This is a genomic window from Nostoc sp. NMS8 (genome assembly GCF_017115045.1).
Classification (GTDB): domain Bacteria; phylum Cyanobacteriota; class Cyanobacteriia; order Cyanobacteriales; family Nostocaceae; genus Nostoc.
Map to the genome: position 1 here is coordinate 1 of NZ_JABXKK010000050.1, position 57671 is coordinate 57671.

At 42.3% G+C, this 57671-nt stretch carries 50 protein-coding genes, 1 tRNA gene and 1 pseudogene (1 of these 52 running past the window's edge); 27 read left to right on the forward strand and 25 right to left on the reverse strand.

The features are described 5' to 3' along the window. Positions 1–62 precede the first annotated feature (62 nt). A complete protein-coding gene (locus HWQ39_RS08795) occupies positions 63–788 on the forward strand; it encodes a transporter substrate-binding domain-containing protein (protein ID WP_292843746.1) in 726 nt (241 codons plus the stop codon). A 1-nt stretch (position 789) separates the two neighbouring features. Here the strand turns inward: HWQ39_RS08795 and HWQ39_RS08800 are convergent. After that, a protein-coding gene (locus tag HWQ39_RS08800) for an IS630 family transposase (protein ID WP_292843522.1) occupies positions 790–1660 on the reverse strand; the annotation gives its coding sequence in 2 pieces (ribosomal slippage) (positions 790–1350 and positions 1352–1660; 870 coding nt in all). 8 nt (positions 1661–1668) lie between these two features. Between HWQ39_RS08800 and HWQ39_RS08805 the strand changes: the two genes are divergently transcribed. Further along, positions 1669–1854, forward strand: coding sequence for a transporter substrate-binding domain-containing protein (locus tag HWQ39_RS08805; RefSeq protein WP_366932240.1), 186 nt, complete (start codon positions 1669–1671; stop codon positions 1852–1854). Between the two features lie 155 nt (positions 1855–2009). Here HWQ39_RS08805 and mazG read toward each other — a convergent pair whose 3' ends face one another. Both mazG and HWQ39_RS08815 read right to left on the reverse strand, forming a co-directional pair. Continuing rightward, the gene (mazG, locus tag HWQ39_RS08810; RefSeq protein WP_292843523.1) at positions 2010–2834 is read right to left on the reverse strand and encodes a nucleoside triphosphate pyrophosphohydrolase; all 825 of its coding nucleotides are present in this window, start codon (positions 2832–2834) and stop codon (positions 2010–2012) included. 51 nt (positions 2835–2885) lie between these two features. Beyond that, complete coding sequence (locus HWQ39_RS08815) at positions 2886–3473, reverse strand: metal-binding protein (RefSeq protein WP_292843524.1); 588 nt, start codon at positions 3471–3473, stop codon at positions 2886–2888. Positions 3474–3616: 143 nt separating this feature from the next. On the opposite strand from HWQ39_RS08815, the gene HWQ39_RS08820 reads away from it, so the two are divergent. Further along, a tRNA-Val gene (locus tag HWQ39_RS08820) sits at positions 3617–3689 on the forward strand. Positions 3690–3762: 73 nt separating this feature from the next. On the opposite strand, the gene HWQ39_RS08825 is transcribed toward HWQ39_RS08820, so the two are convergent. The 4 genes and pseudogenes from HWQ39_RS08825 to HWQ39_RS08840 all read right to left on the reverse strand — a co-directional run bounded on the left by HWQ39_RS08825 (position 3763) and on the right by HWQ39_RS08840 (position 11180). Continuing rightward, positions 3763–4506, reverse strand: coding sequence for an alpha/beta hydrolase (locus HWQ39_RS08825; RefSeq protein ID WP_292843525.1), 744 nt, complete (start codon positions 4504–4506; stop codon positions 3763–3765). 35 nt (positions 4507–4541) lie between these two features. Next, entirely contained in the window at positions 4542–5156 is a 615-nt protein-coding gene (locus HWQ39_RS08830) for a hypothetical protein (protein WP_292843526.1), read from the reverse strand. 123 nt (positions 5157–5279) lie between these two features. Beyond that, positions 5280–9752 (reverse strand): annotated as a pseudogene (locus HWQ39_RS08835) (ribosome assembly protein 4). Between the two features lie 75 nt (positions 9753–9827). Next, positions 9828–11180 (reverse strand): AAA family ATPase, encoded by a 1353-nt coding sequence (locus HWQ39_RS08840; RefSeq protein WP_292843527.1) that lies wholly within the window; start codon positions 11178–11180, stop codon positions 9828–9830. A 243-nt stretch (positions 11181–11423) separates the two neighbouring features. On the opposite strand from HWQ39_RS08840, the gene leuC reads away from it, so the two are divergent. Together leuC and leuD are read left to right on the forward strand one after the other, a co-directional pair. Continuing rightward, complete coding sequence (leuC, locus tag HWQ39_RS08845; protein ID WP_292843528.1) at positions 11424–12827, forward strand: 3-isopropylmalate dehydratase large subunit; 1404 nt, start codon at positions 11424–11426, stop codon at positions 12825–12827. A gap of 120 nt (positions 12828–12947) precedes the next feature. Then, on the forward strand, positions 12948–13556 hold the full coding sequence (leuD, locus tag HWQ39_RS08850) for a 3-isopropylmalate dehydratase small subunit (RefSeq protein ID WP_292843529.1): 609 nt from the start codon (positions 12948–12950) through the stop codon (positions 13554–13556). Positions 13557–13653: 97 nt separating this feature from the next. On the opposite strand, the gene HWQ39_RS08855 is transcribed toward leuD, so the two are convergent. Further along, complete coding sequence (locus HWQ39_RS08855; protein WP_292843530.1) at positions 13654–15582, reverse strand: protein kinase; 1929 nt, start codon at positions 15580–15582, stop codon at positions 13654–13656. A gap of 164 nt (positions 15583–15746) precedes the next feature. On the opposite strand from HWQ39_RS08855, the gene HWQ39_RS08860 reads away from it, so the two are divergent. The 3 genes from HWQ39_RS08860 (at position 15747) to HWQ39_RS08870 (ending at position 19636) form a co-directional block, all read left to right on the forward strand. Further along, entirely contained in the window at positions 15747–16235 is a 489-nt protein-coding gene (locus tag HWQ39_RS08860; protein WP_292843531.1) for a hypothetical protein, read from the forward strand. A 155-nt stretch (positions 16236–16390) separates the two neighbouring features. After that, complete coding sequence (locus HWQ39_RS08865) at positions 16391–18076, forward strand: RluA family pseudouridine synthase (protein WP_292843532.1); 1686 nt, start codon at positions 16391–16393, stop codon at positions 18074–18076. 189 nt (positions 18077–18265) lie between these two features. Then, on the forward strand, positions 18266–19636 hold the full coding sequence (locus HWQ39_RS08870) for a DUF4041 domain-containing protein (RefSeq protein WP_292843533.1): 1371 nt from the start codon (positions 18266–18268) through the stop codon (positions 19634–19636). 41 nt (positions 19637–19677) lie between these two features. Here the strand turns inward: HWQ39_RS08870 and HWQ39_RS08875 are convergent, their stop codons facing one another. Both HWQ39_RS08875 and HWQ39_RS08880 read right to left on the reverse strand, forming a co-directional pair. Continuing rightward, the gene (locus HWQ39_RS08875; protein ID WP_292843534.1) at positions 19678–20934 is read right to left on the reverse strand and encodes a formylglycine-generating enzyme family protein; all 1257 of its coding nucleotides are present in this window, start codon (positions 20932–20934) and stop codon (positions 19678–19680) included. A 33-nt stretch (positions 20935–20967) separates the two neighbouring features. Then, on the reverse strand, positions 20968–22035 hold the full coding sequence (locus HWQ39_RS08880; RefSeq protein WP_292843535.1) for a trypsin-like peptidase domain-containing protein: 1068 nt from the start codon (positions 22033–22035) through the stop codon (positions 20968–20970). 940 nt (positions 22036–22975) lie between these two features. On the opposite strand from HWQ39_RS08880, the gene HWQ39_RS08885 reads away from it, so the two are divergent. The 7 genes from HWQ39_RS08885 (at position 22976) to HWQ39_RS08915 (ending at position 29414) form a co-directional block, all read left to right on the forward strand. Next, entirely contained in the window at positions 22976–24025 is a 1050-nt protein-coding gene (locus HWQ39_RS08885; RefSeq protein WP_292843536.1) for an aliphatic sulfonate ABC transporter substrate-binding protein, read from the forward strand. 99 nt (positions 24026–24124) lie between these two features. Then, on the forward strand, positions 24125–25246 hold the full coding sequence (locus HWQ39_RS08890; RefSeq protein ID WP_292843537.1) for an LLM class flavin-dependent oxidoreductase: 1122 nt from the start codon (positions 24125–24127) through the stop codon (positions 25244–25246). Positions 25247–25405: 159 nt separating this feature from the next. Then, positions 25406–25672, forward strand: a complete 267-nt coding sequence (locus HWQ39_RS08895; RefSeq protein WP_292843538.1) for an RRXRR domain-containing protein — start codon at positions 25406–25408, stop codon at positions 25670–25672. After that, entirely contained in the window at positions 25673–26347 is a 675-nt protein-coding gene (locus HWQ39_RS08900) for a cysteine dioxygenase family protein (protein ID WP_292843539.1), read from the forward strand. Further along, on the forward strand, positions 26331–27092 hold the full coding sequence (locus tag HWQ39_RS08905) for a class II aldolase/adducin family protein (protein ID WP_292843540.1): 762 nt from the start codon (positions 26331–26333) through the stop codon (positions 27090–27092). The genes HWQ39_RS08900 and HWQ39_RS08905 overlap by 17 nt, the downstream gene beginning before the upstream one ends. Before the next feature lie 259 nt (positions 27093–27351). Next, positions 27352–28467 (forward strand): sulfonate ABC transporter substrate-binding protein, encoded by a 1116-nt coding sequence (locus HWQ39_RS08910; RefSeq protein ID WP_292843541.1) that lies wholly within the window; start codon positions 27352–27354, stop codon positions 28465–28467. Positions 28468–28592: 125 nt separating this feature from the next. Beyond that, positions 28593–29414 (forward strand): NADPH-dependent oxidoreductase, encoded by an 822-nt coding sequence (locus tag HWQ39_RS08915; RefSeq protein ID WP_292843542.1) that lies wholly within the window; start codon positions 28593–28595, stop codon positions 29412–29414. Between the two features lie 88 nt (positions 29415–29502). On the opposite strand, the gene HWQ39_RS08920 is transcribed toward HWQ39_RS08915, so the two are convergent. The 5 genes from HWQ39_RS08920 to HWQ39_RS08940 all read right to left on the reverse strand — a co-directional run bounded on the left by HWQ39_RS08920 (position 29503) and on the right by HWQ39_RS08940 (position 35626). Beyond that, positions 29503–30069 (reverse strand): retropepsin-like aspartic protease, encoded by a 567-nt coding sequence (locus tag HWQ39_RS08920; RefSeq protein ID WP_292843543.1) that lies wholly within the window; start codon positions 30067–30069, stop codon positions 29503–29505. Between the two features lie 705 nt (positions 30070–30774). Beyond that, entirely contained in the window at positions 30775–31548 is a 774-nt protein-coding gene (locus HWQ39_RS08925; RefSeq protein ID WP_292843544.1) for a nucleoside phosphorylase, read from the reverse strand. A gap of 89 nt (positions 31549–31637) precedes the next feature. Then, positions 31638–32864: a precorrin-6y C5,15-methyltransferase (decarboxylating) subunit CbiE gene (gene cbiE, locus HWQ39_RS08930; RefSeq protein WP_292843545.1), complete on the reverse strand. Its 1227-nt coding sequence runs from the start codon at positions 32862–32864 to the stop codon at positions 31638–31640. A gap of 96 nt (positions 32865–32960) precedes the next feature. Next, positions 32961–34520: a metallophosphoesterase gene (locus tag HWQ39_RS08935; protein ID WP_292843546.1), complete on the reverse strand. Its 1560-nt coding sequence runs from the start codon at positions 34518–34520 to the stop codon at positions 32961–32963. A gap of 134 nt (positions 34521–34654) precedes the next feature. Beyond that, complete coding sequence (locus HWQ39_RS08940) at positions 34655–35626, reverse strand: YegS/Rv2252/BmrU family lipid kinase (RefSeq protein WP_292843547.1); 972 nt, start codon at positions 35624–35626, stop codon at positions 34655–34657. A gap of 583 nt (positions 35627–36209) precedes the next feature. On the opposite strand from HWQ39_RS08940, the gene HWQ39_RS08945 reads away from it, so the two are divergent. After that, positions 36210–36743 carry a sterol desaturase family protein gene (locus HWQ39_RS08945; RefSeq protein WP_366932241.1) on the forward strand — a complete coding sequence of 178 codons (534 nt, stop codon included), beginning with the start codon at positions 36210–36212 and terminating at the stop codon, positions 36741–36743. A 93-nt stretch (positions 36744–36836) separates the two neighbouring features. Here HWQ39_RS08945 and crtR read toward each other — a convergent pair whose 3' ends face one another. Beyond that, positions 36837–37883, reverse strand: a complete 1047-nt coding sequence (gene crtR / locus HWQ39_RS08950; RefSeq protein ID WP_292843549.1) for a beta-carotene hydroxylase — start codon at positions 37881–37883, stop codon at positions 36837–36839. 886 nt (positions 37884–38769) lie between these two features. On the opposite strand from crtR, the gene HWQ39_RS08955 reads away from it, so the two are divergent. Continuing rightward, positions 38770–39192 (forward strand): lysozyme inhibitor LprI family protein, encoded by a 423-nt coding sequence (locus HWQ39_RS08955; protein WP_292843550.1) that lies wholly within the window; start codon positions 38770–38772, stop codon positions 39190–39192. Positions 39193–39360: 168 nt separating this feature from the next. Here the strand turns inward: HWQ39_RS08955 and HWQ39_RS08960 are convergent, their stop codons facing one another. Both HWQ39_RS08960 and HWQ39_RS08965 read right to left on the reverse strand, forming a co-directional pair. Beyond that, complete coding sequence (locus HWQ39_RS08960) at positions 39361–40044, reverse strand: response regulator transcription factor (protein WP_292843551.1); 684 nt, start codon at positions 40042–40044, stop codon at positions 39361–39363. Positions 40045–41081: 1037 nt separating this feature from the next. Continuing rightward, a complete protein-coding gene (locus tag HWQ39_RS08965) occupies positions 41082–41648 on the reverse strand; it encodes a Uma2 family endonuclease (RefSeq protein WP_292843552.1) in 567 nt (188 codons plus the stop codon). A 329-nt stretch (positions 41649–41977) separates the two neighbouring features. Between HWQ39_RS08965 and HWQ39_RS08970 the strand changes: the two genes are divergently transcribed. Then, positions 41978–44239, forward strand: coding sequence for a PAS domain S-box protein (locus HWQ39_RS08970; RefSeq protein WP_292843553.1), 2262 nt, complete (start codon positions 41978–41980; stop codon positions 44237–44239). Here HWQ39_RS08970 and HWQ39_RS08975 read toward each other — a convergent pair. Continuing rightward, positions 44222–44476, reverse strand: a complete 255-nt coding sequence (locus tag HWQ39_RS08975; protein ID WP_292843554.1) for a hypothetical protein — start codon at positions 44474–44476, stop codon at positions 44222–44224. The genes HWQ39_RS08970 and HWQ39_RS08975 overlap by 18 nt on opposite strands. Before the next feature lie 468 nt (positions 44477–44944). Between HWQ39_RS08975 and hemC the strand changes: the two genes are divergently transcribed. Together hemC and glgA are read left to right on the forward strand one after the other, a co-directional pair. Continuing rightward, a complete protein-coding gene (gene hemC / locus HWQ39_RS08980; protein ID WP_292843555.1) occupies positions 44945–45916 on the forward strand; it encodes a hydroxymethylbilane synthase in 972 nt (323 codons plus the stop codon). A 138-nt stretch (positions 45917–46054) separates the two neighbouring features. Beyond that, a complete protein-coding gene (gene glgA, locus HWQ39_RS08985) occupies positions 46055–47497 on the forward strand; it encodes a glycogen synthase GlgA (RefSeq protein ID WP_292843556.1) in 1443 nt (480 codons plus the stop codon). Between the two features lie 304 nt (positions 47498–47801). On the opposite strand, the gene HWQ39_RS08990 is transcribed toward glgA, so the two are convergent. After that, on the reverse strand, positions 47802–49070 hold the full coding sequence (locus tag HWQ39_RS08990) for a HEAT repeat domain-containing protein (RefSeq protein WP_292843557.1): 1269 nt from the start codon (positions 49068–49070) through the stop codon (positions 47802–47804). 152 nt (positions 49071–49222) lie between these two features. Here HWQ39_RS08990 and HWQ39_RS08995 point away from each other — a divergent pair, with 152 nt between their 5' ends. From HWQ39_RS08995 to HWQ39_RS09010, 4 genes are all read left to right on the forward strand, one after another. Next, positions 49223–50011, forward strand: coding sequence for a DUF1838 family protein (locus tag HWQ39_RS08995; protein WP_292843558.1), 789 nt, complete (start codon positions 49223–49225; stop codon positions 50009–50011). A gap of 237 nt (positions 50012–50248) precedes the next feature. Next, a complete protein-coding gene (locus HWQ39_RS09000; RefSeq protein WP_179068461.1) occupies positions 50249–50488 on the forward strand; it encodes a hypothetical protein in 240 nt (79 codons plus the stop codon). Positions 50489–50520: 32 nt separating this feature from the next. Further along, positions 50521–51429 (forward strand): HEAT repeat domain-containing protein, encoded by a 909-nt coding sequence (locus HWQ39_RS09005; protein ID WP_292843559.1) that lies wholly within the window; start codon positions 50521–50523, stop codon positions 51427–51429. A 4-nt stretch (positions 51430–51433) separates the two neighbouring features. Then, positions 51434–51562, forward strand: a complete 129-nt coding sequence (locus HWQ39_RS09010; protein WP_292843560.1) for a hypothetical protein — start codon at positions 51434–51436, stop codon at positions 51560–51562. A gap of 51 nt (positions 51563–51613) precedes the next feature. Here the strand turns inward: HWQ39_RS09010 and HWQ39_RS09015 are convergent, their stop codons facing one another. The 4 genes from HWQ39_RS09015 to HWQ39_RS09030 all read right to left on the reverse strand — a co-directional run bounded on the left by HWQ39_RS09015 (position 51614) and on the right by HWQ39_RS09030 (position 54128). Continuing rightward, on the reverse strand, positions 51614–52222 hold the full coding sequence (locus HWQ39_RS09015) for a HEAT repeat domain-containing protein (RefSeq protein WP_292843561.1): 609 nt from the start codon (positions 52220–52222) through the stop codon (positions 51614–51616). Between the two features lie 237 nt (positions 52223–52459). After that, positions 52460–52954: a bleomycin hydrolase gene (locus tag HWQ39_RS09020; RefSeq protein ID WP_292843562.1), complete on the reverse strand. Its 495-nt coding sequence runs from the start codon at positions 52952–52954 to the stop codon at positions 52460–52462. Between the two features lie 85 nt (positions 52955–53039). After that, complete coding sequence (locus HWQ39_RS09025) at positions 53040–53597, reverse strand: bleomycin hydrolase (protein WP_179068457.1); 558 nt, start codon at positions 53595–53597, stop codon at positions 53040–53042. Positions 53598–53957: 360 nt separating this feature from the next. Beyond that, positions 53958–54128 carry an NblA/ycf18 family protein gene (locus HWQ39_RS09030; RefSeq protein ID WP_012410163.1) on the reverse strand — a complete coding sequence of 57 codons (171 nt, stop codon included), beginning with the start codon at positions 54126–54128 and terminating at the stop codon, positions 53958–53960. A gap of 294 nt (positions 54129–54422) precedes the next feature. Between HWQ39_RS09030 and HWQ39_RS09035 the strand changes: the two genes are divergently transcribed. From HWQ39_RS09035 to HWQ39_RS09045, 3 genes are all read left to right on the forward strand, one after another. Next, positions 54423–55040, forward strand: a complete 618-nt coding sequence (locus tag HWQ39_RS09035; protein ID WP_292843747.1) for a phycobiliprotein lyase — start codon at positions 54423–54425, stop codon at positions 55038–55040. Beyond that, positions 55037–55582 (forward strand): hypothetical protein, encoded by a 546-nt coding sequence (locus HWQ39_RS09040; RefSeq protein WP_292843563.1) that lies wholly within the window; start codon positions 55037–55039, stop codon positions 55580–55582. Before HWQ39_RS09035 ends, HWQ39_RS09040 begins: the two co-directional genes overlap by 4 nt. 452 nt (positions 55583–56034) lie before the next feature. Next, a complete protein-coding gene (locus HWQ39_RS09045) occupies positions 56035–56802 on the forward strand; it encodes a phycobilisome rod-core linker polypeptide (protein WP_292843564.1) in 768 nt (255 codons plus the stop codon). Between the two features lie 228 nt (positions 56803–57030). Here HWQ39_RS09045 and HWQ39_RS09050 read toward each other — a convergent pair whose 3' ends face one another. Further along, positions 57031–57671: the 3' portion of an RluA family pseudouridine synthase gene (locus HWQ39_RS09050; protein WP_366932242.1), read on the reverse strand. It continues 373 nt past the right edge of the window; only the last 641 of its 1014 coding nucleotides appear in the window; its start codon lies beyond the right edge, outside the window; its stop codon occupies positions 57031–57033.

The following is a 57671-nucleotide window of genomic DNA, read 5'->3' on the forward strand; positions in this document are numbered from 1 at the left end:
TCAGTACCTCTGCCATAATCCCCCTGTCAATAGGGTTTGAGACGCGCTAACCCTGGCCAGAACTGCTTTCTGCTATTAAGGACAAAAAAGCCAACTTGGGAATTGCAGCCATCTCGATTACAGCCGAACGCGAGCAGAGTTTTGATTTCTCATTACCTATTTTTGCTGGGGGACTGCAAATTATGGTAAGAAACCCAGAGAACAATAACAGTGCCTTTCCAAATATTTTGCAATTGTTTTTTTCTGCTAGCCTTTTGCAGGTAATAGGCGTTGCCCTAGTCCTAATTCTCGTAGCAGCTCATATTATTTGGTTATCTGAGCGCCACCACAAAGATGGGATGATTTCTCAATCATACTTTCCGGGAATTTTTAAAGCCTGTTGGTGGGCAGCTGCCACATTAGCAACCCAAGCTGATGAAATGCCCAAGGGAGTAATAGGACGTTTAATAGCTGTAATCTGGATGTTTACTGGAGTACTTTTCGTCGCCTACTTTACAGCCAGCGCTACCACATCATTGACACTACAACAGCTTCAGGGCGATATCAGGAGTGTAGACGATTTACCCAGCAAGGTAGTGGCGACAACTGCGGGTAGCACAGCAGCCACATACCTGCGAGAACATCATATTTCAATTTTAGAAGTCCCCAAGATAGAGCAAGCTTACGATGCTCTGCAAACAAAAAAAGCTGATGCCGTGGTGTTTGATGCGCCTGTACTCCTCTTCTATGCTGCCAATCAAGGTAAGGGGAAGGTACAACTTGTTGGTAGTATAGCAATCGAAATATAGATTAGGACGTTAAACGAATAGCTGTATCAACTCTCTCCCGAAAATTGTCGATAGTACCAACTGATTTCCTGACACGATTTTTTATGGGAAACCAATAATGTTCAATCTCATTTAAATCAGGAGAGTCGGGTGGTAAATACTCAAGTTCACATCCAACTGATTCAATTAATTCACGAATTTTCTGAGATTTCTGAAAAGTGGCATTATCAAGAATAACTGTTTGTCCTGATTTGAGTTCAGGTAAAAGTTTTTCTTGGAGCCATTTCTCAAAAACTAACCGATTACACGAACCTTCAAAGGTTAATGGGGCAACTAACTCTCCTTTGCATAAAGCACTCATAATACTTACTCTCAGATTTCTTATTCCTGATTTTAAATCGTAAAATCTTTCTCCTTTGGGGTTCCATCCATAACCATAGTCTTCTCTAGTATCTATTCCTGATTCATCAACGTAGACTAGCTGTAAGCGTTCTTTGTGGCTAATTTTGGCTCGAAATTCCTGCCTTTTTTCTTCATCCCTTTCTCTATAACCGTAAGTTTTTTTTTCGGGTATAACCAATTTTCTTTAAAGCTTTTCCTATAGTGCGATCGCTAATCTTTTCTAGCCAAACTTCTGCCATTTCTGCTTGAGTTTTACTGCCATTTATTTGCACAAACTGCTGAAATTTCTCTAAATCAGTAATTTTGGCATTATATCCTTGTTGATATCCTACTTTCGCCTGATAATCTCCTGTCTCTTCTCTCTTCTTTAACCAAATGTCTATTGTATTACGGCTAATTTGAAAGATGCGACTGGCTTGAGTTTTTCTCATCCCACCATCAATTGCATTAACCACCTTAGTTCTTAAATCGTAACTATAAGATGCTGGCATTTATTTTTATGTTTTTTCTATTATGTCATAATCTATGCTTCGATAGCTATATCTTGCGTGAAGAAAGCTACGGCATCATTCTGCCTAACAATAGTCCCTACCGCAAACCAATTAATAAAGCCCTGCTGAATCTCAAAGAAAATGGCACTTATCATATAGCGATTGATAAGTGGTTCGGTGCTGAAAAATCTTGAAGAAGGGATTGGGGAGAAATCAATTAAAAATTAAGAATTAAAAATTAAAAATTGTACCCTTACAGGGAAGCAAGCTACGCGCAGCGTCTCGTAGAGAAGAAAAAGACTGGGGGAGACAAGCAGAATAACCATGCTCAATGCCCACTCCCTGCCCTCTACTCCCCACTCCCTTCTTTGGCAAGTTGAGCTTTTGCCTGCTGCCACAATTTTTCTAACTCATTCAAACTGTAATCAGAAAGGGGACGATCAACAATCGCCTCCATTTTTTCTAATCGTTGAACAAAGCGCTGATTTGTGCCTTGCAAAGCCGTGCTGGGATCAAGATGATGCCAACGGGCCAACTGAATCACGGCAAATAGTAAATCGCCTAATTCTGCTTCTTGTCGCGCTGGTGTTTCCTCAGCTAAAGCCTGTTGAAACTCTCCCAACTCCTCATGAAACTTATCCCAGACACCCTGAATATTTTCCCATTCAAACCCGATCGCAGCAGCCTTTTGAGAAATCTTCATTGCCGCCGTCAGTGGGGGAAGAGTACGCCCATAACGAGCGAGTTTAGCACTAAATTTTTGCGCCTCTGGAGATGCTTCGCCCTTTTCCGCAGCCTTGATTTGTTCCCAATTTTGCCGCACCTCATCCACACTGGCCACCGACACATCACCAAATACATGAGGATGACGGCGAATCAACTTTTGGGAAATTCCCTGAGTTATTTCTTTGAGAGAAAATTGCCCAGATTCGCTAGCGATTTGGGCTTGTAATACCACCTGTAATAATAAATCGCCTAGCTCCTCAGCGATCGCCCCTTTATCCCCACTCTTAATCGCATCCACCACCTCATAAGCTTCCTCAATCACATAAGGCGTCAGCGTTTCGGCAGTTTGAGCCAAATCCCAAGGACAACCACCATCAGGCTCACGCAACTTCGCCACCACCTCAATCAACTCCTGCAACGCCGCCAAACTCTCATCTTGCTTTTCCATACCTCTGCGTACCTCTGCGCTTCCCTTAACGTTCCTTTGCGTTTAAAAAAATTATTTCTTCACTCTCGCCCGACGATCGCCACCCCTCACTTTCCGCCTCTTAATTTTGCCACTAGGAAGCAACCCCCGAACCCCCTGTTTTCTTACCCGCTTATAAGCCGATCCCCCCCAATCGCTGAGAGAATGACTCATCGCACCGAGTTCCAACCCCAAAAACAAAGCGATATATTCAGTATCGTATTGCACGAGCGATCGCCCCAAATTTCCTCCCAAATCTTGCCAAGTAAAACTCAGATTCCATAACCTTTGCGCGATCGCCAAAACGAAAATTGCCAAAATAGCAAGCAAACATCCTAGATAAATCACCCGCAAAATCGTGCCAATAATCGGCCCGTGGGATAAAAAAGAACGATGCCGCAGACTTTTTTGATAAGGTAGCCAAATCCAGCGCAAGAAACCCCAGCGTTGGAATTGCACAGAGTAAATATCCAAATCGGGGCCAAACATCAGCCCACCAAAGAGAAACCCGCCTGCAACCAACAAAGTCGCACTGCTACTGCGAGTCTGCCAAAAAGTAACGCCCGCCACCAATGGCAGAGCATACATAGTAATGCGATCGTGCGTTCGACCAGAGGGCATCCTAAATCCTGTTAGCGATAGCGGGGTGTTGAGCCAGTGCTGAATAACTGAATACTGAGTCAGTATAAGAGAAAAAAAGATTTTCTTGAAACTACTAGCGCAACGTGAAATGTTTTGCTATATTAGTTAAGGATTAGTCAAACGGGCGGTTAGCTCAGTTGGTAGAGCGCCTGCCTTACAAGCAGGATGTCATCAGTTCGAGTCTGGTACTGCCCACTAAGTAAATAAAGGCTAGAGACAGCTTAGATGCGGTTTCTAGCCTTTTTTAAATGGATTCACAATCTCTACTTTACTCACTAGTTAATACTGAAGCAAGAAGGTCGGGACGAGACAGGTGTGGGCAATGTCCAGAAGGTAGTTCAATGGCATCGACTCCTAAACGCTTGCGTGCGGCGTAGCGTGACCATGTAGGAGATATTATTCGGTCATTGGTACAAACAATATATTTACGTTCAACATTTGGCAAAGCTTTTAGAGGATTCGTTTCAAAAATATATGCCATAGATTGTTGCAAACGACTTTTCGAGATTGCCCACTGTGTTACATCTGGTTGACAATCATGAAAGAAAAACTCCCTTAATACTGCTTTGTCTGAATAATCTTTGCCTACGGAAGCTGGTTCATACATATCAGGCTCATCGTAGAACTGTTCGAGTTTACTTGGGTCTTTTGGCTGGTAATTGAATGATTTGAGCGTATCAGAATCAAGACGATGAGAAAATTGGTCGAGTGTACTGACTCCAGGATAGGGGAGCAGCGCAGCCACAAACACTAGTTGACGCACTTTTACCGCTTCTGCAACTAAGGGAATTATAGTACCAGCCATTGAGTGACCGACTAGTACAATATCATCATCAGTTTTTGGCAGCGCTTGAATTACTACATCTGCAAATTGGGACAAAGTAGCAGATGCATTGTCAATTGGTAAATCCATTGCTAGGGTTTTGTGACCCTGTGTTTCTAAGTAGGGAATTAGCAAATCCCAACACCAAGTGGCTTGGAAAGCACCGTGAACTAGACAATATAGACTCATATAAATTAAATTGTGGTACTGCTGGGCGAGTTGATTCAAACAGCAGTTAAAATAGGCTGAAAAGGTTGCAATAAAATACCCAAAATTTTATCAACTTCTTTAATATAATACTCAGTCGAATCTATATAAACAGTCGTCCCTTCTAAAAATAAAAACTTCCAGTTCGTTCCACTAGTAACTGAGCCGTAAATTCGCCCAACTTCATTGCCTTGATTTTGATTGAATAACTGCGCCGCAATCATTGCCGCTACACATTGACCCAGACCGCCGATAATATCTTCTTTTTTTGCTTCAAAAATAAACATTACGGGAGCAGAAATAAATAATTGCTCTTGGGAGTTGCTGATAATGTAATCGCAAAAACCTTGCAAGCCTTGAGTTGCATCAACATTAAATTCATTTCCAGAGAACAGAGAGATTTTATTATTTAATAATCGTCTGACTTCTGCGAGGATTGGGGCAATTAAAAATTCTGACCTTGCTTTTTCGGTTGAAATTGCAGTTGCTAAAGGAATGTAATCAATTAAAATCGTGCTGAGAGTTTCTGATGGTGTAACAGGTTTTGTATCAGCAAATAAATTCCGAGTTTCATCGAGGGTTAAGTCAAAACTTTTTTTCACCTTGGCGAGACTAAAATCGCTGTATGCCATCCTTTCCACCTTGTGATTATTTATTTTTAAGGGACTTCCAAATAAAAAAATATCCAACTTTTCTTGTGGGGTGGGCGTCTCGCCCGCCCCACAAGATTGCATAATTTATTTCTTGAAAATCTCTTAACGTGAGTTTGGCTGCAATTCAACCTTACCTTGATTCACCAACTCTTTCGCCCTCGCCTGGGAATCAAACTTTAAATTATTATCCCACTGCTGTGCTTTGTTAAACTTTTCCACAGCGCCATTAATATCATTATTTCGCGCTAACTTCTCGCCTTGGATGACTAACGTTGTCGCCCCCAACACCAAACGTGATGGAGTTTGGCATGATTGCAACTCTTCTAACACTTCTGGATGGATAACTAGGTAATTATTCAACAAATTGCAACCACTGAGTAATAAATTATCGAAATCCAAATCCCATAAAATCACGGTCTTGTCTTCACTGCCAGAAGCCAGTGTCTTGCCATCGGGGCTGAAGACTACGCCCCTGACTGTACTGCTATGCCCAGTCAGAGGGTTTTGATGGCTTTGCCTGTGCTAACATCCCAGAGTTTGATCGTCTTGTCATTACTGCTAGAAGCCAGTGTCTTGCCATCGGGGCTGAAGACTACGCCCCTGACTGTACTGCTATGCCCAGTCAGAGGGTTTTGATGGCTTTGCCTGTGCTAACATCCCAGAGTTTGATCGTCTTGTCATTACTGCTAGAAGCCAGTGTCTTGCCATCGGGGCTGAAGACTACGCCCCTGACTGTACTGCTATGCCCAGTCAGAGGGTTTTGATGGCTTTGCCTGTGCTAACATCCCAGAGTTTGATCGTGTTGTCTTCAGTGCCAGAAGCCAGTGTCTTGCCATCTGGGCTAAAGACTACGCTACTGACCAAACTGCTATGCCCAGTCAGGGTTTTCATGGCTTTGCCTGTGCTGACATCCCAGAGTTTGATCGTGTTGTCTTCAGTGCCAGAAGCCAGTGTCTTGCCATCTGGGCTAAAGACTACGCTACTGACCAAACTGCTATGCCCAGTCAGGGTTTTCATGGCTTTGCCTGTGCTGACATCCCAGAGTTTGATCGTTTCGTCATAACTGCCAGAAGCCAGTGTCTTGCCATCTGGGCTAAAGACTACGCCCCTGACTGTACTGCTATGCCCAGTCAGGGTTTTCATGGCTTTGCCTGTGCTGACATCCCAGAGTTTGATCGTTTCGTCATAACTGCCAGAAGCCAGTGTCTTGCCATCCGGGCTGAAGACTACGCCCCTGACCGAACTGCTATGCCCTTCTAAGGTATTTACCTCTATAGCACGATTCTCTTTCCTATCATTTGGCTTTAAGTAAACCCCTTGCTGTAAAGTTGCCACAGTTTGTATTAAAGTATCGCTTCTGTGCTGTGCCCAAAGTGTATGCTTGAGTTTGTTACTTGCCCTTAAGGCTGTTATTAAAGCATCTGGGTATTGTTCAGAAACAGCAAAGGCTTCAGAAGAATTATTGATGGCGTTAATTTGATTAACATTTGCCTCTACTGCCCACTGGAATGTTGCCGCTGCTAAAACAGCAAATCCTAAACCTGCGGTTATGGAACCAAAAAGGGCGCGTTTGAGAAAGCTATTCAGTTTCGCTTCACTCAGTTTTCTTTCTTTTCGTTCTTTTTCCAGTTCCGCCATCACCTGCTTTAACTTCGGTTCCTGCTGCTGGCGAATAAAGGCGGCGATGTAGTCATGTACCAGTTGATAACGGTCAAAAGGATTTTCTGGTAACAAAACCACTAAGCCGGATTGGACAAAAATTTCTAACACTAAATCTAATTTACTGATTTCAACAGCTTTATCTTCCCTAGTTTCTGATCCCCCCGCCTGTGGCGACCCCCTTCTTAAGGGGGTTTTTGATCCCCCCGCCTGCGGCGACCCCCTTCTTAAGGGGGTAGAAAGAATAAAGCCCCCCTTTTTAAGGGGGGTTGGGGGGATCTCCGAGAAGTACGGCAGCAAATCGCGTTCCAACTCAGCGCGAGTTTTTAACGGGCGAGTTCCTTTTTCATCAGTCAGCAAATACAGTAATATTTCTGCGGCTTGCTGATTTTCTACGCCGCAATCATTAACAACTTCATTCAAATAACGCTTAACCAATTCGTCCTTAGTACCACGCTGCCGATATTCTGCCAGAGTTGTAATATTCTCCGTTTGCAGTTGCGCCCCCACAACCTGCAACTCAATGGGACGCACTTCACCCAATCCATCGGCTAAATCTTGCACGAGTTGTTCAACTAAAGCAGGTTCTAAGTGAAAACTAGTATTTTCGGTTAAACGCTGAATAATTGACTTGGTATCAGCAGGTGAAAAGTTCCCCAACTTGTAAAGTACATTATTGCTGAGAATGTCATTGCCAATAATCTTGAGGCTGGACAAATCATTGCACTCCAGCAAGTAATGGATATAATCTACCCGCAGCGATAAGATAACTTTCACCGATAAAACATTCAGACACTCTCCCAGAAACTCAAAGAATTGCTTCCTTTGTGCAGGTTCGGTGTAAACAAAGAAAAATTCCTCAAATTGATCAAAAATTAACACCGTGCGGAGGTTACGCTGTTCGTTTTCTTTGAGTCTGGATATCAAATATTGCGGAGTTCCGAGTTCTGAGGTCGAAGTTCCGAGTTCTGAAGTCGAAGTTCCGAGTTCTGAGGTCGAAATTCCGAGTTCAGAGGTCGGACTTCCGAGTTCAGAGGTCGGACTTCCGAGTTCAAAGGTCGGACTTCCGAGTTCAAAGGTCGGACTTCCGAGTTCAAAGGTGGAACTTCCGAGTTCAAAGGTGGAACTTCCGAGTTCAGAGGTTGAAACTTGAAGTTTTAACTCTCCCTCATCTCCCTCATTTCCCAAAAGCCTCCCCAATTCTTCCGCCCAGTTAGTATAAACCCGCATTACCACCGGCAAATAATCTTGAACACCGATCGCTTTATCCTTTAAAGCTGGCACTAATCCCGCATTCACCAGGGAACTTTTGCCGACACCCGATTGCCCATGAATTACTATCAGCTTATAATCAGGGCGACCCATACGTTCAATTAAACGTTCTACATCCAATAGACGACCAGATGCAGTAATTTCTGGGGCAATATTTCCTTGGGGAGAGTTTGAGCGCAATGTCTCTACAAATGCCTGTTTTGTTGCTTCTAACCTACCCGCACCAATAAAAGCCCGCAAGCCAAATTGCTGTTCAATAGAACGCCGTTGCTGTTTGATTTTGTATGCTTTGAGATATTCTTTGCGCTCAAAATAAAGCTGCTGCAAAAATCTCAGAATATCCAAGTAAAGCCTGACATCTTCTAGAGGATTACCCACATCCCTAGCAGTTTCTAAGCTGAGAGTTGCCTGTTGAATTTGATCTAAATGGTATTGAGAACGAGCTAAAATAAACTGATATAAACTCAAATCTTTTGATTTCAAATCTCTTTCGGAAATCTCAGATACAACCCCCGATCTACTCGCTGATTCCACATTGGGAATGGTAGCAAAAACTTTCAAGGCTTGCTGAACAAGCTGATTTGCTTCGACCCAGTTTTTGTTAGCCAAAGCTACCTCAGCTAAAAAACCGTAATCTTTGGCTAATTCTCTTACCTGGTTGTTAGTTTGATGTACTCCTAAAGCTTTTTCTGTAAGACTTTGCAAAGTTTCCCATTTTTGCAAGTCTCGCAAGATATCACCGAACTTTACTACTGAACTAGCAATTAAATCTGAATTATGAAATCGGCTAATAAAATTTATATACTCTTGAATATAATGCCACGCTGTAGCCCAATCTGGATGATTAACATCTTGATGTTTAAAAGCTTTGAGATAATAGCAAAAGCCAATTTCACCGAGGATTTTTATCTGAGATTCTAAATTATTAGTTTGCTGCCACAGCTTATAAGCTGTGTGATAATGCTGTAGCGCCGAATCTTTTTGATTATTTATCTGTTTGATAAAACCTAATAAAGATTCTAAATTAGCTTGAATTTCTAAATTATAAACATCTGGCTTGTTGAGTAAATATCTTTGCGCCGCTTCTAACTCATTTTCCAGCTTTACATATCCATCTACGCTAAATTTTAAGTTGTTAGCAAACCAAGAATTAGCCGTTTCGGTGACAAAATCTACTAATTCTTGTGTTGATATATCAAAATTTCTCGTAGTTGCCCAACTTTCCAAATCTGGTGCAAGCTGTATTAGTTGCTTATAGATTTCATCGTCAATCCACAACACTAAGGGAAAAGCAAAATTTTTGCGAAACTCTTCCCGCACTTGATTTGCAGAAGTTAACATCACAGATAAATTCTGCACTGATTCCAAACCCACAACCATTACACAGGCTGGTATCTCTTCGCCGAATTCTTCTTGAATCGCAGTATAAAGAGTCCTGTTAGATTGCTGCACTGCCAAAACGCGAATTTCGACTCGACAAATTTCCTGCAATCTGGAGATTAAGCGATCGCGCAGGCTAGCATAATTACACCGTGCCAAAATCAGCTTAAACTGTCCCACAGAGGATTCGATCGCCCAAGCTAATTGTGTCAGAGTGCGCTCGTTGTTTACATGGTTATCTTTTGGTGGTTGCTGTGAACTCATAAGCTTATGTGTTTAGTTCGTAGTAAGCACTTTAGTGCTTTCAAAGATAGGAAATAATAAGCACTAAAGTGCTTACTACAAACTTAATTCTCTGGCTTCAGCCAAGACAGGATTAACATCAAACCAAGACTCCCCACCATCCCGATATTCAAAGACAAACCGACTGCGGATCAGTTTTTGATATCCTTGGTCATCACTCACCTTTTTCCTTTCCTTGACATGACGTAACAATTGCCACTCATCATCAGAAATTGGCAACATTATTTCATTCCGCCGAGAACGAATCACTTCCTCTAAGGTTTCACGGGTGAGGGGAAGGCTCATTTCTTCCATAATCCAGGTATTCAGCAGCCTCAACACGTCCCGCACATGACCACCGCTCATTTTACATAACCGCTCTAGGCTAGCAGCACTATCAAAAATCTCAGTAATTTTATTTAAACGCTCCTCTGGTGTCATGTCAGGAAAAGCTCTAGCAAGTACCATCTGCTGCATGAGTAACATTCCCTGTGTATGAACACTGCCATCACACCATTGTACAGGTACCATTGGTAACACCTTGGGATCTTCTGGGAAACGCTGAGTCAGCATTCCGTAATCGTTGGAAAACTTCAAAGATAAGGGCATGGTATAGATGAGATGACAATTAAGCTTAGTCAAAAACTCACCTTGATCGACAAATAGATATTCTTGCTGCGGACGACCCCAAGGTTTGACACGATTATCTATACGGTCAAGATTATCGACAATTACCACTAGACCATTTTTACCCTGCTGTTTGAGTTTAGCGATCGCAGGTTCCAATAATTCTTGATTAATCGCTTCCAGCAGTTTAGTTTTTTGCGGTGCTAAATACTGATTGAGTTTTTCTCGCAGTGTTGGGTCATTTTTCATCTTCGCGGTGATTTCACCAATACCCACAGACAGAGAAAGCTTTTCTTTATCTGCGGATAAACCCACATCACCAACCCCCGGAACCTTAAGTTTTCCCCCCGTCACCTCGGAGTTTAAGACCTTCCAAGCACCTTGCAGCAACTCATTAAATTTGTTAGGTGTCTCTAGTGTAATTTTATCGAGATTTTGACTCACACGCCGAGCGATCGCTAATAGTACATCAGCAATATCAACATCGGTCATTTCCAGGTCATCACTGGACTCAAAATAGACCACTTGGAAGCCTAACTTTTCCAGTTCTGCCTGTAACCGCAATAGTTCTGTCGATTTACCACAACCAATATGCCCAGTAAATAAAGTACAAGTGGGTTCATTCGGCTTAAAAAAAGTAATCTTCTGCTTCAGCTTGCCAAGAATATCACCACCTCGTACCGAGGAAAAATCTATATAATACTTGCCATCAGAGCTATTGTTGACAAACAGAGTTCTGCTGGGGTCGCTAGCCTGATAAAATTCCCGTAAGTCTATGGGCATAACCTGGTACTGCAATTATCTGGTATTGTCTTAACATATCCTTGTGGAAAAGGATAAAGTTACTTACATCATTGCATCTTACTATTTCGGAGAATTCTTGCTTTTACTGCCTCAAAAGCGATCATAATGACATCGCAAATTCTCTGCGTACCTCTGCGTTTAAAAATATTTAAGTGATCTACAAAAACCGAGACTCTTTTTTGATACTATTTAAAACCGGACTCTTTAAATACTGATTGACGTATGAGCAAAGGTACCCTGTTTGACAAAGTTTGGGACTTACACACCGTTGGTACACTTCCCTCAGGGCTGACGCAACTATTTATCGGGCTTCATCTAGTTCATGAAGTCACCAGTCCCCAGGCCTTTGCTATGTTACGCGAGAAGGGTCTAAAAGTACTGTTTCCAGAACGAACTGTGGCCACGGTCGATCATATTGTGCCCACAGATAATCAAGCGCGTCCCTTTGCCGATAGCTTGGCAGAAGAAATGATTCAGGCGCTTGAACAAAATTGTCAAGAAAATAACATAACTTTTTACAATATTGGTTCTGGGAGTCAGGGTATAGTTCACGTCATCGCCCCAGAACTGGGAATTACCCAGCCGGGAATGACGATCGCTTGTGGAGATAGTCACACTTCCAGTCATGGGGCATTTGGTGCGATCGCATTTGGTATCGGTACTAGTCAAGTCCGCGATGTTCTCGCTTCCCAAACCCTCGCCCTTTCCAAATTGAAAGTCCGCAAAATTGAAGTTAACGGCACTCTCAACCCTGGAGTTTACGCAAAAGATGTCATCCTGCATATCATCCGCACCCTTGGCGTAAAAGGTGGTGTGGGTTATGGCTACGAATTTGCAGGGACGACATTTGAGCAAATGAATATGGAAGAGAGGATGACTGTCTGCAATATGGCGATCGAAGGCGGTGCTAGATGCGGCTATGTCAATCCCGATCGAGTCACCTACGATTACCTCAAAGGCAGAGATTTTGCTCCCAAAGGTGCAGATTGGGATCAAGCAGTAGTTTGGTGGGAATCCATCAAGAGTGATGCTAATGCCCAGTACGATGATGTCGTAGTATTTGACGCGGCGGAAATTCCTCCTACCGTTACTTGGGGGATTACTCCCGGTCAAGGTATCGGTGTCAATCAGTCAGTACCTCAGCCAGAAGAACTGCTGGAAGAAGACCGATTTATTGCCGAAGAAGCTTACCGCTACATGGATTTATATCCTGGTCAACCCATCAAGGGTACCAAAATAGATGTCTGCTTTATTGGTAGTTGCACCAACGGCAGAATTAGTGATTTACGAGAAGCGGCAAAAATCGCCAAAGGTCGCCACGTTGCAGAAGGAATCAAAGCCTTTGTTGTCCCTGGTTCTGAACGGGTGAAGGAAGAGGCGGAAGCTGAAGGACTGGATAAAATCTTTCAGGAAGCCGGATTTGAGTGGCGGGAACCGGGATGTTCCATGTGCCTGGCTATGAACCCCGATAAGCTAGAAGGAAGACAAATCAGTGCTTCCTCATCTAATCGCAACTTTAAAGGCAGACAAGGTTCCTCTTCCGGTCGGACATTGCTGATGAGTCCGGCGATGGTCGCCACTGCTGCCATCAAAGGCGAAGTTTCTGATGTGCGCGAGTTGCTGTAATTTTGGGGACTGGGGACTAGGGACTGGGGATTGGGAATTGAAAGTTTACCTATTCCCAACTCCCTCATCTTCCCCAGTCCCTTTTTCAACAGGCTGTCATTGAAATAATAGATAAAATCTATGGTGAGTGAAGTTAAAACAGTTTCAGGGCGCGGTATACCTTTAGTGGGCAATGATATAGATACCGATCGCATCATTCCCGCGCGATATTTGAAAGCCGTTACCTTTGATGGGTTAGGCGAAGGCGCGTTTATTGATGATCGGAAAGCACTTAAAGGTGAACATGCCTTTGACCAACCCCAATATCAAGGCGCGAAGATTTTAATAGTCAACCGTAACTTTGGCTGTGGTTCATCAAGAGAACATGCACCCCAAGCGATCGCTAAATGGGGAATCCAAGCTTTAATCGGTGAAAGCTTTGCCGAAATCTTTTTCGGTAACTGTGTGGCAATGGGCATACCTTGTGTGACAGCCGATGCTGTTACAGTTAAACAGCTGCAAGAGTTAGTCGCTGCCAATCCCCAAGCCGCCGTCACTGTAAATCTGGAAACCTTGCAAGTACAAATTGGTGATTACACCGCCCCAGTTGCGATCGGTGAAGGGACAAGAAGCACATTTATTTCTGGAACTTGGGATGCTTGCGGTCAGTTGGTGGCTAACGCTGACCAAGTTCGGGCAACGGCTGCAAAATTACCTTATGTGGGTTGGGGCAATTTAGCCGCAAGTTAGCGGTATGTAACAAATTAATTACCTTTGCAATCCCCATCTTCGCAGTAACTTGTTCGCCTTAGCGTCTCGTATAGAAGATGGGGAATTTCGCGGCCTCTTAAAAGCCACTTTTAGGAGTTTCTATAGCATTAGGACTCTCTGTAGTGGTAGGTTTTTTAGTATCGGTAACTTTCTGGTCGGTACTCTTCTGATTACCTTGATTTTCTAGCGTAGTTAGTGCCTGTTTTGCCAGATTTGCGGCTGCTTGTTTAAATAATGGTTCTATTTTATTTCGCCAATATTGAGTATTCGGCAACTTTTCAGGATGGTTTTTATAATCTAAAACTTTATCCCATTTACCACCATCTATTGCTTTGTTAATCTCATTAGATAACGCCTCAGCCTTCGCCCAATCTTGCTGCCACTGGGCAATCATTTTGCCCGTCTCTTGGATACCAGAAGCAGCATTTGCCGGAATTGACCTCAAAAGTGCGATCGCTCCTGTTATATCCCCTGAATCATACTTCTGTCTTGCTTGTTCTATAATATTGGCACTGTTATCGCTAGGCTGCGATCGTTCTGATTTCCCAGCATCGTCAGCTGACCCCTTCGACTTTTCTGGTAATGGAGTTACAACATTTTGCGATTTTGATTTTGTCTTGCTAGTCGGTCGATTCGCAATCGAGCTACTATCATCTACAATCTTTGTTGCAATGCCTTTTTCGCGCAAGCAAGAACTCCATTCTTGATTATTGGTTATCTGATCCGAGTCAACCCAAGCCAAACGACCAGGTTTAAGTTTAATTTCTACCCAACCTCCTTTTGTCCGCTTGCCAGTCACCTGGAAATTAGTGTTATCAGTAACAGTTTGCAAAACATTATTAGAATTTATCGAACTAGGTTTAGAACGGATATTAGAATTTCCCACGACAATAGCCAAGCATTTGTCTGTTAAGGCAGTATTATTACCAGTAATATTTAAAGCGAAATTTTTCACATTTGGATATACATTGGCTACCAAAGCAGCCGCACCACCCGCCAATAATATGCCAACTAATATCGGCCATGGGTCTGATTTATGAGAATCTTGACGCCCAGGTTTCGCGCGGACAGGATTGGCTGGTGCAACTGCAACAGTTTGTAGCCGAGATACTTGAGGTTGGGATTTGGCTGTTTGGTAGTTGGAATTATTAGCGGCTTCTTGAGAGGTGGAAAGTACTGGTACAGGATTAATCGCCTCTTTACAGACTTGTAGCGCCTCTGTGGCGCTTTGGTAGCGGTCTTTGAAGTGATAACGTACCATCTTAGACAACACTGCCGCCAGTCGATGGTTCACGGTTGCTGAATGACGCCAGATGATTTCGCCCGTTTCTGGGTCTTCTTGCAATTCTGTTGGCTGTAATCCTGTTAATGCTTGAATAGCAATCACACCAAGGGAATAGATATCGCTATTAGGGCGGGGTTTACCTTGTCCTTGTTCTGTGGGCATATAGCCAGGAGTGCCAATAACCACTGTCGGCGAGGCTTGTCCGCCCACTGCTACCATCTGTGTACGCAGTTGCTTCACTGCCCCAAAGTCTACTAAAACTAACTTATTATCGGAAGCGCGACGAATGATATTATCCGGCTTGATATCGCGGTGAATCACACCTTGGCGATGGACAAATTCGAGAATTTCTAAAACTTCCTGTAACAGTTGAATTACCTGGCTTTCATTCCAGCGCTTACCAGAGATAAGTTCTTCAGCTAAGGTATGTCCTTCAATATATTCTTGTACTAGATAGAATTCTTGATTTTCGTCAAAATACGCTAGTAGCCTGGGTATTTGGTCATGATTGCCCAGTTTTTCTAAGGTTTCGGCTTCACTGTTGAATAGACGTTTCGCAGTATCAAAAACTCTGGGGTCAGTTCCGGGTTTAAGGTGCTTAACAACGCAGATGGGATTGCCAGGCCGTCTAGTATCTTGAGCAATATAGGTTTGACCAAATCCTCCCATCGCGAGGACTCGAATTACTTGGTAACGATGATCTAGTAGCTTGCCTATCATATTCCCTCCCCAGAGTTCTTACCTAATTTTTCAGCTAGTAATAAATATCTCCAAATTTTCTTCAATGAAATCCGCTATCTTGAGAAAAGATTTAGATTAAAAACGCAGCTTTTTAATAAACATAGACTGTTTATTTTTCTTTATAGTGCCCCTGTTTACTACCAATGCCACCTAAAATAACAAACTCAGTTGCATGGCAACAGGCTGAAATCCTCATGCAGCCTGCTTTCATTCGGGTTATCGACAATCTCCGTAAGCTGCTTGATGAATCCCCCTGGACGGGAACTTACCATGATGTCCTGATTTGGCCGCCTAGCACCACTGATGAAATCAAAGCATTGGTGACTGAGTTGTTGCAATCAATGGAAACTGCAACGCCTCAAGAAGCAGATGAAATCAGACAGACTCTGGCTCGTCTGCCGATGCCCCATCCAGGATATCATCTACGTTTAGAGCATCAACAGCAGCAAGCAAGTATCGATTTGTGGGAACTGTGTTATCAAGTGTGTTTTATAAAATACAGCCCAGTTCAGGAATCTGCTGATGTTGATACTAGTTTAATTGATGAATTCGGTGAAGTGGATTGGCTGCGTTTGGATGCGAAGGCAAAGGAGTTAGTTGAACAGGCGTTTGCTAAATTACCAGAAAGTTGAACAAGAGGCAAGGGAGCAGGGAGCGGGGAGCAGGGGAGATAGAAAAGAATTGGAATTCGACCCCTCCCTGCTCGAGAACCACTTAACTACTATGGAGGACGTAAGAACATATTCTGCTCCCTGCCCCTTCCCCCTGCCTATTCGTTGAAACCTATATGGTAGTTCTGCACCCACTTTCAGATTTCATCGACTGCGATGCCATCAGCGATTCATCTTGTAGCTATTGGTACGAAGGCCGCTGTCTGGAAAGTGGCCTTCGCCTAAAATTACCCCGCACCTCAATGTCTGAAGCGATCGCCTACAGACTAATGCAAGAGTTAGCTAATAATGACTGTTATTCTCATGAAGGCAAGATGTATGGCATCTTATTGGTTGAACTGCCTAATGGCGAACAACGGATACTAAAAGCCTTCTCCGGTCTTTTAAATGGTTGTAGTGTTGTTGAGGGCTGGGTACCACCAATTCCAGGTAGAGACGAAGTTGCTTTTGAGGAAGCTCGTACTTTGGCGCAGTTAGACGCGATTAAGCAAGAACTTTTGACCTTGAAGCAACTCACAGAACGCCAGCAGTATGAAACTCTATTAAATGAGTTTGAGCAACAGTTGCAAGCAATGAGCGATCGCCATCGCTATTGCAAACATCAACGACAGGAAAAACGTCAGCAAATCTGCAAGACACTCAGCCCAGAAGCACTCACTATTGCTCTTGAACAACTTGATGAAGAGAGCCGTCAGCAAGGAATTGAGCGACGACAACTTAAACTCCAGCAAAATGCCCGATTACAACCTCTGCAACAGTTAATTGCAGCGGCGGATGCGCGAATTAGTGAACTGAAACAACAGCGAAAAGCACTATCCCGTCAATTACAAGCTCAAATGCAGGCTAGCTATAGCTTGACTAATTTTTCTGGGCGATCGCAATCATTGCAAGAATTGATGCCAGAAGGTTCGCCCACTGGTACAGGAGACTGTTGTGCCCCAAAGCTACTTCATTATGCAGCAACACATAATCTCAAACCGTTGGCAATGGCAGAATTTTGGTGGGGTACGTCTTCAGCAAATCAGGACAAAATTCAGGGAGAATTTTATGGAGCGTGTATAGAACGATGTCAGCCATTGATGGGGTTTTTGCTCTCAGGGTTAAGACCTAACCCCCCAACCCCCTTGCCGCACTTCGTGCCGCTGCGCGAACGCAGGGAAGGGGGAGAGGTCACTTTACCCATTATTTATGAAGATGAATGGCTGATTGCGGTAAATAAACCTGCTGGATTACTTTCGGTACCTGGTCGTTATCGCGATCGCCAAGATAGTGTCTTGAGTCGCTTCGCTCATCTGTTACCGGATGGTATGTCACTTGCATCTGTGCATCGCTTAGATCAAGAAACTTCCGGGATTTTGTTGTTAGCGCGCGATCGCCAAACTCATCGGCAACTTAGTCAGCAGTTTCAGCAACGCCAGGTTCACAAGGTTTATGAAGCCATACTTTCCGGTGTTGTAACAGTTGAGCAAGGTGTAATTGACTTGCCATTGTGGGGAAATCCTGAAAATCGCCCCTATCAAAAAGTTGATTGGCAACACGGCAAACCCAGCTTGACACACTTTCAGGTAATGGCGAGAGAAGAAGATTACACCCGCTTAGAATTTACACCGCTAACAGGACGCACCCATCAATTGAGGGTTCATGCAGCTGATGTGCGAGGACTAGGGATTGCTATTTTAGGCGATCGCCTTTATGGATGCGATGCAGTTACCAGTCGCTTACATCTGCACGCTAGAGAACTTCATTTTGAGCATCCGCAGTTAAATGAAACTATTCACCTACATGTAAAAACACCGTTTTGAGAATGTTGCACAATAGAGTGCGATCGCTCTATTAATTTAGATTATACAAGCGTTCTATTACGTATTCTTTAATCAAAATTGATGCTTTTAACAGTGTAATTACCACCTATTTATAATTTTATAGTATCTTACCTTACTTTATCAATTATCCTATAAACTAAGTAAATAGGTAAAATACTACCACATAAGATGCAAGATTCCATGCTCTCAGCAGCCCTCATACTAATAATCTTAGGACTATTCGGTGCATTGATACAAGTTAACCTTGAATTGACTCCACTTAAACAGCGTCTACGTAAGTATGACACATTAACTTCTAGGGAGGAGTTTGAACAACAGTTAGATTCAAATATTAATTTAAAAAGAAATGAGCTTGCTGATCTTGAAAGACAACAGGAACTATTAAATACTCAAATTAAAAGCTTTGAGGATAAATCGAGAAAACTGGATGCAAAACTTTATCTTCAATCCCAAGATGCCTACGAGCCACAATACGATTTTATAAAGTCTGAAGACTACGTGATTCAATTGAAAAATATTAAATCACAACAAGAAGAAATGCGAAAAAAGAAACGAGCATTTATTTGTAACAAAGAAGTAACCATAGATGGTAATAAAAAAGAAGGTGAAAAAATGATGAAAGACCTTCTTAAGTTGATAGGCATAGCCTTTGAAACTCAGTGTGAGTATGCAATTAGAGATGTCAAATATAGTAATAGAGATAATTTAAAGAGAAAAATCAACGATACTTTTGAAAATATAAATATTTTATCAACAAAAACAGGTTGTAATATTTCATCAGCATATCTTGATTTGAAGTTAAGAGAATTAGACCTTAAATATGAGCTAGAGCAGAAAAAGCAGGAAGAAAGAGATAAAATGCAAGAACTTCAAAAGCAAAATCAAGAACGTAAAAAGATTGAGAAAGCAAGACAGATAGCTGAGGAAGCAGAAGAAAGAGAAAAAATTCATCAAAAGGAGCTTGAAATATTACAAAAGCAAAGAGAAGAAATAGAACAATATGAAGGTGAACAACGAAGACAACTAGAATTTAAAATTAATGATTTAGAACGACAACTTACTAAAGATAAAAGTGACAAAGAGAAAGCTTATGCTGAATCAACAAGACTGAAGCAAGGAGTTATTTATATAGTTTCAAACATAGGCTCTTTAGGTGAAGATATTTACAGGATATGTATGACTAAAAGTGGTGAACCAGAAAGATATATAAATAATATGAATCCAGCGACACCATTTAAATTTGATATTCATTTCAAAATCTTATCGGAAGATGCCTTAGATACATTAGAAAGATTACATCAGCGTTTTGCTACTAAAAGAATAAATATTGTTAATAAAAATAAAGAGTTCTTCAAAGTTTCAATAAATGAGATTGAGGAAGCAGTACAAGAAATTAGAAAAAAAACAGGAATTTTGACTATTCTTGAATATGAACCAACCCCTCAAGCAGATGAGTATCATCAAACTCTATTTGCACGTAAAAAATATCAAAATTTAACCTCTAAGGATACTAATTTAGAGGAAGACGGAATAGCATAGGTAAAAAAATAAAATAGGTGATTTTTCTACATAACATCAGGCTAAAGAGAGGAAACAATTCTAAAACCAACATGTTTGGCTACTTCGTCTGTGTTTTTATAAAGGCGGTAAGCAGAGCGACAAGAGGATGGATCGTTTAACCACGAGCCACCACGAATTACACGAGTTTTGTTCTCGTCGCGGTTATCTAACCATGCATCTTCATTTGGAGGCGCATTATTATAATTCTCATGCCAATGATCTAAGCACCACTCCCAAACGTTACCATGCATATCAAATAGTCCTAAAGGATTAGCAAACTGGAAGCTTTTCACTGGAGTAGTTTTTTCACGATTAATTCCTTTAGGTTCTAAGCCATAGGGATCGTAGTTAGCTAGATCGGAAATAATACTTTTACCAAAGTGAAAAGGGGTTGTAGTTCCAGCACGGCAAGCATATTCCCACTCAGCTTCGCTAGGAAGACGATATTGTTTACCTGTTTTTTCAGATAAGCGATCACAAAACTCAATAGCATCAAACCAAGAAACTTGGGTAATAGGATGACTTTTGCCTCCGTTGCGTGACGGGCGAAGTTTTAAGTTTTGACGAACTTCTCGCAAAGTAGCAACTTCCCTCCATTCTGCTTGTGTAATCGCATACTTGCTCATCAAAAATGGTTTGACTGTTACTTTATGTTGAGGTCTTTCATTGGAGTATCGCTTTCCTTCAGATTCTGGTGAACCCATCCAAAATTCTCCACTTGGAATATAGACCATTTCTAAAGTTACCCCGTTACCAAGGTCTTGAGTTAAGTAGTAGTTTTGTCTTCGACTACGTTTAATCTCTTTGCCTTGAGCATCTACTATCACAACTGTAAATTCAAAAGGCTGAGTTCCCAGAATTTGTGGGACAAGCAACTTTGTATCTTGTCCTTCCTCCAAGCTTTCCTGATTTTGGCTGGGAGTAGAAACAATACTAACCGCTTTAATACTCTTACGCTCAATAAATTTGCTATTCCGTTGTTGAAATTCTAAAGTGGAAATCTCTGCAATAATAATGTTGAGTTTTTGTTTAGTCTCCAAACCACTAAATTCACTATCTGCAAGCATCCTAAGAAATATCAATAATTGATCATGTCCTTCAGAGAATAGGAGTTCAATCAATTCTGTAAAAAAGACAATATTATTTTTCTCGAAGGAGTTGATTCTAGTATTCAAATGATCAAATCCCGTAACCATCAAAAGAGCTTTACGCTCTCCAGTATGTAGAGTACCTGGTATATTGACTAGCAACTGTAGCAATTGGGATTTGACACTCATACATAATAGAACTTAGATACTTGTGGGATTTCTCTAAAGCGAGGTATTCCTTGCTGCCTTAAGCAAGTTTACAAGCTCTGAGGGTAAATCGGCTAAGATGCTCTCTATCCGTATCCCCTCGTTTCTAAAGTAACGCTGCTGGGTTGTTGGTTCAGGGATATTACCCCCAGCATGGTGCAGAGCAACAATCTGCCAACCATCATTAAAAACTGGAGAGCCAGAGGAGCCTTGTAATGTTGAGGTTATATACTGCACCACATTACCACCCACATATTGAACAAAATTATTCTGAAGCGAAATCTGCTTAGGTTGTCCTGATGGGTGTTGAATTATATTAACTCGGCTACCAACACTAATCGCTTTAGATGTAAGTGGCAACCAACCCCATTTTTTTCCAGGTTCTCCTCCGAGTTGAACTAAAGTATAATCAAGAGCTTGGTTAGTATGAAAAGCTCCATTGCGTTTAGGGCGATACTCATCAGTTTGTTGAGCTTCTCCCTGAAAATTGTCTTCATAGTTAAAACGAAAAATTGTATCTGCCAGTAGATTTGAGCTAGGCAGAACATGATTGTTAGTCAACAATAAATCTTGAGCCACAAGAAATCCGCTTCCTGACCAGCGTTCTTGGCTAGTTATTACCCCAATATAGGCAACTGATCGCGCTACCTGAAGTCCCTGCTGTAAAAAAGAGATTGGGCGTAGAGTATTCTCACCAATTATTTTCTCTAATACATCTGAAGTCGTTTTCCCCCCTCGCCACTCATTGATAGCAGGTAATCTTGCGATCGGGGTCATCATGTCATACTTTGTCAGCAGCATATCCAAAAAATCTTGCTGCTGAACTCCCATAAGGCTTTTCAAGGTATTCAATAACAGTCCTAGCGCCTCATCGTCATAGGTTAAACGCCCATAATTAGATAGATAGCTAACAATCTCACTAACTGCCACAAATGAAGCACCCGAAAGATTGATCATGGGTAGTACCTGTTTCAAACCTGCTAGCTCCAAAATTTGCTGACGCGATCGCTCTGTAGCTAGTTCTGGTAAATCTTTTAGGAGAGTTATTAATTGTTTGCGATCTTCAGCTTCTAGATTGACCATATTTTTAGTCTTCGAGTGGAGTTGGTACTATCAAATATCAAAAAGATGACGAAGGAAGAATTCTAGTACTGATTAAATATTCCAAATTAGATGGCTTTAACATTTTTAAAACATAACTATTTTTACAACACATCCTGTTGCTAAACAAGAATATTTCTCTGACCATACACCGTTTAGTAATGTTTACAGACTTATATTAGGCAGCTAACTCTAAGAAGTTTGCATATAAATACTGATTTGATGTAGTATCAAAAATAGTATAAGTTACCTACCAAGACTAATGCTCCATCTCAAACCCTCACCATTCCAATTCCGAATTCTAGGCTTGTAGCTTACAGCAATTTTCAAATGCGTGAAATACTGCTTATTGTAGAGTACGAAACTCGCCGTTGACGAACCGACAACGGCGAGTTTTGTGTTTGTAGATATATTATGTGGTTTTTAACCGTCATATTGAGTTCCCCGGCAGCTTGCTAGGTTTAACTTCTCGTGTGTCTTTTGCTGGTTGGTTCAATTTGGATTCCAATAAGTTAGGTAAAGAAGGTTGTCAATAAAGCTCTGAGTAAAGCTTTTCCTTGCTTTTTGGCATTGTGGACGAACGATACACATTCAGATGAGATGGACAATGCCACCTTTTTGCGTTCCTCTTATACAGAACTATGACAATCGACTTGCTTTTTAACTTTGTATGTGATAATTTCTGCTTGTAGTTAATTCAACGGTTATCCGACCGATTTACCGTATTTACGGGAACTAGTATCACAGTTAAGAGACTTCCCAATCAAAATATCCAACTATAAATGATTGTGAGATACCCACAAAATTTGGATAGTTTGTTACTTGGAAATCCCTAAATGAGCAGTAACTATGAGAGTGCTGGAGTTGATATATAGACTCTCATTCTTATCTTTTTTTAATAAAAGGAGTAATCAAAAAGTTGTTGAATCAATTCAAAAAGTTCTTATTTTTATTTCCACAACGCTCAACCAAGTCCTTGAGTGCCTTATTGATTGCTAGTTCCTGGCTAGGTTTCGTGATTTCTAGCTGCACTCCAAGTAACTCTGCAAATAGTAATAGCACTGCCCAAAATGTCAGTAACCAGACTCAAGAGAAAACTAGTTTGATTCGTCTGGGATATCAAAAGGGAGGTGTAGTACCAATTGCACGTCAACGAGGAGAGTTAGAAAAGAAGCTTGTAGCTCAGAATATCAAAGTTGAATGGGCTGGCCCCTTTGACCGATGTGCTACCTTACTCCAAGCAATTAGCGCGAATCAAGCCGATATTGGTGGGTGCGGAGATATTCCTGGGTTATCAGCTATTGCTGCCGGTCAGGAGCTTTGTATTGGGGCTGTCCAGCGTCCAAGACCAGAATCATTGGGTAGTTCGATCGTAGTCAGGGGCGATTCTCCTATCCGTAAACCTGCTGACCTTGTAGGTAAAAAAGTTGCAGTCAATCAGGCTGGCGCAGGTGAGTATTTGTTATTAAAAGTATTGGAAAAAGAGAAAATTTCTAAAGATAAAGTTCAGCGTGTATTTTTAGCGCCAACTGATGCTGCACCCGCCCTCTATCAAGGAACTGTGGATGCTTGGGCAGTTTGGGAACCTTATGTTTCAGTTGCCGAATTAGAGCATGGTGCTAGGAGAATCACCACAACCCATCCAGCTCCTACCTACAGTGTAATGCTTGTGCGTAATGATGCGGCGGCTAAATCTCCAGAAGCCGTGAAAGCTGCTTTTAGCGGTTTAACTGAGGAATACGATTGGTTGAATGCAAATACGGCAAAATCAGCCGAATATCTGGTCAAGGACATCAAAATCTCTCCAGCCGTAGCCAAGCGAGTAACTGAGAATCAAGGGCCACAGCTACTTGCCACACCGAATGCTGATGATGTTGCCAAAATTCAGAAGACTGCTGACTGGATGCTAGAGCAAAAGATTTTACCCAAAAGAGTAGATGTTGCTGCGACTATTTGCCCTACGGCTAAGTAGGAAATGAGAGGCAGGGAGCAAGGGAGAAGAGTTTTCCCCTCTGCCTCTTTTCAATGCCCCATACCGAAATAAGATTTGTAATTTTTGAGGTGATGCACTATGCCAATTGAATTTATTGGGATGATTGGAACGCGACAAATATCTGAGTTAGATGGCCCAACAGTTTCAATCACAGGTGGTTCTATAGATGCCGCTTATGTCCGCAAGTTTGCTCAGGCACATGAGGAGGGTGGTTTTGATCGGGTATTGGTTGGTTATGGCTCAACTGGCCCCGATGGCTTAACTGTGGCTTCCTTCGCGGCGGCGGCAACAGAACGGTTGAAGTTTTTAATCGCCCACCGCCCTGGTTTTGTGGCTCCGACACTCTTCGCGCGGAAAACGGCAACTTTGGATCACTTTACTAATGGTCGCATTGCTGTACACATTATTACAGGTGGCAGCGATGACGAACAGCAACGCGATGGTGATTGGCTTGACCACGATACTCGCTATCGCCGTACAGATGAGTACCTAGATATTGTGCGGCGGGTGTGGACGAGTAATACTCCCTTCGATTATGAGGGCGAATTCTATCGTGTGAAAGATGCTTACTCAGATGTGAAGCCTTTACAACAGCCCCACATACCCTTGTATTTTGGTGGCGCTTCTGGTGCAGCAATACCTGTGGGTGCAAAGCATAGTGATGTGTATGCCATGTGGGGAGAACCCATTGCGGCGGTTAAGGAACGGATACGCGAAGTAAAAGCTGTAACACCACTAGGGCGATCGCCACGCTTCAGTGTCTCGCTGCGACCGATTCTGGGTGATACTGAAAAGAAAGCTTGGGAAAAAGCGCACTCGATTCTATCGCGGGTTAAGGAAATTCGGGCTGCAAAAATAGAAAATCAACTGCCGATAACTCCCTACTTTAATTCAGTACGTCCGCAAGCAGTGGGTTCTAATCGGTTATTACAGTTTGCTCAAGAAAGCGAAATTTTCGATAAGCGCTTATGGACGCCCATTGCCGCCGCTACTGGTGCTTATGGTAATACTACTGCCCTCGTTGGTACACCAGAGCAAGTCGCAGAGTCCTTGGTAGATTACTATGACGCTGGGGTAACTACTCTATTGATTCGGGGATTCGATCCCTTAGGAGATGCGATCGCCTATGGTCGTGATGTGATTCCCCTAGTCCGCGCCGAAGTGCAACGGCGGGAGCGACAAGCCGCTGTTGTTTCTTAGTGCAGTGTTGCGTAAAATCGTAGTATTTTCAACGCAGAGGTACGCAAAGTAACCGCAGAGGTACCCAGAGTGTCTTTAAGTAGCAATTTAACTACACCACTTTCTACTTACTGTTTTACCTGAAAACTGCTGTAAATAATTTGATTATTTCAAAATTACATGACCAAAGTATTCATTCTCGATGCCAACCAAGAACCGTTATATCCAGTACGCATCAGCCATGCTAGGCTGCTATTGTCACAAGGTAAAGCTACGGTATTTCAGCGATATCCTTTTACGATCATTCTGAAAGAGTCCCTTTCTCATCTCAAACTTGAGCAACTTGGCTTTAAGATTCACCCTGGTGTTAAAACTACTAGTACTATTATCAATAAAGATAACAAAATTGGTATTAATGTTAGTCGCCTCCCAAACAGAGGAATATAAATGACGAACCACACGATATTAGAACCATTACCGGAAGACCAATGGTTTATTGAGAGTCAGGAATTACGATCCTTTGTCGCAACGGTGCGGGAAATTAGCGCTAGTACTGTTGACGATCGCACACAAACTCTCGCTAGACTAGAACCCTATTTTCAAGAACTCCTTGCCCAACAGGAATGGCTACCGGAAAAGTTTGCCCAAGTCAATCCTGAAAGCCGGATGGGTGGCGGTATTGGTCAGTGGCTACTTTATCGCGCCAAAGACCGCTCACTGTCAGTATTCAGTTTGGTGATTCCCCCAGGTTCCACAACTCCCGTCCACGACCATTTAGCTTGGGGATTGATTGGTTTATATCAAGGCAATCAAGAAGAAACAGTCTATCGCCGTGTAGATAGCGGTGGTGCCGAAGGACACGCACAATTACAAGTAACTGAAGTGCGATCGCTTCAACCAGGAGACATCTACCGCCTGTTACCGCCAGATGGTGATATCCACGCCGTCAAAACCACATCCCAGAGCGCATCTGTATCTATCCATATTCTAGGTAATGATACTGGTTGCGTATTGCGTCACCAATTCATCCCAGAATCTCAGAGCGTCAAATCCTTTCGCTCTGGATATTCCAACGCTCCCTGTAAAGAGGAAGAGGAAAAAGAACATGCCCAAGTACGATAGACCACAACCCCCAGTATTCGAGCGAGTTGAAGACGAACGCCTGCACCGTAAGCAACGTCTCGCTGCTGCCTTTCGCCTATTTGGTAAGTTTGGATTCAGCGAGGGAATCGCTGGGCATATTACGGCTCGCGATCCAGAGTTTACAGATCATTTTTGGGTCAACCCATTCGGGACATACTTCGGTCATATCCGAGTTTCTGACCTGGTGTTGGTTAACAGAGAAGGTGATGTGGTTAAAGGCGATGCTCAGGTAAATCAAGCTGCTTTCGCCATCCATTCTCAGATTCATGAAGCTCGACCTGATGTCATCGCGGCGGCTCACGCTCATTCCCTTTATGGTAAAGCCTGGTCTAGTTTGGGGCGTCTCCTTGACCCCTTGACTCAAGATTCTTGTGCTTTTTACGAAGACCATGCCCTGTTTGACGATTTTACAGGTGTTGTTTTAGAAACTTCTGAAGGTCTGCGATTAGCGCAAGCTTTGGAGTCAAAAAAAGCTATTATCTTACGTAACCACAGCATTTTAACTGTGGGGCATACAGTAGATGAAGCTGCCTTTTGGTACATTAGTTTAGAGCGATCGTGCCAAGCCCAACTGCTAGCAGAAGCAGCAGGTAGACCAACTACTATCAAACACGAAACAGCCCGTTTAACTCAAACTCAAGTAGGGTCACATACAAGTGGGTGGTTCGGTTTTCAGCCTCTTTATGACAGGATTGTGCGTGAAGAGCCTGATTTGTTGAATTAGCACTATAGTTTTTGGCACTAAAATATTCAAAATTCAAAATTTTCCGCGCGGTGTTTCGTAGAGAAGAGAGCTACATTAGGGGATTTAAACCCGACTGTAGCTTGCTTAAGAGCAGGGTAGCTGAACCGTATGGGAGTAGCTCAGACTTTGCTCAATTCAGCTACTTATTATCAACTTACCCTAAATATCTGAATATATTTATATACTCCAGTAAACCTATAAGTTTATAGTATTGATATCGCTCAGAGAAATCATTTTGATGATTAACCAAATCTTTCGCCGCTTAATTAGCAAGTGGATATCGTTGATAAAAATCAGGAATATCCCCTTTAACAATCAACATAAATTATTCTTTTCTTCTCCTTTGCCAATAGTGGGGGCTTTTATTACAGGTCTTTGTCTAAGCTTGCTATTTGCTGCTTGTTCCTCAACACCTACTGTTAATGCCCCCAATCCCAGTGCCACATCTGTTAGCAATTCTGCTTCCAATGCCAAAGTAGTCAGATTTGGCTATCAAAAATCAACCATTTTGTTGAGAACTAAGGGTGTTTTAGAAAAGCGTTTAGCACCTGAAGGTATCACTGTCCAGTGGACTGAATTTCAGGCGGGGCCGCAACTATTAGAAGCGATGAATGTCGGTAGCATTGACATCGGCCCAGTAGGAGAATCACCGCCAATATTTGCCCAAGCTGCGGGAGCATCACTAACTTACGTTGTTGGTACTGCTGCTAGTCCAGCTGGTTCCGCAATTCTTGTTCCTCAAAATTCAAAAATTCAAAAAGTTACTGACCTAAAAGGCAAAAAAGTTGCTTTTCAAAAAGGATCTAGTGCCCACTTATTGTTAGTCCAAGCTTTAGAAAAAGCTGGATTGAAATATACAGACATTGAACCTAAATATTTGGCTCCAGCAGATGCCCGTGCGGCATTTGTGAAGGGTAGTGTGGATGCTTGGGTAATTTGGGACCCCTTCTATGCAGCAGCTCAAGAGGCAACTAAAGCCAGAGTCCTGATTGATGGCACGGGAATTAATAAACAGGGAGGATATTATTTGATGACCCGCAAGTTTGTTACAGAAAATCCCCAAACTGTAAAAGCAATACTGGAGGAAATTCAAAATCTAGAAGAATGGTCTAAAAACAATCGAGAAGAAGTAGCAAAAACTCTTGCACCTGTGTTAGGAATTGATGTAGAAACGATGAGGAAGGCAACTAACAGACGAACTTTTGGGCTTGTACCAGTTGATGACAATTTGATAAATCTCCAACAAGGTGTTGCAGATACATATTACAAATTGAAGCTAATTCCCAAAGAGGTAAAAGTGAAGGATGCAGTGTTGACAAAAGAAGAATACGCTGCTTTTTCACCAAAAACTTAAACCCAAAAACTTAAACTAGTACTAATGAATCGGTTTTCAGGGCATACATCTCTATGCCCTGATAGATGAAATTGCTATTAGTCAAAGAACTGACAACTTTTGAAATGTAAATCTTGGAATTAACTATGACTAATGCTACAGAACTACTGCGATCGCGCTACGGTGAAACTCCTTTCAATTCGGAAATTGAATGGAATGATTCTCTGACATCACTACTATCACACCGTTCCATCCGGTCTTATGTATCCGATCCTCTACCACCAGGAACTCTAGAGTTGCTAATTGCAGCCGCCCAATCTGCATCTACTTCTTCTAATTTGCAAACCTGGAGTGTAGTTGCAATCGAAGACCAAGAACGCAAAGAAGAATTATCTAAACTAGCGTCAAACCAAGCACACATTAAGCAAGTACCTTTATTTTTGGTTTGGTTAGCAGACTTGGCGCGTCTAAGTTACGTTGCTGACAGCCGCGGACTATCTCATGATGCTTTAGAATATTTGGAATCTTTTGTGACAGCTACAATCGATGCCGCATTGGCAGCGCAAAATGCAACTGTAGCCGCTGAGTCCCTTGGTTTGGGAACAGTGTATATTGGCGCACTACGGAACCATCCTCAAGAAGTAGCAGCACTACTAAATTTACCGCCTTCTGTGTTCCCTGTATTTGGGTTGTGTGTGGGTTATCCAAATCCTGAAGTGCCAGCGGCAATTAAACCACGATTACCCCAGACAGCTGTGCTGCACCGTGAAACCTACAAATTAGCAGAACAAGAAGATGCGATCGCTCACTACAACGACATCATCAAAGACTTTTATACTGAACAAAAGATGAATATTGCTGGCGATTGGTCAGAACACTCAGCCCAACGGATTGCAACTGTGGAGGCTTTGAGAGGACGGGATCGCTTGCGTGAAATTCTCAATAACCTCGGCTTCAAATTGCTGTAAGGATAATAATCATAGTGCGGTTGTCTCTTTGATCAGGGGCGATCGCACTTCTATTTTCTCACAAAGTTAAATTTTCAAACTGCAAGCATTAGCGGTGATGAAATTCGATCTCTTTCTCTAGAATCTTGATGTCATAGTTGCCAAAAAAATCGTGGCCCAGTAAGCCGATGCTTGCTTTTGGTGCGATCGCTACCTGAAGATTATTACCTGTAACTCCACCTACTGCAATAGATTTTACTTTACCAGTTGGGAATTCTACTTCGCTACCATCAGCAATTTGGGCTTGCATTGTCCCCGTAGCCTGAAGTTTAAGTGTATTCGCCATATTTAGAGTAATAATCGTTCCACTAGCACCTGTATCTACAATCATTTCAAAGGTTTTTTTGTCATTGAAAGTGACATCAATCACAGGAGTTCCACCAAAACGGCGTTTGATGGGAACTCGAAAAACTTCGTTGTCTGGAGGTGCAACTATATTGGCATTGCCACAAAGCCTTGCTAATCCAACAGTTTTACCGGAGGAAGTTACCATGTAACATGCTCCTGGATCATCTGCTGTTGCTTGATGAGAGAATGCTAAAAATATCAGCGTCGGCATTATTGTGATTGCAGCTAGGTTAACGGTCGTAATCCAACGCTTCCAAGCATTCTTCATATTATATTGCTCTCCAATGTTTCTGATATTTGTTGATAATTAAATTACTCATAGCTACTGCAAAATTTGTGTCAAAATTCCAGATTATTAATCCAAAAACACCATATTCATATATAGGAGTTATCGTTATATGCAATACACTATAACCTCTCTACTCAAAGGAGATATATATAATATTCCTCCCTTTACTTTAGAGATAAGGGGTTAGGTACATATTAGATTCAATGGAAAAGCGCTATAGTTATTTTTTACTTATGTGCCTTTATAAAATAAAATTGCATTTTACTCAATACATCTTAACTAGGATTACTGATTGATAAATTAAAGATTAGGTAAAGACATGATAATAACACTTAGAGCAGATTAAGTGACATACTAATTACAGTAGTTTTCATGTATTTGAACTACATCTGTCGCTAGGGCACAGCAATGATAATTGATGTCAACTTAACGCAAAACTCCTTGTCCGCCGGGAATTTAAATTCCCGTCTCATAGCTAAAGTCATCTGAAGATGACTAAATATCGCCAAAAATCTCCAGTCTACTTCAGTAGACTTAAGCTATTAGCCCGAAAAGTTATTTTTGGGCGGGTATGGAAGCCAACAGTTAAGCTATTTCCAGCTTAAGTTGACACCAATGATCAATGATGTGCCCCTACCGCGTGGTCTATTTACCTGAAAATAGCTGTAAGATAAATTTGTTAGCTTATTCAAGTTTTTCTGCTGCATTTATAGCAATTGCGATCGCATTTTTCACAGCAATGTCTCTTTGTTCTAGAATGATATTTTCACTAACACTACGCCCAGCTACTACACCGCAAATAGCTGCTGCTGCAAAATTATACACTCCTGCCATTTTGAATAGTGTGCCGCATTCCATCTCGTAATTCAAGATATTCAAGCGTCGATATTCTTCTGTAATGCCATGCAGTGATCGCATTAAATATGGATTTGCTGAGTCAGTGCGTTCTTGCCCTTCGTAAAAAGTATCAACTGATGCTGTAATTCCGATGTAATGTTCAACCTCTAATTCTCGTGCGGCTTTAACTAAAGCGACTGTCAGAAAAGGATCGGCTGCGGCTGGATACTCCACAGGTGCAATGTCATAAGCTGCACCTTGGCGACACAATGCTGCACTGCCAATGACAACACTACCGACTGGTATATAAGGTTGAATGGAACCAGAAGTTCCAATACGAATAATTTGCCGGATTCCTACTTGTACCAACTCATTAACCACAATACTTAATGAAGGCGCACCCATACCACTTGTAGCTGATAAGATACGGCGACCATTCGGTAAGTATCCTAGATAGCTATTGAGTCCGCGATTTTCTGACAACACGCGTATATCTTGTAAATAAGTTTGGGCAATTAGACGCGATCGCTCTGGATCGCCAGATAATAGGGCAATACTGGGAGGTGATGAACCCAAATCATCTTGCTCAAAGCCAATGTGATAAAAGCGTTTATTTGCCATTCAATTTTGGATTTTAAATTTTAGATTATCTTATTTACGTTTAGGAACCGTTTTTATCTCTCCATGAATGCGATCGCACCCATACACCATTAACCATTAAGTTTTTCAGACTTCACTACTACCCATTGCGTCACAGGCGCCATTGCTCGCCAGCCCAGAAATTTACCAATAGGTTCCGCCCGTTGAATGGCAATACGAGTTAAATCGCCACCGACTCGCTCATGCCATTGAAATAAAGTTTGCTCACCCTCTACCGTCACCACATTTGCTACCAAACGCCCGCCCGGCCGTAGTGCTTCCCAGCAAACATCAAAAAGTCCTGTTGCTGTCACCCCACCACCAATAAAAATAGCATCTGGTGTTGGCAAGTCTTTCAGGACATGGGGTGCTTTCCCTTCAATGATTTGCAGATTTGGAGTACCGAGAGTGCTGGCATTATCGGCAATATATAGTAGTCTAGATGAGTTTTGTTCGATCGCGATCGCCCGACACCGAGCATTACTCCGCATCCATTCAATAGAAATTGAGCCGCAACCTGCGCCCACATCCCATAACAACGCTCCCGGTGTGGGTGCTAAAGCTGCAAGGGTAATTGCTCTAACTTCACGTTTAGTTAACTGTCCATCGTGGTGATAGGCGTTATCTGGTAATCCTGGTAACTTTGGTAATGAGATCACCCCAGCATCAGCAATACAATCAACTGCGATCGCATTCAAAGCTGCTACTTCAGTTTCACCCCAAAATGCAGCCGTACCTTCTACAATTCTTTCATGAGCGCCGCCCATACGCTCCAATACGGTGATTTTGCTGCCACCATAGCCGCGATTTGTCAAAATTTGGGCAACAATGGCGGGTGTGTCCTTCCCTTCACTCAAAATCAACAGCCGCGCTTTTGGGTAAATGTAAGACTGGAGTAGGGAGGATGGACGACTATTCAAACTCAAGGTTTCCACCTCAGTTAAAGACCATCCCACTCTGGCACAGGCGAGGCTGAAAGCTGAAGGTGCGGGGATAATCGTCATTTCAGAGACGGGAATTCGCCGCATCAAGGTGACACCAATGCCGTAACACATCGGATCGCCGCTTGCGAGTACGCAGATTGACTGGCCGCGACGCTGGATGATTTCGTCAATTGAAGTGCTAATGGGGGATGACCAGACTAGTTTCTCGCGTTGGTCATCTGTAGGGAGCATTGCTAAATGGCGATCGCCTCCCACAATTACTTTAGCTTGAGTAATTAGGGAAAGAGCGATCGCACTTAACCCTTGTAACCCATCTTCCCCAATGCCGACGATAGAAAGCCATTTCTCTGTCATAAGACGCTCCGCCTCCGGTCAGAATTCAGTATGAGCGGGTAGGGAATATTGGTTAAAAGGCAATACTGGTAAAGTATTCTGAATTCTGAATTCTGACTACTGGTTTTTTATAATCAACGGCTCAAGTTCTCGATTATGCCATTGCCGCTGATGCCATTCGGCAATCAAAGGACGGATAATAAACTTAGGCTGTCCATCGCCTTTAACGTCAATGCGTAAACCTGAATAAGGTCGTCGCTTCTGAAAACCTTGACCGCTGCGACCAACGAAGAGATGCGATCGCGCCACTAATCTATTTTCTTCCATCAAATCTGCTCCCTCAATTCGCTGGCGGCGCAAACTAAAGCCACTACCGCCACAAACAACCCAGTGGATATGAGAATCAGCGTGTCCTGTATCCATTGTCTCAAGGTGTTCCAAGCAGTGCGCGTGACCATTTAATACCAAATCTACCAAAGGACGCCCCTGAGTTAAGGAACCGATTTCTTTCGCTACCGCATCCAGCACACCACGTAAGCGATCGCGAACGATCAGAGTTTGGGCTTGTTGCCACTTCGTCGCCTCAGTTACATAAGGTGGATGATGGAAATAAATCACCCTTCCCCGAACTTCACTATTATTCCAAGATGCAATTAATCTTTGTTTGAGCCAGTCTAATTGTTCGATATCAGTTACCGTTGTTTTATTAGTAGCTAGTTGTTTATCGATATCAACAATCAGTTCTTCAATTTGTGACATCTTGGCGTGGAAGTCGTCTAATTGGTCGGCTTCGCTGGGATTTTCGGGACGAAGTTTTGATGAATTTTCGATGATTTCCAACTTTTCTTGCTCGAAATCTTCACGGCGTTTTTCTAAGAGTTTGCGATTGGCATCACCTTCTTTGGTTTTAGGTAGTGGTGGTGGATCGTTAAATGTATTAGAATCCAAGGCAAAAAAATCAATCCCGCTATAGCGAAAAGTGTAGTAGCGATTGGGAAGACGGGTAAACTGCCCAGGTTGATATGAAAGACAACGACCTGTATCTGTCTTGGCTGTATAGTATTCATCTAAGTGGCTGGCTAACTCTCCCGGAAGCTGAAACGCTTTCAGATAGTCCAGAAATGCTCGTGCGTAAGCGTCACCGGTTCCTGAGCCATGCAGTCCCACATCTAAGTCTAAGCGCGATCGCAACAGGTGACGAATGGGTAATGTTGTTAAGGATGCCAAGCTTAATAGAATCGGCAAGTTATAGTAATCGTGATTTCCTGGTACAGGTAAAATGGGCAGCTTAAAAATCATCCGATCGTAAGCAATCTGTTTGGAATCTTCTGTACCCACGAGAAACTCTCGGTAAGGCTGGATGAAGTTCTGTTGATAGTATTCACTCGATCCCACTAAATAGATCACATCCCCGGTATGCAGCATAAAATGGGATTCGTTGTGATGAGGCAGCATGAGTTCAGCCACCTGTCGCTGGGGATTGTGTCCCCGATGCTTGCCGGAACCACTATCACCTACAACTAAAAATGAAAACTCAGAATTATCTGTTTGACCATCCTCCAACACCAGCCGAGTTTGGTCGATGTTCCGTTCCACAATTAACGGATCTTGCCACCGTACCCGCTGATTCATTTTACGAATTTTGTTAGCGATCGCTGGATCGGATACAAGTTTCAATGCAATCTACTCCTGAATTTTTTACATGGAGATGAGGGAACTGGGGAGAAGCAAGGGAGCAGGGGGCAGGGAGCAGGGAGAAGAGTTTTCCCCTCTGCCCCCGCACCCCGCCCCTCTGGCTCTTTTCAATTCCCTCATTCTTCTACTGTGTCTTTCATCTCAATAGTCAGATTAGGGAGTCCTTCTAGTTTTTCTGTAGGTTCCACTTCTTCTACTAATGGCACAAAAATTCGTAAGCCTGCTGGTACACACTTAATTTCTACTGGTGTTGTGCCCAGTATTTCACCATCTAACACAACCTTTTGTGGTGGTTCAGTCGTAATTTTAAATTGTTTGGCTCGCAGGAAACCAATATCATTCCGTTCTGTGGCGTTGCCTGTAGAAGCCGTTTGAAATAGATGAAATGTCGCTGCGATCGCTCCTGCTTTGTTGGCTGGAGCTACAATCGTTAAATCTAATAATCCATCATCATAAATCAGACCTGCTGGCCCTTGAGCCAAGACTGAAGTGGCAGGCGCGGCATTTGCGACTGTTACTGCACAGGCACTAGTTTTAACGATCTTGTCTTCAGTTTCAATTTCAACATCAAAGTTACGTAAGTTTCTCAATTGCTGGATGCCTGCCAAGATATAGGCCATCATCCCAAAGCGATTTTTGGAATCGCGGTCTGCCAGTTCTACAGTTTCAGCCTCAAAGCCAATACCTGCTAAGAGTACCATCGGCCTATCGTTACAATAGGCTACATCTACATGGCGGGTTCCTCCCGCCAAAATTGTCTCACACGCACCTGCGATCGTGTCAGGAATTCCTAAAGCTGTGGCAAAAGCGTTTGCTGTGCCGCGAGAAATAATCCCAAATGGAATATCAGTACCCACTACAGCCGCCGCCGCCGCTGAGAGAGTACCATCTCCCCCCGAAGCAATGATTGCATCTACCCCTCGCTCTACCGCTTGATATGCCAGTTGGTCAGCGTCGATTTCTTCAGTTGTGAGATAAATATCGAGGTCAATATCTGGCTCTAATATTGCGCGGATTTCTGCCAGTTCTATATCTGGGTCGCCCTGACCCGCAACAGGATTGAAGATGAGACAGGCGGAACGATTCATAAGGTATTACTAACTAAGCTTGGATCATTAATGAAGATACCAAATTATTCTTAGCATTCCTGTAAATTTTCGGCTTCCCTTTTGAGGCGGAGTTTTCTGGATATATTGACCTTCAGGGCGATGTGCGATCGCATCATGCACCAAGAAAAATGAGAATCTTTGCAACCAAATTAGGTTCAATTTAATTAACAAACTTTAACATATATTAGCTTAACTACTCGATATTCTAAGATAAGCAGTGAATTTTGTCGATTAACAAATTCAATTAAAATTTGTCCATTTGTAGTAGAGAAGACCAAAACAATTGGACACGATCAGCATTTTCATTGCCCTAAATTAATATTACGGATGGGTCTAATTGACAAACCACTCATTTTGGTATTATTGCTTTTTCTTCTTCTGTATTACTCTTGCCCGATACTTTTTGATTGCTGGGGGAGCATACTTGCTCTTTTATTTAGTTCTAGGAAAGTCGCTTGCCAGCAGGAGTTTGCATTTGAAGCCGTTGATGAGTTGTTCTATTAAAAAAGATATCGAATTATCAATACTCTCCGCAGTAGTTTTTGCTATTTGTGGAGCGTTTATGATCTCAGAGTATAGTTTGGGAGCAACGCTATTATATAGTGATTTATACAAGTACGGATTGTGGTATTTAGTAGTTAGCTTTATTGCAGTACTCATTCTTCAGGATACTTACTTTTATTTTATCCATCGGGTATTTCACCAGCCTCTAATTTTCAAATGGATGCATTCTGGACACCACCGTTCAGGAGAGCCAACACCTTGGAGTTCTTCTGCATTTGACTTCCCAGAAGCGATTGTACAAGGACTTTTCTTTGTAGGTGTAAGTTTCATAGTTCCACTGCATTTCATCACCTTAGTTGCTGCACTGATAGCTATGACAGCGTGGGCAGTATTTACCCATCTTGGATTTGAGGTATTTCCCTCTTCATCTAAGAGTTACTGGATTGGAAAATGGCTAATTGGTTCTAGGCATCATTCAACACATCATCGTAAATATAAAGTGCATTACGGTTTGTATTTCACCTTCTGGGACAAACTGCTAGGTACTGAAGACCCTAATTATAAAAGTGAAACTCACACAATGGAGTTTTAATTTCTTAATAAATCAAAGTTTTCGAGACGCGATAAATCGCCGTCTCTACAAGTGTTTTGGGCTGATCTGATTTGTAGCTGCAACTTTTAATTGCTATTCATCTTGATTTTTAGTTTTTTGATGAGTAAACCGAATTCCTACAAAAATATCGTAAACAAACTCTAAAAAGTCTTTTTTTTGTAGTAAACCTGAAGTTTGATAACAGCCTTTCTCATCTAACAGGGGTTTCATTAAATAGTATGTAGACTGATATTTGTACCAGGGAATACAAGTCCATAAATGATGGATCAAATGATAGTTTTGTCCTAAAATCAAGATATTAAGAATTGGGCTAGGGTAGACGCGGGCATTTTTCCAGCGATCGCGTTCAACAAAAGGACGATGGGGCAAATAATCAAAAAATAAACCTAGTATTAATCCCACTATACCAGAAGGCACAACCCAAAAATTGAGAACGTACATTAAAAAATGATATTGAACTGAGATATAAACAATTGCAACAACAATCAAGCGGCTAATAAACCATTCCCATAACTCATATTTGCGCCACAGTCGCCGTTGAAAGAAAAACACCTCATGGGACAAAAATCGAAATGCAATTAGCCACAGTGGGCCACCTGTAGAAACAAAATGATCTGGGTCATCTTTGGGATGGTTGACATGAGCGTGATGCTGCAAATGTACTCGCGTGAACACAGGGAAAACAAACCCAAGCATCAGGGCGCTACCATGTCCTAGAATGGCATTAATTACTCGATTGCGGTGAGCAGATTGGTGACAAGCATCATGAATTACTGTCCCAGAACAATGCAAGGCAATCGTGTTAAAACTAAAGCACAACCAGTCTGGCCATTGCCAAAGCCAGTAACCACAATTAGATAACACCAACACTGTTACAGATCCCAAAAACAGTAGTAGTGTTGGATTAAAATCACCAGGCGGTGCTAACAATTCCTTTGGTGGAGCTTTCAGCAGCTTATGCGCTTCTGAAGTTATCGTTCTGATTTCTGTATCTACTACGTCTTTATAAATGACTTCCGAGTTATTGCCATTTAGCTTTTTATAGTCATCAACGCCTGGATTGATGATGATTAGGCTTTTGTCCGGGATGTCAAAAAAATTAGGATCTAAAGAGGTCATAATTTTCCTGGTCGTGATTCGTTGATAAAATAGGCTTTAAATCCCAAACTCAGCCAGCACAGAATATATTTCTTGCCCCGATTAGAGAGATAAAAAGATTGAAAATTTAGCCAATACTCTTCTATATCTAGATTAGATATGGCTTGTAGGAAATAGCAGATAGAGAAAATTTTAAATTCCTTTCTATTTACTTGTGATGTTAGCAACAACGGTATACATATTTTGCTTTGATCTCGACATTTTTTGATTTGCCAAGGCAATGCTTTTCCGATGTGCTGAGATTATGCTGTATTATTGCTTTCGTGAAAAACAATTTTCAACAATATAAAGAATACAGTTATTTGAATGATAAACGCAAGAGTTTTGTCGTAATCTGAGGTATATGAAAGTATTTTAAACATAGATATCATACTTCTAACAAAATGTATATTTTATTTGCTTAAAGAAACATTTCATCCCTTTTTTTAGGAAAGTTTATAAGTATATATACTAGCGATCGCTTTCCGCGCCTTTAGAGGATGTTTGAAAAGTTCTCTTGTCGGTATCAAAAATTTTAGATCCCCCTAAATCCCCTTAAAAAGGGGGACTTTGATTCCGGTTCCCCCCTTAAAAAGGGGGGAAAGGGGGGATCTAAAGTGCCTAAAGTCACAGCGAAACACTTTTCAAACAACCTCTTAGATTCTCTAAAACTCCACAGGCTTTATACTCTTGGGGATCTTTTTACCTCTAGCTGCGACTTCTAGTCATTCGAGATGTATATTTGCAAAATTTGGATGCTCCCAAATTAAGATTCTTGACTTATTAACTAATTCATGTAGTCTGGTGGGATAAAGTCAAGGTGAAGACTTACGCAGTATACAAATCAACATTAAGTACGAAAGAATCTATGCGTTATTTCTCCCTCTTGGTAGTAAATATACTAGCTTTTAGCAGCTTACATACTCCTAGTGTTATAACAGCAAGCACAACATCGAATTTACCAAAAATGCAGTTAGCTCAAAAGCTAAACTGCAATAATGCTCAAACTCAGGCAGTAATTAATGAATGCGCGAAGTTATCGTATCAGAATGCAGATAAAAAACTGAATCAAGTTTATCAACAATTGGTATCTACATTAGAAAGGTCTAGAAAACAAAAATTGATTGCTGCACAGCAAGCATGGATTAAGTTTCGAGATAATAATTGTGAGTTTGAGACAAGCAAATATGAGGGTGGAAGTATTTCCCCCACAATTTATTTTAGTTGTCTAGAAAATATCACAAAACAGCGTACCCAACAATTACGAGAATATCTCAAACCCGACGCTTAAGCGTGAAGTAAGGGTGTATAGCTATGCCTCACTAGGGACTGACACAATAAAAAATATTCAATTAACTCTCGTGTCGTCCACCTCACGAGAGCCATATAAACTGGGCGCTGATATTGCCCACCCCACGATATTGAATTCCTATATAACTGCTTTCCGTTACAAGCAGAACTATAATTGGTCGAGTTGCTTGAGATGGTAGCCTATACCGTGAACTGTTTCAATAAAATCTTCAAAAGCTCCGGCTGCTTTGAGCTTTTGACGTAGGCTTCTAAGATGAACCTTCACAGCATGTTCTTCTGGAGGAGAATCTAATGACCAAATATGTTCAATAATCACGCTGCGACTCAGGACACGACGACCATTTCGCAGTAATAACTCTAAGATTCCGTATTCTTTTGGGGTTAAATGTAGCATATTTTTGCCATAGCTCACTTCATAAGTGCTGGGGTTGAGGTGCAAATTGCCCCATTCCAAAATCGGCGGCGATGAAGCATTACCCCGACGAAGCAAGGCGCGAATTCGGGCAAATAGTTCTTGTAAATCCACTGGTTTAACGACATAATCATCGGCTCCGGCATCAAGCCCGGTGATTTTATCGCTAACGGTATCACGAGCAGTGAGCATGAGAACAGGCATACTATAGCTGTGCGATCGCAACCGATGACATAAACTAATTCCATCGAGTTCTGGCAACATCACATCCAGCAGCAGTAAATCATAATCCAGCATTTTGGCTTGATTCCATCCTGCCTCACCATCTGTCACCACATCAACCGTATAACGTTGATCTGTAAGGGCTTCTGCTAAAGTTTCGGCAAGGCGTAAATCATCTTCAACTAAAAGAATTCGCATAATTTTTTAAAAATACTTAGTTATATTCCAAACAATTGGGAAATTTTCATTGAGAAAATATTGCAAAAAGTAACAATTTCTCGATTTTATTGCTTCTTTCCGATTTCTTTACTATTTCCTGAGTAATTTCCTTACTTTTGAGATGTAATTTTATATTTTATATGGGTTTGTAATAACCTTCTTAAGATGTTTCAAAAAACTTGACTTTGAACTAAGTTCACCTTTAGGTATCAGCCTATTTTAAGAGACTCACTCAAATTTTGTAAAAGGCAGAATCAGCAATTAAGCGTTTTTCTGTTAACCTGGAACACCTCTGCATTAGACAAAAATTTATTTATCCAAGAAGTTAATTGATTGAAGAATCTATATCAACGTTGCATTTATATCAAGTTACTTGAAGCAAAATAATGTTGCCGCCACAAGCGCATAAGAAGCTCCAATGTTGGATAAGAAGCCGCCATTTAATCTGCTCGGGCCATTTTTTTCTATTTGAAACTATAGACTATTCTTGTGTTGAGAGATTTAACGAGTGTATAGCCGCTCTAGGAGGTACATTAATTTCCGTTGAGCCAGTTGACAAAATTTGGATGGGCGAGCATCGGCAGGTTTTTCTTTATCGTGTTAAAGCCAGTTTGTTTACACCTTGTCATCAGTTAAGGCAATACTGGTTTAAATATGGCAGTTTTTACACTAGATTTGATAAAAGTTGTTAATTGAAAAGGAATTCAGAAGTCAGAATCCAGAATTCAGAATTGAATTTTGCGCGATGGTTACTTAGGAACATGGATTAAATAAGATGCAAAACTTTATCCTGTCTCTAGCTTCCCTCTCTTTTATAAGGAGAGGGATTGAGGGTGAGGTAAACCAGGCACATAAATTGTATGTTATTTAATTCTTATTCCTTAGCTTGAGTTGCTCTTAAATTGCCAAATGACAACCTATACTCGGTATAATAAACGGGTTTAATTCCCCCTTTGAAAATCTGATGTTCTTAATTCTGACTACTGAGTTCTGAATTCTTCTTCAATCTGTATTTCTCACTCTGCTTTCATCTTTAACCAGCTAAATAACTGTTTTACTGTCAACTCTAAATCAACCCCATCTAGAACAGTCAATTTATCTTCTTTATGACAAAATTCTGGTTGTTGATGTGGTTTAAATACGAGAACTGAGCGGTCATCAGGATCAATCAACCATCCAAGTTTACAACCATATTTTAGGCAGTGTAAAATATTGCTTGTAACTCGATTAGAACTCTGATCGGGAGAAAGAATTTCAATTGTCCAGTTTGGAGCAATAAGCACATCATCTACAGGTTCTCTGTTCTCGTCAAACTCAATTTGTTGCCAACGAATAACCGCTACATCTGGAACAATTGACCGACCACCAAAAGTACAACGCAACTCTGGAAAAGCATAAGCAATTTGCTTTTTCTCTGTAACTTCATTAATCCCATTAATCAACTTAGCTTGAAGGCGAGAGTGGCGCGTTTTCGGCATTGGTTTCTGGATAATTTCACCATCAATATAAATACTTGCAGGCTTGGTTTCTGGTAAATGGAGAAACTCATCTAGGGTTAGAGATGCAGGTTTTGCAACACTCATAACTTCTGCTACTCCAAAACTCTTACATTCAGTTTATCAGCGATCGCCTCTTTGATTTTTAAAAAACTCAGTATATTTTATTCCTTCTTCCCAAATTACAAAAACGTGATTGATCGCGTCTCTTAGCTTAACCAAACAGTATTGCGAGTGATTCAGGAATCAAAGACGCTCGATAGCGCAGCGTTAGCGACGCAGGAGCGTCTGACTCGCTACCGCTTCGCTATCGGATTGCTATATATGATAATGCGGTTAACTGCCTTATTTTCCTGATACAGATGAATCACTACACTCCCAATTCCCAATTAGTCTAATCTGTCACTTTTATGTTCATGCCCGATTTTAGTATTATCAATTTCAACCCTATCGGTATTGGCTTTAGCATTATTACCTTGGGAGTAATTTACTATTTTCTCAAGCTAGAAGTAACTAGGCGACAACGGGTAGAAGCAATCCTGCGACAACAAACTGAGCGGCAGCGACTAGTAAGCCAGATTGCTCATCATATCCGTAAGTCTTTGGAGTTAGAGGAGGTTCTGACTACCACCGTTGCAGAAGTACGTGAGTTTCTCCAAGCGGATAGGGTGTTAATTTATCGCCTTTGGGAAAATGGTACAGGTAGCGCCATGACTGAAACAGTTCTACCTGAATATACAAAAATTTTGGGAGAAACCTTTCCGCCCGAAGTGTTCCCTAAAGAGTATCATCAAGCGTATTCGTTGGGAAAAACCCGCGCGATCGCAAATGTCAATCAAGCAGATGTCGAACCATGTCTAGCAGAGTTTGTAAAACAGTTTGGTGTCAAAGCTAAGTTGGTAGTGCCAATTTTACAAGAAAATCGGCAAGGGGATAAACAACAAGATAGCAAAACACCAGCCTCTACCCCTTATCTTTGGGGCTTATTAATTGCTCATCAGTGCGATCGCACCCGTGTATGGGAATCTTGGGAAATTGAGTTAATGAAGCAACTTGCTACCCAAGTAGCGATCGCTATCCAACAATCGGAACTTTACAAACAACTACAAACACTCAACGCCGAACTAGAACACCGCGTTCAACTGCGGACTCAAGAGTTAGCTACAGCCAATGTCTCTCTCCGAGCCGAAATTGCTGAACGTCAGCGCACCCAAGCCGCGCTGCAAGCTTTGATTACCGCCTCTCCTCGCGCCATCTTCACACTTGATTTAGCAGGCAACGTAAAAATCTGGAATCCTGCTGCTGAAAAGATGTTTGGCTGGACAGAGGCAGAGGTAATTGACCATCCCAACCCCATTTTTTTAGATGACCAATTAGAAGAATACAACACTCTTCAAGAAAGTATATTACAAGGAACAACTTATACCAGAGTGGAATTGCACCTTTCTAAAAAAGATGGCACTGCGATCGATATAGTTTTTTCTGCCGCTCCATTGCATGATAGCGACGATAGTATCAACGGTATGGTAGCAGTGATTGCTGATATTACACACCAAAAGAAGCAAGAAGAACAGGTGCGGCTATTGCAATCTGTAGTTGTAAATACTAACGATGGTGTAGTTATAACTGAAGCACAACCAATTGGCAAACCTGGGCCGCATATTATTTATGTTAATGAAGCATTCACCAGAATCACAGGCTACAGCCTAGAAGAAGTTTTAGGTAAAACGCCGCGTATTCTTCAAGGAGCAAAAACAAGTCGGGTTGAACTGGATAAAGTCTGGAATGCTCTATCTCATTGGGAATCAGTCACAGTTCAGGTAATTAACTACCGTAAAGATGGCTCGGAATTTTGGAATGAATTTAGCATCGTTCCCGTAGCCGATCAAACTGGCAGTTATACCCACTGGATAGCAGTACAACGTGACATTACCGGACGCAAAAGGCTAGATGAAATTCGGATGGCACTAGAGCGAGAGAGGGAACTTAGCGTGCTGAAAACACGCTTTTTTTCAATGGCATCTCATGAGTTTCGTACTCCTCTGAGTACTGCTTTAGCAGCAGCCCAATTGCTAGAGAATTGTCAAGATGAATGGGATAACTCTTCTAAGCGACTGAGAAACTTGCAGCGGATTCAACTTTCCGTCAAAAATATGGTTCAGATATTAGACGATATTTTGACTATCAATCGAGCCGAAACCGGAAAACTAGAATTTAATCCCAAACTCATAAATTTAGAAGAATTCTGCGCTTATTTTGTCGAAGAAATGCGCCTCAGTACAGATGAGAGGCACACATTGAGTTTTGCTTGCCAAGGAAAAGCTGTTTATGCTTGGGTGGATGAAAGGTTATTGCGTTCCATTCTGTCTAATTTGCTGCTGAATGCGATTAAATATTCTCCTGAAGGAGGGAATGTTAATCTGAGTCTGGAGTTTAAATCAGATACGGTGATTCTCCAAGTTCAAGATCAAGGTATTGGGATTCCCCTAGCAGATCAAAAGCACCTGTTTCAGCCGTTTCATCGTGGCAAAAATGTCAGAAGCATTCCCGGCACAGGATTAGGTTTGGTAGTAGTGAAAAAGTGTGTAGACTTACACCAAGGTTATATTAACATCACCACAAAAGTAGGAATTGGTACGACTTGTGCGGTAACACTGCCATTAGAAGGTAAGTCTTAAGTAAAGTTTTGGGTAAAAGCATAGCGTTTTTAATGCAAAGAGACGCGTTGGCATTGTTAGCCGACGCATTGGCATTGTGACTCGACGCATTAGCATTGTTACCCGATGCATTGGCATTGTTACCCGACGCATTGGCATTGTTACCCGACGCATTGGCATTGTTACCCGATGCATTGACATTGTGACTCGATGCGTTGGCATTGTTACCCGATGCATTGGCATTGTGACTTGATGCATAAATCAAAAATAAAGAACCCCACCCCACATTTGAGTAAAGCAAACGCTCCCCTCCCCGCAAGCCTACGGTGTACACATAATAAAATCAAAGTCGTTGAAGATCCCCCTAAATCCCCCTTAAAAAGGGGGACTTTGAATGAAGGGCTTTTGCCCCCCTTAAAAAGGGGGGTTGGGGGGATCAAAAGCTTGTGGGGCAATGGTTAAAAGACTTATGTGTACACCATAGCCGCGCAAGCGGGGAGGGGTTGGGGGTGTTAGGGACTTTTGCAAGAGGTCTATTGTCACCCGACGCATTGGCATTGCAGGATTTTGCCAAATTTAATTTGCTTGTTTTAAATTGCTTAAACCAGCTTTTAGTAAAGAATTGTAATCCAAAATCCCAAATCCAAAACCCAAAACTTGTATGAGTCCCTGACTACGGTAGTCTAGATGAAAGTGAATTTATCGCCTGCGATATTATATTGTTTTATGACTTCAGTTGTTTCTAGTCCCCCACGCACTATTCGGATCGGCTCACGTAAAAGCCAACTTGCTCTGGTTCAGACCTACTGGGTACAAGAGCAACTCCAGAAAAGCTATCCTGATATCACTTTTGAAGTCCACACCATGTCTACCCAAGGCGATAAAATCTTGGATGTAGCATTAGCTAAGATTGGCGATAAAGGACTTTTTACTAAAGAACTTGAAGTTGGAATGCTCAATCAGGAGATCGACTTTGCCGTTCATTCCCTCAAGGATCTGCCGACTAATTTACCAGAAGGGTTGACACTGGCAGCAATTACTGAACGGGAAAATCCCGCAGATGCATTAGTAGTGCATGAAAAGCACAAAGATAAACAAATCGATACGTTGCCAGAAGGTGCGGTAATTGGTACATCTTCTTTACGGCGTTTAGCACAGTTACGCCACCATTTCCCGCACTTTACATTTAAGGATGTCCGGGGAAATTTGATTACACGGTTGGCAAAACTGGATGCAGGCGAATACGATGCTTTGATTTTGGCAGCAGCAGGATTAGAGAGATTGGGAATGGGCGATCGCATTCATCAAGTTATACCCAAAGAAATCTCCCTCCACGCAGTTGGACAAGGAGCTTTGGGGATAGAATGCCGTGCTGATGATAGTGAAGTGTTATCTCTACTCAAAGCAATTGAACATACTGAAACACGCGATCGCTGTCTCGCCGAACGATCTTTTTTACGTTCTTTAGAGGGCGGTTGTCAAGTACCTATCGGTGTAAATACAGAAATATCTGGTGATAATTTGACCTTAACCGGAATAGTCGCCAGTGTAGATGGTCAAAAGTTCGTAAAAGATACCGTCACTGGTCAAGCTAACAATGCTGAAGCACTAGGTATAGAACTAGCAGAACTGTTGCGGCAACAGGGAGCGCAAGAAATTTTATCAGAAATTTTTGCAGTGATTCAGCGCGGTTCCTAAGCAATTAGGCAAGCCGATGTGATTAGATAAGAATTGATCGCCGTTGCACTAAAGGTGTGCAGACGCGATAAATCTCTTTGGTCAAAATTGATCATAGAGTTAATTTGACAATATAGACTCAGGGAAGCAAAAATTACCATGCGGATTCTATTTGTTGCAGCAGAGGCAGCACCCATTGCCAAAGTAGGAGGAATGGGTGATGTTGTTGGGGCATTACCCAAATTTCTGAGAGAAATGGGGCATGATGTACGGATATTCTTGCCTTACTATGGCTTTCTGCCAGACAAAATGGAAATTCCCAACGAACCGATCTGGCGGGGATCTGCCATGTTCCAGGAATTTGCTGTTTATGAAAGCATTCTGCCTGGTACTGATGTTCCCTTGTACTTATTTGGACATCCCGCCTTTCTACCGCGCCATATTTATTCTGGAGATGGTGAAGACTGGCGGTTCACCTTGTTTGCTAATGGTGCAGCCGAGTTTGCCTGGAATTACTGGAAACCAGAAATTATCCACTGTCACGATTGGCATACGGGTATGATTCCTGTATGGATGCACCAAGATCCTGATATCACCACAGTATTTACCATTCATAATTTGGCTTATCAAGGGCCGTGGCGTTGGTATTTAGAGAAAATTACTTGGTGTCCCTGGTATATGCAGGGACACAACGTCATGGCGGCAGCGGTACAATTTGCCAACAAGGTAAATACAGTTTCGCCCACTTATGCCGAGCAAATTAAGACACCTACTTACGGTGAAACATTAGAAGGTTTGCTGTCCTTTATTAGCGGAAAACTATCTGGGATTATCAACGGTATTGATACCGAAGTTTATAATCCAGAAAATGACAAATACATTGCTCAAACCTTTACTGCTGATACTTTAGATAAACGCAAAGCCAACAAAATTGCTCTGCAAGAAGAACTAGGGTTAGAAGTCAACTCCAAAGCCTTTTTAATTGGGATTGTCACCCGATTAGTGGAACAAAAAGGCATTGATTTGATATTGCAAATCCTCGATCGCTTCTTATCTTATACAGATGCCCAGTTTGTATTGTTGGGGACAGGCGATCGCTACTATGAAACTCAGATGTGGCAATTAGCATCTCGCTTTCCCGGACGTATGGCAACTTACTTACTGTATAACGATGCCCTGTCTCGCCGGATCTACGCGGGTACTGATGCCTTCTTGATGCCCAGTCGTTTTGAACCATGCGGTATTAGCCAAATGATGGCTTTGCGCTACGGTTCTGTACCCATTGTCCGCCGCACAGGTGGATTAGTTGACACCGTAACCCATCACGACCCGGAAAATGCTGCTGGTACTGGTTATTGCTTCGATCGCTATGAACCGCTAGACCTTTTCACCTCAATGATTCGGGCTTGGGAAGGCTTCCGTTTCAAGCCGCAATGGGGAGAACTACAAAAACGCGGCATGAGTCAAGATTTTAGTTGGTATCAATCTGCCAAGCAGTACGTGAAATTGTATCGGTCAATTTACGGTTTGCCAGAAGAAGAGGAGACTCCAGAACCAGAGTTAGTATTAAACGAGACAGTCATTAGCACCAGCAGCAAGTAAAAGGGCGGTTAGAAACCACGTCTACACAGACAAAACCCACCTGCGTGGGTTTCAAGCCCTCAATTATTTCCTTAGCAAATAAAAAGGCAGTTAAAAACCGCGTCTACATAGGCAAAACCCACCTGCGTGGGTTTCAAGCCCTCAATTATTTCCTTAGTAAATAAAAAGGTGGTTAAAAACCGCGTCTACACAGGCAAAACCCACCTGCGTGGGTTTCAAGCCCTCAATCTTTCCTTAGTCCGCCTCCGCGGACTTTGTTTGTGTAGCCGCGACTTCTAGTCGCCAGGGCATGAAATTGACACTATTAATTACTTGTCGCTTTCGCCCTAATTAACCAATCGCGATCGCTAACACAAATTTCTCGACCAAATGAGTCTCCTAAACTGTCTAGCGCCAATAAACAAGCGTATTTCAAATCCCAAATCGGCGTATTCAGGCAAATTTTGAGTTCAGGAATTGCTCGTGAATCACCCAATTCAGCAAGAGCGATCGCACATGCAGCACGAGATTTCTGAAACTGAGGTTCGCGGTTGTGCAGGTTTTCCACTAACAAATCATAGGCGGGAGCATATTTCAGCCAACCAAAAAGTTTCATGACATGATAATGAGCGCCATAGTCGTTATATGCTTTGTCCGAATAAGTTGCTAAAAGTGCTGCTGGTGCTTCTTGTGGGTAGACATCCAATAAGGTTTTTGTCGCTAAATAACACCGTCCAAAATCGGTTTCATAGAGTTCATTAATCACAAAATCTAGGACAGGGGTAGCATCATACTCATGTACCAAATTAAGGTCGTTGGGATGATCGTAGAGTACTTGCTCTAAGTAAGGCTGAATTTCTGTAAAGGTAATTTCACCACTAGGAACGCCTGCATCCAAAAGCATCCGCAATCCTCGCAACCGGAACACCAAAGATACAGGACAACGGGCGATGTCTGGGATGGCTTTGTAATAGCAAGAATCAATCAAGTCTTGAATACAGCCGCGCCGTGCATTGACGCTGGAACTTTGTAGCAGCGCTATCACCTCAGTGATTTGGGAATAATCACCCGTGAATCGACAAACTGTAGCGATCGCTGCACTACGGGTAGGTTCATCCTCCACTTGGGTAAATTTCCGTACACGTTCTAGAGACGGCTGATAGTCAGCGTTCGCTAAAGTGTGAATAATCACTCGATAGATTTGACCTGGTTTATCCAGCAGTTGCGAGACTTCTTCGAGAATTCCTGGATCTTTCGTGCCGATTTCTCCGATCGCCCACACGGTATTCTCAACAGTATAAATATCATCATCTTTAAGACACTGCCGAATGACAGGTAAAGCTGATTCCGCCTGCAATCGCCCCAAACTTTCCACAGCTTTGCGTCGAACAATGCGGTGGTCTAACTCATCAGGGTTACTGGTTTCAATCGCCCGTATTAAAGCTGCGATCGATTGCTCAGTCGGGAAGTTAATTAGATGGGAAACAGCAATATACTTATCAGAAGCATCTTCGAGTTGTTCTAATGGTGTATCAATAATTGCGATCGCTTCTTCTTCTGTTAACCCAAACATTTTAAAAAAACGTTTATCCATTGATCTGTAGATTGCTCTTGGATAATTTTAGAGATCACTTTTACCATCGTACTAGGGACTGGGTACTGGAGATTGGGGATTGGGATCTATTTGGGGATTGATTGAACCATCAAAAGTGTCTACATAGCTATTTGAGGATGATAGGAAAAAATATGAGTGATTATTTAGATGATTACGAATTTAATAACCTCGATTTTTACAGAAAAAATCATGGTTTACAGCTTTATTACAACTGGTCTGGGGAAATTTGGTGGCAAGAAACACCAGAAAAATTGTTCTCTATTATTGGGATGAATGCTACCAAAGTATTTCTCAAGCCCGATCCTGAGTACGGCGAAGTCGGATATCGCATCAATAGAGAGTTGGGTTTATTTTGTGACCCAGATACCCAAGAGATTTTGCACTTTTGGAAGTCACCAACAGCGAGTCAACCAGTACCAGTAGTACACATTGCTAACCGCATTGTCCAAGGCTCAGTCAAACCAAAGAAATTTGTCATACCCAAAGGCAGCGGATATATTACCTCTGTCATGGAAATTCCTTTAGAATACCCGCATCCTTTAGCAGGAGATAGCAAATATTCAGACTATTGTCCTGGAGAAAAGTTTAAGGGAGTTGAGTACTTTATCTCAAATACTTGCCGACCCGATGCAACTGAAGTCCCTCCTGCTAAATGGGCGAGAGACTGTCCTTGGTTGCCCTGGATGAAGTTAGGATATGCTCATCCAGCTAAATTAAGATTTGAAACCACAATATTTAGAGTAGATTCTTTTGACCAGCTTCATCCTAGTTTGGTCAAGCTGGTGAGGGAGAAAGTACCAATTTATGAATTCACGCCAACGGAAAGTGATGAGCCAAATGTGACGAGCATTCAATACTTTAAGAAAAACTTTGAGTCCTACTTGCAGGGAGATATTTTTCCACTTGAGGAAACCTCTTGAGCGGTTTTTGCTTGGCGACTTTTGAAGATTTACATCAAAAAGCTTTACCAGTGGTAACTCTATCTGAGAAGATCGGAATATATGCATTTGTCAACTATTAGTTAGTTGCCTCTTGCCAATTGTTCAATTTTATGTAACAGCGAAGTACTGGTCTTTTGCGAGTAAGCAAATACAAACACTCTTGGAATACTAGACCACACATCATTCATATAAACACACATTTAGGAAACAAAAGTTATGGATGAAACCTCAGAATTGACAACAACCAATAACGTCACCGCCCAAGATGTAGCAGAAGTAATTGCAGAACTTGAGCAATATCGGGAACGTCTAGTTCAAGAAACTACGGAAACAGCAAAACGGGCTAAGTTAATGAAAGTAAGCGTCATGGCAAAACTGGAGCCTGAACTTGCCAAGATTGATTCTGCCCTCCAGGAACTCCGCGATCAACAGGCTGCCCTGAGTGTCAGCAACTAGTCATTCATCTTGATAATTCAACCAGAAGTTATATGCTCAACTCCGAAACTCAATCCGGGGTAGATTCGTTAAATCTGTCCCATGTAGAAACTGATGCTTTATTTGCAGTCGTGAGTGAGCAATTAAGCTTAAACACCTTCAACTTAGATGATCAAGAACTACTAAAGCGAATGGTTGAGAGTATGGGAGACTCACGGGGCATGGTTAGGCTGAGTTTTGCAGAGGCTTTGGGTAAAATCGGTAAACCAGCGACCCCTTTATTAATGGAAGCCGTGGCAAGTCATCCAAACCCAGTTGTGCGGAGAGCCAGCGCCAAAACCCTGACACTGATTGCTGACCCGATCGCAGTTCCCACTTTGGTCAACGCCTTGTTAAATGATGAAGATACGGTGGTCAAAACCTCGGCGGTGGGAGGGCTTGCCAAAATAGGTGAGGCTGCTGTGCCAGCATTGCTGAAAATTTTGGCGTCAACTGAGTATCCAGAAAGTGCTAAAGGACATGCGGTATGGGCGTTGGGGTTTATTGGGGCAGATGCCAAAGAGTATTTATATCAAGAGATTAACTCAGACTCAGATGAAGTTCGGGCGGCGGTAGTGGGTGCGATCGCTAAAATTGCTCAAGAAAGCACTGAAGAAGGAGCATTTAATATTTTAGTTAACGCCCTCACCGATCCATCTGAAATTGTGCGGTGTGAAGCAGCAGCAGCTTTGGGTAGTCTCACCTATCAACCAGCAATTCCTCACCTGGTTGAGTTACTGCATCATACCGATTGGGAAACTCGAAAAGCAGCAGCTTTAGCATTGATGAAGATTGGCGATCGCGCTTCCTTAGAACCCCTGCAAGCCGCATTAACCAACGAAGGGGAAGCAGCAGTTCAGGCAGTTATCAAGCTAGCAATTTCTCAAATTGAGAGACAATTAGAGGAGGATGCTTGGGAATAGGGCGATGGACATTTACAACTTGACATCTTCCTCTCATTTTGAGAGTGCCGAAGTTGCTCCTAAGCTGATTGAGACGGAAGAGGAGTATGATCGCGGAGATTACTTTAAGGTGACACCCAGTTTGTTCATCTAATGTATTCCTTCTATTGGGATTGATAAAAGTAGTTGTATTGAAGAGCGATCGCTACCCTCTTTTATACTTAATCACCTGATCTAATCGAGGCAAAGCACTCACTGCTGACTCTTTAACATACGAATCAACAGATTCATCATTTGTCAATGCCGTCAGTACTTCCACCCCTCGGATATCACCCATTGAACCGAGTGCATTGACGATCGCTACAGCCACCGCCACATTATCTATTGTTTTCAGAGCTTCAGTCAAAATCTCAAAGGCAGGAGAACCAATCTCACCCAGCGCCATCACTGATGCAATATAAACAACAGCATTTTGGTCATTGAGCGCTGTTTTCAATCCCTGTAAGCCCTCAGCCGGAAAAGGAACATCGGGATGGTTAGCAGCAACCTGTGCCAGAGCCTTAGCACAGCTACCCCGAATGGTCGCATTATCGCTATTTATTAATGACTCTACCAGTAGCGGTACAGCGTCCGTACCAATAGCGCCCAGTGCCTTTACCGCCGCTCGACGGTAAGTGACATCTTCCTCATCCAAAATACCCATCAGCCGAGGAATGGTATTTTCATCACGGACATCAGCCAGTTCCCACATGGCTCGTTCCCGCAAATTGGGGTTGGGATGTTTCAACTGTTCAAATAGAGAATCTATAGTCATAAAAGAAAATTTCCCTGTTTAAATCCCCCAAGTTCAATCATTAATTACGTTAGCGAGACCTTGAGCGTCATTACGAATTACGTTAGCGTAGCGGTAGCGAGTCCGCGAGCGTCATTACGAATTACTAACAACTGAGGGACTCTTGGTCAGTCACTCAACCAGATATAGGCAAAGCAACAGACTGAGAGTCCCTAAGTTTTAGAGTATGACTATCGCTCGTCTAGTCAACCCATGTCACTATGACAGGGAGTTGATTACATAGTCGAGGAGAGCGCGGAACTCACCCAAAGCTTGAGGAGACAAGTCACGAGGAGAGCAAGCGCGATCGCGAGTGTAAGTCAACGCGGTTACATAAGGAGCGGTTGGCAGACCCAAAGAGCGATAAACTTCACGAGCGCCTGCAATACCCCACTCATCCAGAGGGCCAGTACCGCCCACAACTAAGCTATAGTTGATCAAGCGTAGGTAGTGCTTGATGTCGCGGAGGCACTTGTCTTTCTTAACTTGAGTGTCGCCAGCTTCACCTTCTTGGCTGAGGTAAGGATATTTCTTGAAGGCAGCATCATAAGCTTCCTTAGCTACGTTATCGATACCAGAAGCCAGCTTTTCAGCAGCTTCTAGACGAGCGCTAGCACGTTGAATGCTACCTTGAACTGATTCTAGATCGGAGGTAGTTGGGAAACGACCTGCTGCATCAGCAGCTCCAATAACTGTAGTGATAACTGATTTCATTGCTTTTTTTACTCCAGATTAGATTTGATCGAGTTGTAATTTCAGTTAGCTTGACTAATAGGCTTTAGCCGTTAGGGATTAGCAATTAGCTCAGAGCAGAAATAACGCGATCGAAGTAGCTAGCAGCTTCCGCAGCTAGAGCAGAGCAGTCGCCTTGAGGAGTATCCAGTTTGCGGAACTTCTTACCAGCATTAGCTTCAGTGTTGGTGTTGGTGATGTGAGCGACGCTGATCGCCTTCAGAATTTGAACAGCACGTATAGAAGAAGAGGCAGGTACGCCCAAAGCTGTGTAGGTTTCTTTCAAACCGTTCAAAGCGCGATCATCTAATACAGAAGAATCACCAGCCAATAGTGCATAAGTTACGTAGCGCAGAATGATTTCAGCATCACGTAAACAAGCAGCAGTCCGACGAGTGGGGTACAAGTTACCACCAGCTTGAAGCAAGCCAGTATTTTCACAAGCAATCCCAGCGATCGCATCAGAAACCGCACAGCTAGCATTGCTGGCGATCGCATTTACAGCATCAAGGCGCTTGTTGCCTTCAGCAATGAAAGACTTCAGGGCTGCCAAGTCAGCACCACCGATAGGAGCGGTTTTGGCATCAGCTGTAATTACAGCTCTGGAAAAAGCATCAAGAACCATGAGTTCTCCTTAATATTCACAAATGGCGGATATTATTTTTGGCTTGTTCTCGTTCAGGTTAACTGTGAGTAGCCAAACAAAAACATAGGGGATCAACAGTACCCTAGTCTTTACTATGAGAGACAAAGTAATAATCTGTAATATTTAATTTGGGAATTGAGCATAGGCACTAAAGAATCAGCACGGGAGCATGGAGCAAGGAAGAAGAGTTTTACTCTCTACTAAGAAACCCTGCCCCTGCACATAAAGCTTCTTTCTAATTGCCCAATGCCCAATTCCCAAAAAATTAAGACTTACGCATTTCAATGGAAATCTGCCATTGCGTAAGTCTTACAAAGAAAAAATTTTATTTTTACTCGATCAAGCTTGCTTTAGGAGATGTTTGACCAAATTATCTTTCACCATCATCTGCCGTAAAACTTCTAGTAAAAATTCTTGAGCCTCTTGTTGACTCAAACTTTTTACCTGGTCTTTCAAATTTTGTAAGCGAAACTGTTGTTCTAAAGTTAATTCTACTGGAAAGTCCATCATTCACTCCTGTGATTGACTGAATCGAAGGGTATTTAGTGTTAGTGGAAGACGATCGCTTTGTACTAGTTTAGCACTCAGATACTAAAATGTCTACATTGTCAAGCTATAACAAATAACGCTTATAAAAATTTACAATCACATGACAATACCTCTGTCCCTCCTTTTCTAGGGTGTTTATTGAAGCTGACCACTAAATCGCTGTAATGTTTAGAATGTTTATATACCAACTACTCTAAAAAGAAAAAACAAGGTAAACATCGTCCGCAGGAGTAATAAGTAGGAGTCAGAAGATTGATAGACGCAATGGAATTTTTTCAGCTAAGTGCTGGTAAGTGGCGATCGCAACGTGCAACTCATCATCTGGCGTTCAAGCGCTCAGAGATAGGAGAATCGGATATACAGGTAGAAACTCTTGATGCCGACCATCCCGAAATCATAGAATTGTGCCAGTACCACGAGATTGACCCCAGCCTTTCAATAGGTGGTTCGCGCGTGCGTTGGCTAGGCACTATGGCTTGGGATAGAGAAGGTGAGGAAAATCATCAAGGGAAAACCATATTTGCGATCGTGCCTGATGGCGATAACCCCAGGCAAGGAAAATTACTCCGCGAAAGAGGTTACGCCGAAATAGTGCCTGTAGTCGGTCTTTTTCACATGGATAATGAAGATGGACTAGTGTTGACAACCGAATACGAAACAATGAGTTCCATTGAGCGATTCTGGTTTGCCAGCCCAAATATGCGAATGCGAACCAGTACAGTCAAACGGTTTGGCGGCTTTAGCACAGCATCGTTTTGTAGTGAAACCCGGATTGATGCTGCTGTTGATGTTTCCAGCACAGAACAGGTAGCATCCAAACAAGGGCAGGATGTTCTAGAAAAAAGACAGTTTTATTCAGTGTTGGGGTGGTGAATTATCTCAACCAGAGTGATGCTTTTACTCGTGGGCAAGATTATCTGCATCTAGTACAGAGACTTGCTCTAGAGCCGGGTATGGTGGATGTGTTTGATAACTTGCGCGATCGCATCCCCATTTGCACTTGGATCGGCGAGAATATTAATACCGTAAACGCTCAGATCAACGCTTATCTGGAGTTTTGTCATGAGTGCTTTCATCCCCAAGAGCGTCGCCACATCCAAATTTTTGCAGTACCCATAGCTCAATCCTTCGGCATAGATGGGCTATGCAACATTCTCACAAACCCAATCACTATTTTGGTAGATGTCGGTCGAGTTGCGCCTAAAGACTGGTTTGGTGTAGTCGTCCATGAATACGCCCATGCCCATCTAGGAGACTTTGGTCACAATGAGCAGTTTGCTAGCATCCTATCTCATTTATGTTTAGGGCTGGGATTGGAACCACCCTACTGGGAGACAGGAATGGAAACAACTTTGCGTAGCTGGCCTTACTGTAAATCAACCATAGATCCCCTGGAATTTTGGATAGGTCGCTGAGGGGGTAGGAGGAAGGAGGCAGGGGGCAGGGAGCAGGGAGCAGTAAGTAGAAACTCTTTATGTCTGATTTTGAGTCTTACATTTTGTACCTTATCTACTTAAAAACTGCCGTATTATTCCTACCCAATGCCCAATTCCCCATTAATTTCTTTTGCTAAATGTTAAAAATTATTGCTCTAGTTCAAAAAGGTGAAACTGAATCTCCTAATCTAAAATATGTGAATAAGTTTGTTTAGTGATTCACGTAGTTATTTAAGCTGGAAACCCCACTCGGTTTATTGATTAGCTATGGTTGAATCTAGCAGACTAATCATTATTTCATCCGAATCCTGAAAATCACTCTTAGTTAAGTTTCGTGAAATTTTATCAGAATTCTGAGGTTCTGATCCAACTACTCCTTTAATATGTGATTAAAAGTTGTTAACTTTAATTAAGAACATGGAGGCTTTAGAGTGCCAATTCCTCTGTTAGAATATGAACCTTCAAGTCAAAACCAGCGTGTAGCTGCTTATGAAGTGCCGGGTGATGAACAGCCCAGGAATTTTACTACAGACAATATTCTGTCTCCATCAGATTTAGGCGATCTGATTGAAGCTGCATATCGTCAAATTTTCTTTCATGCCTTTGCTGCCGATCGCGAAACATATTTAGAGTCCCAACTCCGTAATGGACAAATTACAGTGCGGGACTTTATTCGTGGGTTGTTGCTTTCTAATACCTTTAAGAGAAGCTTCTACGACCTCAACAATAATTATCGCTTTGTTGAGCAAGTAATCCAGCGGGTTCTAGGACGCGACCCATACAACGAGCGGGAAAAAATCGCTTGGTCAATTGTAGTTGCGACCAAGGGTATTGTCGGCTTGGTTGATGAAGTACTCAACACTGAAGAGTACCTGAGCAATTTTGGATACTCCACAGTGCCTTATCAGCGCCGTCGGATACTGCCATCTCAATCTGCGGGTGAGTTGCCATTCAACATTAAATCTCCGCGATACGAAGATTACCACCGTACCAAACTGGGTTTCCCCCAAATTATTTGGCAGGTAGAAGTACGCAGATTCCTTCCACAAGAGCAAAAGCCCAAGGCTGGCGATCCAGCTTTGTTCTTAGCTTTGGCACAAAGTATCAATCCAACTGGCAATCCGCCACAACGGATCTCGTCATTCAACATTGATATCGAAAAGTCTGTACCTTATCGGCAACTGTCAGGAATTAAATAACAATTTTTGGTCGGTGGCTGACTAGTACATCCACTTGATTGATTATTTTATAGCGTGCATAAGTCTTGGGTTATGTAGGAGTTTCATTTAGATATAACTAGTGAAACAGACTCTATCCCATGTCTGATGCACGCTAATTGTTAATTGGTATGGGGCATTGGGCATGGGGTATGGTTTTTTTATGCCTAATGATATGTGAAATGGCGTTGCTTTCTGGTGTGGATGGGCTTAAAGCGTAGTTCGTCTTTTTAACATCTCCAAAAGTTTTGTAAAGTGTGCGGGAGGAGTCGCTGTCACTTCAATCAACTCCCCAGATAGAGGATGCTGTAATTTTAGTCGCCAAGCATGGAGTGCTTGACCGGGCAAATTTACTCCTACTGAATGGCCAGAACTATAAACTCGGTCGCCGACAATTGGATGTCCCATTTTGCCACTGTGGACGCGAATTTGATGCGTGCGTCCAGTTTCTAATTGAAAGTGAATTAAAGTGAAGTTACCAAGGCGTTCTAGTACTTGCCAATGAGTGACGGCGACTCGACCGCCTTGTTCAACGGGTATAATCGCCATTTTCTTGCGGTCTTGGGGATGGCGGCCAATGGGTAAATCTATAGTGCCACTTTCAGTTTTTGGCGCACCGTAAACTATACCTAAGTATTCTCGCCGTGCAGTTTTAGCTTTGAGTTGCGCTTGTAAATGACGATGGGCAATATCTGTTTTAGCGATCGCGATCGCTCCCGTTGTATCCTTATCCAATCGATGGACGATTCCTGGACGTTGGATTCCGCCAATTCCTGGTAAATTGGGACAGTGTGCCAATAAAGCATTTACCAAAGTGCCATCTGGATGACCGGGTGCAGGATGGACAACCA

Coding starts and splice junctions, on each gene's coding strand:
- HWQ39_RS08875 (WP_292843534.1), bottom strand. CDS start 20,934: ATGAGTGTCAAATCCCAATTGCTACAGTTGCTAGTCAATATACCAGGT.
- HWQ39_RS09015 (WP_292843561.1), bottom strand. CDS start 52,222: ATGACTATAGATTCTCTATTTGAACAGTTGAAACATCCCAACCCCAAT.
- HWQ39_RS08805 (WP_366932240.1), top strand. CDS start 1,669: ATGTTTTTTCTATTATGTCATAATCTATGCTTCGATAGCTATATCTTG.
- HWQ39_RS08990 (WP_292843557.1), bottom strand. CDS start 49,070: ATGGATAAACGTTTTTTTAAAATGTTTGGGTTAACAGAAGAAGAAGCG.
- HWQ39_RS08925 (WP_292843544.1), bottom strand. CDS start 31,548: ATGGCAAATAAACGCTTTTATCACATTGGCTTTGAGCAAGATGATTTG.
- HWQ39_RS08995 (WP_292843558.1), top strand. CDS start 49,223: ATGAGTGATTATTTAGATGATTACGAATTTAATAACCTCGATTTTTAC.
- cbiE (WP_292843545.1), bottom strand. CDS start 32,864: ATGACAGAGAAATGGCTTTCTATCGTCGGCATTGGGGAAGATGGGTTA.
- HWQ39_RS08830 (WP_292843526.1), bottom strand. CDS start 5,156: ATGGCATACAGCGATTTTAGTCTCGCCAAGGTGAAAAAAAGTTTTGAC.
- glgA (WP_292843556.1), top strand. CDS start 46,055: ATGCGGATTCTATTTGTTGCAGCAGAGGCAGCACCCATTGCCAAAGTA.
- HWQ39_RS09000 (WP_179068461.1), top strand. CDS start 50,249: ATGGATGAAACCTCAGAATTGACAACAACCAATAACGTCACCGCCCAA.
- HWQ39_RS08955 (WP_292843550.1), top strand. CDS start 38,770: ATGCGTTATTTCTCCCTCTTGGTAGTAAATATACTAGCTTTTAGCAGC.
- HWQ39_RS09030 (WP_012410163.1), bottom strand. CDS start 54,128: ATGATGGACTTTCCAGTAGAATTAACTTTAGAACAACAGTTTCGCTTA.
- HWQ39_RS08815 (WP_292843524.1), bottom strand. CDS start 3,473: ATGCCCTCTGGTCGAACGCACGATCGCATTACTATGTATGCTCTGCCA.
- HWQ39_RS08975 (WP_292843554.1), bottom strand. CDS start 44,476: ATGCATCAAGTCACAATGCCAATGCATCGGGTAACAATGCCAACGCAT.
- leuD (WP_292843529.1), top strand. CDS start 12,948: ATGGTGAGTGAAGTTAAAACAGTTTCAGGGCGCGGTATACCTTTAGTG.
- HWQ39_RS08915 (WP_292843542.1), top strand. CDS start 28,593: ATGACTAATGCTACAGAACTACTGCGATCGCGCTACGGTGAAACTCCT.
- HWQ39_RS08825 (WP_292843525.1), bottom strand. CDS start 4,506: ATGAGTCTATATTGTCTAGTTCACGGTGCTTTCCAAGCCACTTGGTGT.
- leuC (WP_292843528.1), top strand. CDS start 11,424: ATGAGCAAAGGTACCCTGTTTGACAAAGTTTGGGACTTACACACCGTT.
- mazG (WP_292843523.1), bottom strand. CDS start 2,834: ATGGAAAAGCAAGATGAGAGTTTGGCGGCGTTGCAGGAGTTGATTGAG.
- HWQ39_RS08940 (WP_292843547.1), bottom strand. CDS start 35,626: ATGAATCGTTCCGCCTGTCTCATCTTCAATCCTGTTGCGGGTCAGGGC.
- HWQ39_RS08970 (WP_292843553.1), top strand. CDS start 41,978: ATGCCCGATTTTAGTATTATCAATTTCAACCCTATCGGTATTGGCTTT.
- HWQ39_RS08870 (WP_292843533.1), top strand. CDS start 18,266: ATGCAAGATTCCATGCTCTCAGCAGCCCTCATACTAATAATCTTAGGA.
- HWQ39_RS08910 (WP_292843541.1), top strand. CDS start 27,352: ATGATTAACCAAATCTTTCGCCGCTTAATTAGCAAGTGGATATCGTTG.
- HWQ39_RS08920 (WP_292843543.1), bottom strand. CDS start 30,069: ATGAAGAATGCTTGGAAGCGTTGGATTACGACCGTTAACCTAGCTGCA.
- HWQ39_RS08860 (WP_292843531.1), top strand. CDS start 15,747: ATGCCACCTAAAATAACAAACTCAGTTGCATGGCAACAGGCTGAAATC.
- HWQ39_RS08840 (WP_292843527.1), bottom strand. CDS start 11,180: ATGCCCATAGACTTACGGGAATTTTATCAGGCTAGCGACCCCAGCAGA.
- HWQ39_RS09010 (WP_292843560.1), top strand. CDS start 51,434: ATGGACATTTACAACTTGACATCTTCCTCTCATTTTGAGAGTGCCGAA.
- HWQ39_RS08905 (WP_292843540.1), top strand. CDS start 26,331: ATGCCCAAGTACGATAGACCACAACCCCCAGTATTCGAGCGAGTTGAA.
- HWQ39_RS08895 (WP_292843538.1), top strand. CDS start 25,406: ATGACCAAAGTATTCATTCTCGATGCCAACCAAGAACCGTTATATCCA.
- HWQ39_RS08965 (WP_292843552.1), bottom strand. CDS start 41,648: ATGAGTGTTGCAAAACCTGCATCTCTAACCCTAGATGAGTTTCTCCAT.
- crtR (WP_292843549.1), bottom strand. CDS start 37,883: ATGACCTCTTTAGATCCTAATTTTTTTGACATCCCGGACAAAAGCCTA.
- hemC (WP_292843555.1), top strand. CDS start 44,945: ATGACTTCAGTTGTTTCTAGTCCCCCACGCACTATTCGGATCGGCTCA.
- HWQ39_RS08880 (WP_292843535.1), bottom strand. CDS start 22,035: ATGGTCAATCTAGAAGCTGAAGATCGCAAACAATTAATAACTCTCCTA.
- HWQ39_RS08900 (WP_292843539.1), top strand. CDS start 25,673: ATGACGAACCACACGATATTAGAACCATTACCGGAAGACCAATGGTTT.
- HWQ39_RS08855 (WP_292843530.1), bottom strand. CDS start 15,582: ATGATAGGCAAGCTACTAGATCATCGTTACCAAGTAATTCGAGTCCTC.
- HWQ39_RS08945 (WP_366932241.1), top strand. CDS start 36,210: ATGATCTCAGAGTATAGTTTGGGAGCAACGCTATTATATAGTGATTTA.
- HWQ39_RS09025 (WP_179068457.1), bottom strand. CDS start 53,597: ATGGTTCTTGATGCTTTTTCCAGAGCTGTAATTACAGCTGATGCCAAA.
- HWQ39_RS08960 (WP_292843551.1), bottom strand. CDS start 40,044: ATGCGAATTCTTTTAGTTGAAGATGATTTACGCCTTGCCGAAACTTTA.
- HWQ39_RS09020 (WP_292843562.1), bottom strand. CDS start 52,954: ATGAAATCAGTTATCACTACAGTTATTGGAGCTGCTGATGCAGCAGGT.
- HWQ39_RS09005 (WP_292843559.1), top strand. CDS start 50,521: ATGCTCAACTCCGAAACTCAATCCGGGGTAGATTCGTTAAATCTGTCC.
- HWQ39_RS08890 (WP_292843537.1), top strand. CDS start 24,125: ATGCCAATTGAATTTATTGGGATGATTGGAACGCGACAAATATCTGAG.
- HWQ39_RS08865 (WP_292843532.1), top strand. CDS start 16,391: ATGGTAGTTCTGCACCCACTTTCAGATTTCATCGACTGCGATGCCATC.